Below are 54,561 nucleotides of genomic sequence, written 5' to 3'. Positions count from 1 at the left end.
CAAGAGGCTGGCGTTCGCGTGGAGCGCGATGTTCGCGGGGGCGGCCGGCTGCCTTCACACGTGGACGTTCGGGTTCGTCTCGCCGGACTCGTTCACCGTCAACCTGTCGATCATGCTGCTCGCCGGGATCGTCGTGGGCGGCCTGGGCTCGTCCTGGGGGCCGCTGCTCGGCGGGCTGTTCGTGATGTTCGTGCCCAGCCTGTCCCAGGAGACCAACGAGGCGGCACCCGGAATGATCTTCGGCCTGCTGATCATCGCGGTGATGTACGTGGCCCCGACCGGGCTGGCCGGGCTGGCGGGACGAGCTGCGCAGGCGCTCAACCGGAAGGGATAGGACATGCGGTCATTCGGAGGCGGGACGGTCCGTGGCACGGCGGCGACGGCGGCCGTGCTGCTCGCGGCGACGATGCTGGCCTCGTGCGGGGGGCGCGGGGAGGACGGGGGCACCCAGGCCTCCGGCGAGTGTCAGGGCCAGCAGACGACGGGTATCACCGACAAGACGCTGAAGCTGGGCGGGGTCTACCCGCTGTCCGGCCCGGCGTCGGCGTACGGGGACATTCCCAAGGGCATCCAGGCGTACTTCGAGTACGTGAACAAGGAGAAGGGCGGTCTGGACGGGCGCCAGGTCGAGTTCGTCGTCCGCGACGACGGCTACCAGCCGCCGAAGGCGGTGGAGGAGGTGCGCCGCCTGGTCGAGCAGGAGCAGGTGTTCGCGCTGTTCCAGACCCTGGGCACCCCGTCCACCACGGCGACCTGGGACTACGCCAACCAGCGCAAGGTGCCGCAGGTGTTCGTGGCGACCGGCGCGTCCAAGTGGGGTGCGGACACCAAGCACCCGTGGACGATCGGCTGGCAGCCCAACTACATCTCCGAGGCCCGGGTGTACGCCAAGTACCTCAAGACCGAGAAGCCGAACGCCAAGGTCGCGGTGCTCTACCAGAACGACGACTTCGGCGAGGACCTGCTGGGCGGCTTCAAGAAGGCGATCGCGGGCAGCCAGATCTCGATCGTGGCGGAGCAGAGCTACGAGGTCACCGACCCGAGCGTGGATCCGCAGATGCGGAACCTGTCCGGCTCGGACGCCGATGTGTTCCTGAACATCACCACGCCGAAGTTCGGGTCGCAGGCGCTGGCCGCCGACGCCAAGCTCACCGACTGGAACCCGCTGCACATCGTGAACAACGTGGCCGCGTCCATCACCGTGCTGCGGCCGGTCGGGTTCCAGAACGTGCAGAACGTGGTCTCGTCCACCTACTACAAGGACCCGGTCGACCCGCAGTGGGCGAACGACGCGGAGATGAAGCTGTACAAGGCGAAGATGAAGCAGTATCAGCCGAACGCCGACCCGAACGTCCCGTACCACGCGTTCGGCTGGGCGGTGGCGGACAGCTTCGCCAAGACGTTCACGGCGGCCAAGTGCAAGACGCGCGAGGGCCTGCGCGACTCGATGCGCAGCCTGAACAACGTCCAGGTCGGGATGCTGTTGCCGGGCGTCACGATGACGACCTCCAAGGACGACGGCTTCCCGATCGAGTCGATGCAGATGATGCAGTTCAAGGGCGAGCGGTGGCAGTTGCTCGGCCAGGTCATCGACACCCGCAAGGAGTTCGGCCCGCTGACGGGCTGACCGTCGGATCCCCGGCCGCCCGCGGCTGAGGATGGATCTGCGGCCGCCTCCCGCCTCAGAGGTAGGCGATGAGGCGGCCGCAGACGATCACGGTCGGCCAGGCGATGAGGGACACCACCGCGGCGGCCCGCGCGGACGGCGGGGTGCGCGCCGCGGTGTCCCAGTGTTCGACGGTGCGGAACACGCCGGTGTGGAAGACGAGGACGTTCAGGGCCGCCGCCCCGATGAGCACCATCTTCACCTGGAAGGCGGGGTTGTAGGCGACCTGCGTGGCGTTGGCGGAGAACAGCAGCGACCCGCTCGCCGCGGCCAGCCCGAAGCCGGCGCGCGACCAGGGCAGGGCCTGCCGCGCCAGTCCGCTCACCGGCACCCGGCGCGCGAAGCCCAGGAGGCGCAGGTCGAACACGGCGATCGCGCCGAACATCGTGGCGAGCCCGATGAGGTGGGCCGATTCGGTGAGCGGGTAGATCCACCGGCCTCCTCGCACGGCGCCGGCCAGCGGGGTCTCCTCCACCCAGGTCAGGACGTCGAGGAACGTCACCCGCCGCCCGTCCCGCCCGAGGCCCCGCCCGTGCGGCGCATGCGGAGGCGGATCAGGGCGATGACGAAGCCCGCCGCCACGGCCGCGCCGCCGCCCAGCAGGAACAGCGGCGGGTCGCCGTCGCCGGACCGCGACGCCGCCGGAATCCCGGAACGGGTCGCCGCGGGGACGCTCGCGGACGGGCTCGCGGACGCGCTCCGCCCGGGACGCACCGCCCCGACGCACCGGTCGACGAACCGCGTGAACGTGCCCCGGTAGCGGTAGGCGTCGCCGGCCGCGTACAGCATCTGGACGCGCAGCTCGCCCGAGTACTCGTCGCCTTCGGCGTCGCACCGCCGGTACACCACGGCCGCGATCTCGTCCCCCACGCCGGGAGCGCCGGACATGCCCGCCAGCGTGCCCGTCACGTCCGGTGGGAGCAGCAGGTCACGGACCTGCCCGGCGCCCTCCGGCGCCGGATGCCCCGTCCAGTTCTCGTATCCGCCGAGCCGGCGCACGTCCGGCAGGTCGCGCGGCACGGTCAGGTTCGCCGGGACCTCGATCCGCATCGTCCCGTGCGGGAACGCGTACCGGGCCTGAATGATGCGGCCTCGCAGGTAGAGGGGGTGACCCGAGTCGTACCTGCCGGTACCGCCGTGGTGGGCGAGGATGCCGTGCAGGACGAGCAGCCTGAGCGCGGTTCCTGCGAACATGGCCACCTTTGTAGTAAAAGCCACATAAAGGACCCAGAAAGGCGGGGAATGCCGTGCCCTCCCGACCGCAGGTCGTCGCGTTCGACGTCATCGAGACCTTGATAGCCCTCGAGCCGCTGCGTGCCCGTTTCGTGGAGGCGGGCCTACCGGGTCACCTGCTGGAGACCTGGTTCACGCGGACGCTGCGGGACGGGATGACCCTCAGCGCGACGGGCGACTTCGAGCCGTTCCGTCCGGTGGCGGAGAACGCGCTGCGCGCGGTCACCCGGTTCGAGGTCGGGGACGCGGCGGTCGCGCACGTCCTGGACGGCTTCGCGACGCTGCCCGCGCACCCGGACGTGGAGCCCGCGCTGCGGCGGCTCGCGGACGCGGGCGTCCGGGCGATGCTCCTCACCAACGGTGCCCGCGCCACCACCCTGGACTTCGTCGAGCGCCACTCCCTCACCGACCTGATCGAACGCGTCGTCACGGTCGAGGAGGTGCGACGCTGGAAACCTCCGGCCGTGGTGTACGAGCACGCCGCGTCCGTGGCGGGCGTGCCGGCCGACCGGCTCGCGCTCGTCGCGGCGCACGCCTGGGACTGCCACGGGGCCAAGCGCGCCGGGCTGGTCACCGGCTGGGTGTCCCGCCTCGAACGCGACTACTCCGCGATCTTCGCGCCGCCCGACGCGCGCGGCGACGACCTGGTCGAGGTGGTGGACGCCCTGCTCGCGCTCTAGCGGGCCGCATCCGGCGTTCCCTTGAGCACCGCCACGCTCAGTAACATTCGAGGTGGTTCCGAGGAGGGGACGCCGATGGCCGGCAACGTACGTCCGATCACCTTGGTGGGGACGCCCGTCCTGCACCGGCCCTGCCGCGAGGTCGAGTCGTTCGACGACGACCTGGCACGGCTGGTCGACGACATGTTCGCCAGCATGTACGCGGCGGAGGGCGTGGGCCTCGCCGCCAACCAGATCGGCGTGGACCTGCGCGTCTTCGTCTACGACTGCCCGGACGGGAACGACGTCGCCCAGAAGGGCGTCGTGGTCAACCCCACCCTCGTCCTGCCCGGCCTGGACGAGCGCCGCCTGGACGACGGGGAGGAGGGCTGCCTGTCGGTTCCCGGGGCGCACGCGCGGCTGGCCCGTCCCGACCGCGCGACCTGCCACGGCCTCGACGTGCGGGGCGAGCCGGTGACGGTCGAGGGCACCGGCCTGCTGGCGCGCTGTCTCCAGCACGAGACCGACCACCTGGAAGGCCGCCTCTACATCGACCGGCTGTCCAAACGGGCCCGCAAGCAGGTGCTCAGGGACTACGAGAACTTCCGCGCCGAGGCCGCCGCCGGTGCCGACGTCGAGCCCTCGCCGGGGGCCGAGCCCGGCCTCTAGAGCAGCGCCTCGTAGGCGTCGAGGACGGCGTGGAAGTCCGCGACCGGGAGCTCGCAGGACCGCCCGTCCAGCCACAGATGCTCAAGCCGCACCGACTCGGCACCGCGGATCAGATGGCAGGCGTTCCCCGTGTGCTCCCATCCCGGCTCTGCCGCGCGCAGGACGCCGATGTGGTGCCTGTGGCACTGGACGTCCTGGAGCAGGAACGCGGCCAGCACGTACCGGCGTCCCGTCACGCAGGGAAGCCCGTCGACCAGCGACATGACCTCCTCCGGAGGGGGACAGCCCATCACCGGGAAGAACGTGCGGATGTGCGCGGCCGCGCCACCTGCCGCCCCGGGCTCGACGGGCAGCCGCCCCACCCCGTTCGGATCGAGGTAGCCGTGTCCCGGCACATCGGCGACCACGCCCGCCCACGCTCCCGGGATGCCCGGGATGAACGTCGCGTCGTCCGACATCAGCGCCCCGACCAGGTCCGTCATGACCCGGACCCCGTCCACCCGGCGCGGCAGGAAGGTTTTGGTGCCCGTCCAGACCCGGCCCGTCTCATGGTCCTTCATCGCCAGGTCCGCCCAGTACACGCCCGTGCCCGCGCCCATCACGCCGCGCGGCAGGCAGTCGTCGGGATGCGGGGCGAGCCCGGCCACCTCGGTGAGAACCGCGTGGGACGTCTGGAGCAGTCCCCACCCCCACGCGGGCGCCGCGACCCGGCCGAGCGCCAGCATCATCACCGCCGGTCCTGGGCCCGTTCCCGTTCCGGGCAGTTGGAACGCGGGCGGCGGTTGCGGCGCCTCGGCCGCGAACGAGTCGTAAAGCGCCTGCTTGTACGCGGCCAACGCCTGCCGGAACGTCTCGGTGTCCAGGCTCGTGATCGAGCCGTTCATCGTGCCGATCAGGGTGGTGGCCCCGGTGACCTGCACCGTGTACACCGACCCAGGCCAGATCACGGCGGGATCGTCGTGGTCCAGCTCGTCCAGCAGCCAGTCCAGCACCGGCAGCATGGTGACGACGTCGTCGGCGCCGAGCAGCCCGGCCAGGTGCCCCTCGTGCCCCGGCGCCGCCCGGCACTCGATCCGGCCGGGTTCCAGGATCCGGAACGTCACCGGCAGTTCGCGGTCGGGCACGAAGCGCGGCAGGCCGCCTTCCGCCTTGATGTGCTCCAGCGTCCGCCGGTGCTCGGCAAGGCCGACCAGCTCAAGGTATTCGACCAGGCAGGCGTCCAGCACGGCCGGGTGGACCGCGTACTCGGGACCGTTTCCGTCGACGGCGCGCACGTGGACCACCGCGCCGTCGTAGTCGAGCACGTGATACCGGTACCGGGACCGCCACGGCAGGTAGGGGTCGCCGGACGACAGCAGCGCCCGCGTCCGCGCGATCGTCGTGATGCGCAGTCCGAGATCGCGGACGAAGAAGTCGCGCAGGGGCTCGTGTCCGGGGTCCGCCTCGACGACCACCCGGGTGTCGTCACCACGGAAGCGCAACGGCAGCGGCATCGTCATCGTCATCGTGCGATTATGCCGCCGTCCAGCCCATAAAGCGGCGCATCCCGCCAAATATCCGCCGTCCCCACGATCCCGGGGCGCCCACCGCGCGACCGGGCACGGCGCATTTCCCGCCCCGGCCGCCGAAAAAACGGAAGATCAACGGTTGACAGCGCACCGGACCATACGGCTAATATCTATGCCATGGGTTCCTGATCCGCATGGGTTGAGCCGCCGCAGCAGTCCAGCGGCCCGCTCCCCTCTCTTCGGCGCCACCGGCGCTCTCATCCCGCATCTCGCCTCGTAACACGTTCGCATCGGCATGCCCGCACGTGTTCTCGCACGTCCGCGCGTGCCCGACGGTGGTCGCCGACCGGGGCCGATGCCACGCCGATTCCAGTCCACGGACCATTGTCCGCGACCTGTCGAACGCCCGTTCGCGGCCGTTCCACGGTCGAATTCGCCATGCCCGGAGGTGTCAGTTCATGCGTGCCGTCCAACAGAATTCAGGTGACGACAAGCCTTTCCAGAAGGCCCTGAAGAAGAAGGGGAAGAACCGGGGCTTCGACCCCCGGTCCAACGGCTTCGCCCGTAACCAGGGCCGCAACGCCCGCCAGATGCCCAACCGCCGTCTCCAGCGCGGCCGCTGATCCAGGGGATCCGTCGGCCCCCGGCGCCGAGCGCGCCGGGGGCCGACGCCGCCCGCTCCTTCACGCGAGAGCCGACTGGCCGCCGTCGTACACGAGCAGCCCGTCGTCGCGTACGCGGGCGGCGGCGAAGGGCTCGTGCTCGGTCAGCCTCCCGTCGTGCATGAGGTGCGCCACGGGCACGTCCCGTACGAGCACCAGGAAGTCGGCGACCAGCCGCCGATGGCAGCGCCACCACACGCTCTCGCTGCACATCACCGCCACCGCACCGTCCCCGTCCGCGAGCAGATCGTCGATCGCGTCCGAGAACTCCTCGGTACGCATGTGCGCGGCGTATCCGCGGAACATCTGCTCCCGCCACGCCACATCAGGCGAACCCGGTGGCGGACGGCGGAACCCCCCGAGGCGTTTGTCCCAGCGGTAGCGGATCCCGTGCTCGGGCAGCCACCGCTCCAGCTCGCGCCGGGCCACGTGCGGGTTGCGCCGGCTTCCGGGCGCGGTACGGATGTCCACGAGCGACCGGACGCCCGCGCCGCCGAGCAGTTCGAGGATCCGCTCCTCGCTCGCGGTGCCGTGCCCGAAGGTGATCAGCCGTGTGTCCACCCTCCCCCTCTACCCCGTCCGGTCCTCCTTGACGGGACGGCGGCGGATGAGGTTCATGGCGCGCAGGGTCAGCACCGTCCGCTCGTCGTCCTTGGTGATCAGCTCGCAGCCCGTGGTGACGATGCCGCGGTCGGGCTTGGACCTGGACGGCCGCGCCGCCAGGATCGTCGTGCGCAGCCGTACCGAGTCGCCGGGACGCAGCGGCGCCGGCCAGCGCAGCTCGTCGATCCCCGGGGACGCCAGGCTCGCCCCTCGCGGCAGATAGTGATCGGCGATCAGGCGCATGCAGAGGGCCGAGGTGTGCCACCCGCTGGCGATGATCCCGCCGAACGGCCCGGTGGCGGCGTACTCCCGGTCGACATGGATCAGCTGGGGGTCGAACCGTTCCGCGAACTCGATGATCTCCTCTTCGGTCACGGTGAGGTACCCGTACTCGTGGACCGCGCCGGGGCGGTAGTCCTCGAAGTGGCGCTCTTCGGGAGGGACGGGGAAGTCGGTGTCGCTGAGCGTCCTGGTCGTACCGTTCGTCATGCGATCAAGCATCGCGCACCCCGTCCCGCGCCGCCGCCCCGGTCGGCCCTTGTGGAAGGGCGCCGGGCGTTCCGGCCGGTCGACAGCGGAGACGAGCCGCCCGCGCCCGTCCTGACGCGGACCCGCGTTCTTGACGTGCGGGAAGGGGCGGGCAGACTGGACCGGTGGTCATCAAAACGCTGCGGCCCAAGGACTACAACGAGGTCATCTACGTCGGGCACTTCTTCCGCAAGAACGTCCCGGTGATCATGGACCTCACCGGCCTGTCCGACGAGGTGGCACGGCAACTGGTGGACTTCTCCGCCGGGCTGATCTGCGGCCGGGGCGGCGACATGGAGAGACTGAGCCCGAAGGTGTTCCTGCTGCTCCCCGCCGGAATGCACAAACCCGCGCACGTCAACGTCCCGTAGCCCGTCTCCGGTCAGGTGGTCGCGTCGCCGGGTGGGCGGATCACCAGGCTCGCGAGTGCTCGCAGGATGCCCGTGAAATCGGCCACGTCCGACCGGCAGGAAGGGCACTCCTCCAGATGGACGCTCATGCGCTCGCGGTCGCCCGGGGCCAGGATGCCCAGGGCATAGGCGGCCGTGTCCATCCGGAAGGGGCATCTCATCGTCGATCTGGGCGGCCTTCGCGGGCGCGCTCGAACCAGCCGGGCCAGAGGCGCCGGGCCACCCGGGCGTCGAGCCGCCCGCCCAGGTGCATGGACCGCCAGACACCGCGGTAGCCCGGGAGGACACCGGCGGCGATGAGCACGTGCCCGGCGATGAGCACCGTGCAGAGGTGGGTCGACCACTTGTGGAGGCGGGCGAGCACGGCGAACGTGGGTCCGCCGTGCAGGAGGACGAGCCCCACGCCGCTGCCGACCAGGACGAGCAGGGAAGCCGCCAGCAAAACGTTGACCACCCGCTGCCCGGGGTCGAAGTGCCCTTCGTGCCGGGCGAACCGTCCCGTCAGGACGGCGGACGGCCACGTGCGGAACCAGCGGACGTCGCCCCTGCGGAATCTCAGCGACTCCACCGCGAACGTCCGGGCCGCCCGTACCCCGAGGACCGGCCCAGCCACCAGCAGCACCGCCAGCGCCCAGCCCACGGCCTTGTGGACGTCCGTGTCCGGCACGCCGGTCAGCCGGGCCACCGGGCTCGGGTCGCCCTCGTGCCCGAGCAGCAGCCACCATCCGGTGCCGAGCAGCACCAGGACCGTCAGGTAGACGCCGGCGTGGAACCACCGCGCCGGGCGCGCGTAGCGTTGGACGACGACGCGGCCCGGTTCACGGGTAGTCATAGCCGCCGCCCCGGGACGGCGCCGTGGTCTCGGTCTCACCGCCTCCGGAGACGTTCACGTTGACCTGCGCGGACGCGCCCGCGTCCGAGTGGTCGGCGTGCTGGAGCGTCACCCCGATGCGGTGCCGTCCCGGCGTGAGGCCGTCGATCCGGTGGGTCGTGGACGTGACGACCTTGTAGTCGTCTGTCCTGCCGTCGATGGTGACATGGACGTGGTGCTTGCCGGACTCCTCGGGTCCGATGTCCTCGCTGCTGGTGAACGTCAGCGTCACGGGGGCCGTCACGGTCGCGCCCTCGGCCGGCGAGGTGATCGTCAGCGTCGGCCCACCGCCGCCCGCCGCGTCCCCGTCGCCCGAGGCCCCCGCGCCCGAGCAACCGCCGAGCGCCAGCATCGCGCAGGCGAAACCGGCCGCCGCCAACCCCTTCACGCGCATGGCCATTCGATCTCCTCCTTCGCGGAGCGAGTGTCGAAGGTAATACCGCCGGGCGGCCGGAAAAGATTCTCCTGCGGGTGAACCTTTTCGCCTTCGGCAGCCGTATTACTTCTGTGGGAACTCTCAGATGAGTCGTTGCTCGCGGGTATGGCCGCGGGCGACGCGGAGACGGCCGCCGTGTTCGTCCGGCGATATCAGGCACGGGTCTATGGCCTGGCGTTTGCGCTGGTCGGATCGTCGGCGATCGCCGAGGAGATCGCGCAGGAGGCGTTTCTGCGCGCCTGGCGCCATGCCGGTGCCTACGATCCGCGAAAAGGCCGCGCGGTCAGCTGGCTTTTGACGATCACCAGAAACCTGGCCGTGGACGCGGTGCGGCTGCGCGGCGATATGCCGGTCGATCCGCATATTCTGCTGAACACGCTGACCAGGAATGAGCGGGCCAATCCGGCGGCGGCCACGTTCGAGGACACCGAGGAACTGCGCGCGGCGCTGCGCGCGCTCCCGCCCGAGCAGAGCACCCCGATCGTCCTGTCGGTGTTCTACGGGCTGACCGCCACCGAGATCGCCGACCGCGAGCGCATCCCGGTCGGCACCGCCAAGACCCGGCTGCGCCGCGGGCTGGCCAAACTCCGCGAGGCGCTGGGAGTGACCCATGACTGACCGTCCCGCCTGCACCGGCACCCGCCCGCTCCTGCCGGAGCTGGCGGCGGGCATCGCCTCGGCGGAGGAACGCGCCAGGTCGCTGCGCCATCTCGCCGGATGCGGGCGGTGCCACCGCGAGCTCGAAGCGCACACCGCCCTCGTCGACGAGCTGCTCCTGCTCGCCCCCGAACGGCAGCCGCCCGCCGGTTTCGAGGCCGCCGTCCTCGCTCCCATGACCCAGCGGCGCGGGCCCCGCCGCCGGCGGCTTCGCGACACGGCCCTGCTGGGGGCGGCCGCCGTCCTCATCGCGGCGACCTCCGCGGGATCGGTATGGCGGCAGACGGAGGACGACCGGGCCCTGGCCGACGGCTATCGCGAGACCCTGGCCGTCGCCAAGGGCCGCTACCTGAAGACGGTCGCCATCAACGGGGCCGGCACCACCCCGGCCGGTTATGTCTTCGCCTACCAGGGCACCCCCGCCTGGCTGTTCATCACGATGCCGGGCGACCTCCGCCAAGGCGACTACCGGATCACCCTGACCAGCCGCGACGGCCGCACCGTCCCCCTGGGCACGATGACCGTCCGGCCCGGCGGAGGTTCGTGGGGGCGGACCATTCCGCTGGACGTTCACGACATCCTCGTCCTCCGCATCCACGACCCGGGGGGCGACGAGTTGCTGGCCCGCTTCATGGTCTAATCTAGACATCGATCATCCAGAATGCGGAGGGACGCCGATGGACCAGGTGCTCACCGGTACGGGGTGGCAGGGGGAACTGCTGGACCTCGACGCGTACCTGGAGCGCATCGGCTACCTCGGCGACCGCTCGCCCACGATCGCCGCGCTGCGGGCACTGCACCGGGGGCATGTCACGTCCATCCCGTTCGAGAATCTGGAGATCGTGCTCGGACGTCCCATCGTCCTGGGCGTCGAGGCTTTGCAGGACAAGCTCGTCCGGCGGCGGCGCGGGGGCTACTGCTTCGAGCACACCGAGCTGTTCGCCGCCGCGCTCGAACGGTTCGGGTTCACCTTCACCGCCCTGTCGGGACGGGTGCAGCTAGGGGCGCCGGAGCTTCGTCCGACCACGCACGCGCTGGTCCGGGTCGAGGTGGACGGCGGCGTGTGGCTCTGCGACGTCGGCTTCGGGTCCGGCCCGCTCGCGCCGCTGGAACTCGTCGACGGCGCCGAGTCGGTGCAGGAGGGCTGGGCGTACCGGCTCGAACGGCTCACGGCCTCGCAGGGCGGCCTGCCGGGCGTCGAGCAGTGGGCGCTGCACGAGCGGGGCCCCGAGGGGTGGGTGCGACGGCACGTGTTCACGGTCGCGCCCTCGTACCACGTCGACTACCACCTGGCGAACTACTACGTGTCCACCAACACGCGGTCACCGTTCACCGGCCGGCTCTACGCGCAGCACTTCGCCCCGGACGTCCAGCACCAGCTCGACGACACCCGCCTGACGATCACCCGCCCCGAGGGTCCTGTCGAGACCCGCGTGGTGGACCGGGACGAGGTACCGAAGATCCTCGCCGAGGTCTTCGGTATCGAGCTCGGCGCCGACGACACCGCCCGCCTCGTGGCCGGGCTGCCGAAGGCGTGACGGCATGAGGATGAGCGAGGGCGTCGAGTGGGCGGTGCACATCTGCCTGCTCCTCGACTGGCTGGAGTCGGACCGCCCGGTTCCCACGACCCGGCTCGCCGCGAGCTACGACCTGCCGCCCCCGTACCTCAACAAGCAGCTCCAGGCGCTGGTCAGAGCCGGGATCGCGACCTCCACGCCGGGCGCGGGAGGCGGCTTCGCCCTGGCCCGCCCGCTGGACCAGATCACCTTGATGGACGTGGTCGCCGCGATCGAGGGCCCGGACGAGGCGTTCCAGTGCACCGAGATCCGCCGCCGCGGCATGGGCGCCGGGTCGTCCGGACGCGAAGCCGAGATCCCGTGCGCGGTGAGCATCGCGATGCACCGCGCCGAACTGGCGTGGCGGCGCGCCCTGGCCGCGCAGACCCTCGCCGACGTCCGCAAACAGGCCGAACGGGTGTCGCCCCGCCTGGGCGAACGCATCCGGGCCTGGCACGCCCGTAACTGACCCGCCCCCGGCTCGTACCCGCCGACCCGCGCCCTTCCTGTGGCGTGAATCTGGACAAGAAATGTCCAATTAAGAGAAGGAGACACACATGAAACCGCGCATGGACAACATCTCCGCGCTCGCCCCCGCCGCCTACAAGGCGATGCACCAGGTCGAGAAGTTCCTGCACGAGAGCGGCGTTCCCGACACCACGCTGCATCTGATCAAGCTCCGCGCGAGCCAGATCAACGGCTGCGGCCTCTGCGTCGACATGCACTCCTACGACGCCAAGCAGGCCGGGGAGACCGACGAGCGCCTCTGGTCGGTGGCGGCCTGGCGCGAGGCCCCGTACTACACCGACGAGGAGCGCGCCGCTCTCGCCCTCACCGAGGCCGCGACCCGGATCGCCGACAACCCCGGCGGTGTCCCCGACGACGTCTGGGAGCAGGCCGCCGACCACTACGACGAGGAGACCCTGGCCGCCCTGATCATGGGGATCGCCCAGATCAACGCCTGGAACACCATCAACGTGACCATCCGCCAGACCGCCGGGGCCTACCGCCGCGCCGCGGCCGCGAGCGCCTGACGGTCGCGCCCGGCCTCCGGAACGGCATCCGGCCGACCGGAGGCCAGGCGAGGCGCCCCCAATACCCCCGAACGAGGAAAAACCCTTCGATGTGGGTACGGTCCTCCCGGGGTCCCACTTACCCGGCACAACCAAGGAGCGGCGAGCATGGCGGAGACCTATCTCAGCCGCCACCCCGGGCACATCCCGCTCGGCACGCTGGACGAGATGGCCGACCTGTACGAGCGGGTCTACGCCGAGCCGCCCTACAACTCCGCGCCGAAGTTCTCCCGGGCACGCTTCGTCAGCAGAACGCGCGAACAGGCCCTCACCAGGGACTTCACCCTGATCACCGCCCGCCGGGACGGCGTGCTCGCCGGCTACACCTTCGGCTTTCCCATGCCGCCCGGAGCCTGGTGGGCCGCCGCGTCCAGGCCGTCCACCGCGATCCTCGCCGCGCCCAAATTCGCCGTGATCGAACTCATGGTGGACAAGCCGCGCCGCAGGGAGGGCATCGGCCGGGCGCTTTTATCGGCGCTCCTCGACAACCGTCCCGAGCCCTACGCCACCCTCGCCGCCGTCGTCAATGCCGACGCCTACGGCTGGTACCTGCGGAACGGCTGGCGCAAGACCGGCGAATTCCGCGTCGAACCCCCTTTCGCCGACGCCCTTCTCCTTGACCTGCCCCGCTGACCAGCAAGGATCTCGTTTCACCGGACGACCCGGCACACATGAGATGTGCGGGCCGGACATAGTTCACCGCCGACTGGCGAATTTCGTACTCGCACAATTCTTCCACAGACACGAAGGGGTCCGGAAAAATGTCGGTGAGGACAGGTGCCATGACCCCGTACCCGGGCAACAAAAAGATCCGTACGGTTGCAACTTTCGGGCGTCCGGCGTTCGTTGTCCAGGTGAGGCTCGCTGGACCCGCCCCGCGCGCCCGACATGGAGGAGTTCGGTATGGCTTCGCTCGTTGATCGGATCAAGCGTTTTCTGCATAGTCCCCAGGGGCGGCAGGCCCGCGCCCGCGCCGAACGGCTGGCGCGCGACCCCCGTACGCAGGCCAAGGTGCGCGGCATCCTGGCCAGGCTCCGTGGCGGGCGCCGCCACTAGAGCCGCGGATCCCGCCCGGTCCGGCGGTTCCTATTCTGGACGCCGTGAACGACGACTACGCGCATTGGGTGACGGTTCCGACGCGGTGGAAGGACAACGACCTCTACGGCCACGTCAACAACGTCGTCCATTACTCGCTGATGGACACGGCCATCAACGAGTGGATGATCCGGTCGGCCGGGTTCGACCCGGGCACGGCCGAGGTCATCGGGCTGTGCGTGGAGTCGCACTGCTCGTACAAGGCGGAAGTGGCCTTCCCTGAGCCGATCCAGCTAGGGCTGCGGATCGGGAGACTCGGGCGTTCCAGCGTCCGATGGGAGGTCGGGCTGTACCGCCCGGACGGGACGCTGGTCGCCGAGGGCCATTTCGTGCACGTGTTCGTCGGCCGTGAGGATCGGCGGCCGGTCGCCGTCCCCGAGCCGATCCGCGCCGAGATGGAGAAGCTGGTGGCCCCGGGACGCCCGGACGGGGACGGCTAGTCGCCCCCGAAGATGTGCTCGGCCAGCACGCGCTCGAACCCGGCCTCGTACCGCTCGTAGTGTTCTCGCAGGTCAGAGCCGGGCCAGGCGTCGGGCAGCAGCGGTACGGGCAGGAGCGGGTCGCGGAGCAGGTGGCGCCGTACCGCCGCCGACACCGTGAACCGCTCGGCCAGCGTACCGGCCTTCCCGAGAAGGGCACGCAGGTCATGGGCCGTGGACGCCCAGGCGTCCAGGTCCCACAGCGTGGCGGCCAGCGCCGCGGGATCGCCTTCGGGGCGCCCGGAGAGGAAGGTGCACTGGCGTTCGACGATCGGTGGGCGGGAGTCCCTGGTCAGGTTGGCGGGCCGCAGCCAGGTGCCTTCGCGCAGCTCGGCCAGCCGCAGCTCGGACATGGCCTGGCGCAGCGCGGCGCGCTCGGCGGCGGGTCGGCGCTCGGCGGTGATCACGGCGATCTCCCAGGTGCCGTCCCAGGGCCGGGTGCGCGGGAAGCGGCCCTCGTCCTGCCGGGCCTGCCGGAGCCGCAGCCGTTCGGACAGCTCGTAGACGCCGCCGGTCTGGACGAGGTCGCCGGAGGCCACCATCCGCGACAGCGCCACCCGGATCGTGCCCTCGGCGATGCCGAACAGCTCGCCGACCCGGACGAAGCCGCGGGCGCCGAGGCGGGGCGGGTGCAGCCCGAGCAGCGTGCTGAGCACGACCGACCGCGCCGTCAGCGGCCGCAGCCCGAGACCGTTCGCCATCCGAGCACCCCTCGATTACAGACTTCCGCCAGGTGTAGCAAGAGTGTAATGTCCGGATATGGCCTCCTACCTCATCGAGCCCGTGGACAGGCTCCCCTTCGGCGGCCCCGGCAAGGCCCGCCGGTACGCGACCGAGCGCTACCAAGGGGCCGTCGGCCTCAACTGGTACACCAGCGACCCGACGTTGCGCTTCCTCATGCGGCGGCACCTGGGAGCGGACGGCCTGGCGTGGGCCGAGCCGCGCCTGACCGAGCTGGGCGCGCTGATGGGCGGCCCGGTCGCGCGGTGGGCGGAGGAGACCGACCGCAACCCGCCGCGCCTGGAGAAGTACGACCGGTGGGGACGCGACATCAGCCAGGTCGTGATGCCGGCGTCGTTCGAGGCGTCCCGGCGCGAGCTGGTGGCCTCCGCCGCCAACCGTCCCGAGTTCCACGCGGAGGCCAGGGCGGCGGGCGTGGACCCGGCGCCGATCGAGGTGGCCTGGAGCTACCTGCTCGACCAGGCCGACATCGGGATGGCCTGCGCGCTGGGCACGGGCGGCGACATGGTGGTGCGGCTGACCGAGCTGTTCGCGCCCGAGGACGTCAAGGCCCGCGTGCGGGAGCTGTTCGCGGCCGGTGAGTTCTCCGGAGAGGCCGCGCAGATGCTCACCGAGCGCTCCGGCGGCTCCGACCTCGGCGCCCTGGAGTCCACCGCCTCCCCCGACGCCGACGGCGCCTGGCGGCTGAACGGCTTCAAGTGGTTCGCCTCCAATGCCAACGGCTCGGCGTTCGTGGTGCTGGCCAAGCCCGAAGGGGCCGTGGACGGGGTGCGCGGCATCGCGCCGTTCCTCGTCCTGCGGGATCGGCGGGACGGGACGCGCAACGGCGTCCGGATCCGGCGCCTCAAGGACAAGCTCGGCACCCGCTCCGTCGCCTCGGCCGAGATCGAGTTCACCGACGCCGAGGCGTTCCTGCTCGCCCCGGCGTCCACCGAGGGCGGCGCGGGCGACGGCAAGGGCCTGGCGCGGATGATGGAGCTGACCAACGGCGCCCGGCTCGCGATCGCGGCGATGGGCCTGGGCTGCGCGCGCCGGTCGCTGGTCGAGTCGCTGTGCTACACGCGGGCCCGCGAGGCGTTCGGGGCGCCGCTGTACGAGCAGCCGCTGATGCGCCGCAAGCTGGCGGAGCTGATCGTGGAGACGGAGGCCGCGCAGGCGCTGGTGTTCGACGGCTACCTGGGCCGTCCCCGGCTGCGGCTCGCCCCCGCGCTGATCAAGCTGCGCGCGGCCCGGCTCGGCGTGACGGCGGCCGGCGACGCCATCGAGATCCACGGCGGCAACGGCTACATCGAGCAGTGGCCGGTCGCGAGGATCCTCCGGGACGCGCAGGTCAACCCGATCTGGGAGGGCGGCGACAACATCCTGTGCCTGGACGTGCGCCGCGCCATGGACAGGGAGCAGGCGCACCTGCCGTTCCTCGACCGCGTCGAGGAGGCCGCCGGCCGCGCCCCGGAGGGCGACGCGGCCACGGCCGACCTCGTCCACCAGCGCGTCGGCGACCTGCGCAAGGCGATCAACCGGTGGTCGGGGCTGGACCGGGCCACGGCCGAGGCGCGCCTGTACCCGCTGGCCCAGTACATGGCGGACGTGTACGCGGCGGCGCTGCTGCTGGAGCAGGCCGGCTGGGAGCGTGCCGAGCTGGGCACCGACCGCAAGGCCCTGGTCGCCCGCCTCTACGCGTCCGCGCACCTGGCCGACCACGGCGCCCTGCGGGGCATCGACGCCCCGTCCGAGGATCTCGAACGGTTCAAGGATCTGGCGGACGGCGCCCTGATCGACCCTCGGCCGCCCGTGGATGGTTGACCGAACGGGGTTCGGCTCTTAGGTTCCTTGCGGGCGGCGCTGCCGATCGAAGGAGCCGGACACATGAGCCTCACCGTGGAGGAGGCGGGCCGCGCGCTCGCCGATCCGACCGCGTACGCCGACGACGCCCGGCTGCACGCGGCGCTGGCCCTGCTGCGCAGGGACGCCCCGGTGCACTGGGTCGAGCGGGACGGCTACAACCCCTTCTGGGCGATCACCAAGCACGCCGACGTCCTGGAGATCGAGCGCAACCACGAGCTGTTCCTGAACGCGCCGCGCCCCCTGCTGGCCACGGCCCTCCAGGACCAGATCAACCGCGAGCGGGCCGAGCAGGGCATCGCGCTGCGGACGCTCATCCACATGGACGACCCCGACCACCGGGTGATCCGCGCGATCGGCGCGGACTGGTTCCGTCCCAAGGCGATGCGCGAGCTGGAGCCGCGGATCAGGGAGCTGGCCCGCCGGTACGTCGACCGGATGGCGATCCTCGGCCACACCTGCGACTTCGTCCAGCAGGTCGCGGTGCACTACCCGCTGTACGTGATCCTGTCGCTGCTCGGGCTGCCGGAGTCCGACTTCGACCGCATGCTCAGGCTCACCCAGGAGCTGTTCGGCGGCGACGACTCCGACCTGCGCCGCGGGGACAGCCCGGAAGAGGTTTTGCAGGTCCTGATGGACTTCTTCGCCTACTTCCAGGAGTTGACCGAGGCCCGGCGCGCCCGTCCCACCGACGACCTGGCCTCCGCCATCGCCAACGCCAAGGTGGGTTCGGGTGGCGTAATGGGCAGGGACGGGGAGCCGCTGAACGACTTCGACACCGCCTCCTACTACGTGATCATCGCAACCGCCGGGCACGACACCACCAGCTCCACCGTCGCCGGCGGCCTGCACGCGCTCATCGAGCACCCCGACCAGCTCCGGCGCCTGCGGGACGACCCGTCCCTGATGCCGCTGGCGGTGGAAGAGATGATCCGCTGGGTGACCCCGGTCAAGGAGTTCATGCGCACCGCCACCGCGGACTACAAGCTGCGGGACGTCACGATCCGCGAGGGCGAGTCGGTGCTGCTGTCCTACCCCTCGGCCAACCGGGACGAGGAGGTCTTCGACGACCCGTTCGCCTTCGACGTGGGCCGCGACCCCAACAAGCACCTGGCGTTCGGGTTCGGCGTCCACTACTGCCTGGGCGCGGCGCTGGCGCGCATCGAGACCCGCGCGTTCTTCGAGGAGCTGCTGCCCCGGCTGGAGTCGATCGAGCTGGACGGCACGCCCGAGCTCACCGCCACCACCTTCGTCGGCGGCCTCAAACGTCTCCCGATCCGCTACTCGCTGCGGGGATAGTACGCCAACGCACCCTGTTTGCGGACCCTGCTAGCGGACTCTGTGCAGCAGGTCCTCGCCCGCGGCGAGGCGGCGGCAGTTCTCGACGGCGGTGTCGAAGTAGCGGTCCCAGGTCTCCCTGGTCAGGTACGCCACGTGCGGCATGACCACCACGTTGTCCAAGGCGAGCAGCGGGTTGTCCGGCGGCACCGGCTCCTGCTCGAACACGTCCAGGCCCGCGCCGCCCAGCCAGCCCGACGACAGTGCCGCGACCAGCGCCGCCTCGTCGATGATCGCGCCACGGGCGGTGTTGACGACGATCGCGCCGGGCGGCAGCAGCGCGAGGCGGCGCGCGTCCAGGAGGTGGTGCGTGTCGCCGGTCAGCGGGATGTGGACGGAGATGATGTCGCTCGCCCGCAGCAGGTCGTCCAGCTCCCGCCAGGCCGGGTCGTCCGGGCGCCGCGTCCGCGAGGTGTACAGGACGCGGGCACCGATCGCCTCCAGCATCCCGCGTACGAGACCGGCGATCTGGCCGCCGCCCAGCAGCCCGACCGTGCGGCCGCTCAGCTCACCGCCGACCAGGGCGCCTCCCGCGGGCCAGCCGCGTCCCTCCCGGGTGCGGGCGTCGAAGGTGACCACGCGGCGCAGCGCGGCGAGCATCAGCAGCAGGGTCGCCTCCGCGACGGCCTGCGCGTTGCGGCCCGGCATGTTCGCAACCGCGATCCCGCGCGCCTCCGCCGCGTCCAGGTCGATCGTGTTCACCCCGGTACCGAGCTTCTGGACGAGGCGCAGCCTCGGCGCCCGGTCGAAATCGGCCGCCGTCAGAGGCCGCAGATTGTGCCAGATGACCTCCGCCTCGGGCAGCAGCTCGGCGAACCGCTCGTCGTCCTCCTGCGGGCAGCTCACCACGTCGAGCCCGTCGGCTCCGGGAAACTCCACGTCGTAGTGCAGCAAAACCCGCATTCCCGCCCCTCTTCGTTGGTAGGTCACCCCGTAGTATTTCGCGGGCCGCGAGGAGGGGTCATGCTGGATCGGGCGCAATCGCTGGAACGGCTGGGCATCGAGCATCCGATCGTCCAGGCGCCCATGGCGGGCGGCGCCTCCACGCCGGCGCTGGCGGCGGCGGTGTCGGAGGCGGGCGGGCTCGGGTTCCTGGCCGCGGGCTACAAGAGCGCCGCCGCGGTACGGGAGGAGATCACCCAGACCCGGGCGCTGACCTCGCGTCCCTTCGGGGTGAACGTGTTCCTGCCCGCGGCGGACACGGTGGACGGCTCGGCCGTGCGGGCGTACTGGAAACATCTGCTGCCCGAGGCCGAACGGCTGGAGGTGGGGCCGGGAAGCCCGCCCGGTGATCGCACCGACGGCTGGGACGCCAAGATCGAGGATCTGCTGGCCGACCCGCCGCCCGTGGTGAGCTTCACCTTCGGCTGCCCGGACCTCGGCACGGTCTCGGAGTTCCAGGTCCAGGGCACATTCGTGATCGTCACCGTGACCACGCAGGACGAGGCCCTGTCCGCCGCCACCGCCGGTGCCGACGCGCTGTGCGTCCAGGGAGCGGAGGCCGGTGGCCACCAGGGGTCGTTCGTGAACGACACGGCCGGGACCCCGCTGCGGGAGCTGCTGCCCGCCGTCCGGACGATCACCACGGTGCCGCTGATCGCCGCCGGGGGCCTTGGAACGGGCGAGCACATCGCCGAGGTGATCGAACTGGGCGCCGACGCGGCACAGCTGGGGACCGCGTTCCTGCGCTGCCCCGAGAGCGGCGCGCATCCCGTCCACAAGGCGGCGCTGGCCGACCCCCGCTCCACCCAGACGGCGCTGACCAGGGCGTTCACCGGACGTCCCGCGCGGAGCCTGGTGAACAGGTTCGTCGAGCAATACGGGGAGCACGCGCCCGCAGCGTACCCGGACGTCCACTACCTCACCTCGCCGCTGCGCAGGTCCGCGGCCGAGCGGGAGGATCCGGACGCCATGAGCCTGTGGGCGGGAACCTCGTTCAGGCTCGCCGTGGACGCGCCCGCCGCCGAGATCGTCGCCACCCTGGCGGAGGGCGTCCAGCGCGCCTGACCGGGGGCTTTGCGACATCTTGGGAATACCGGGCCTTTCCCCGGGTACGCGCGGCTAACGAAGCCAGTCAGCCGAGACACCGGGGGAGCGAAACACGACGGCGTCCGTCCCGTACGGCGCGATACCCGCCCGACGCCCCGGAAGGAGAGACGAATGGCCGAACCGACACCCGCGGACGTCGAGCGGCTCTGGGAGCAGTTCCACCAGGTCGTCAACATGACCTCGGACGAGATCCGGGTGTGGCTGCTCACCGACGCCTCCAACGAGGACGGCGCGTTCTCCCCGGATCCGGACATGCACCTTCCGGAGCTCGGCACCCAGGTGGTGGAGGTGCTGCGGAAACGCAAGATGGACCTCACACCGCACGACACCGACGTGATGCGCCAGGTCGTGGACTACGTCGAGGACCGCACGGAGAATCCGCCTCCGAGCGCCGAGCGGAACGAGGAGTGGCGGCGGTCGCTGATGTCCGTCGGCCACGACCCGCTCAAACCCTGACCGCTCATCGAGCGGAATCGGAGGGAGTGGACATGCCGAATCCCCAGCAACGCGAGATCAGCCGGTCCGAGCGCACGGCCGTGAACGAGCAGCCCGCGCCCGAGGCCACCGACCCGAAGGCGACCCGCCAGAAGGGCCACGCCCACGGGACCGACAAGGGGAACAAGGGCGGCGGCAAGGGCGGCGGCGTACCGCCCGACCAGCAGTCGCCCTACCCTGGCTGAGCCTGTGGAAAGCGGGCCGCGCGAGATCGTCTCGCGCGGCCCGCGTGTCACGATCAAGGGACCTCGGTCTGCGAGCTGTACCCGTCGTCTTCGCCACCGGGGGTGTCGGCGGGGGCGTTCGGGGGGTCGGACGGACCGGGCTGGTGCTCCTCCGCGAAATCGGGCTCCTCTTCCTGCGGCGCGCCGCTCTCCGCCCGCCGATCCGCGAACGACTTCCTGTCGCTCTTCTCGGTCATAGGCAGCCGATACCCGTCGAACGCCGACCCAGTCGCCTACGATCCAGGCGTGCGGACCCTGGTGCTCTGGGACATCGACCACACGCTGATCAACGCGGGCGGCGTCGGCCGGGAACTGTACGCGGCGGTGTTCCAGCAGGTCATCGGGCGTCCCCTGGAGAGGCACGCGGAGATGGCGGGCCGCACCGACCGGGCGATCACCGCGGAGACGCTGCTCCTGCACGACATCGAGCCCACCGGCGACCTCATCACGACGTTCACCGCCCTGCTCGCCGAGTCGTTCGCGACGCGCCGCCACGAACTCGCCGTCCGGGGCCGCGTCCTCGCCGGAGCCCACGCCGCCCTGCGCGCCCTCGCCGACCGCCCGGACGTGGTCCAGTCCGTCCTCACCGGCAACATGGAGCCGATCGCGCGCTACAAGCTGCTGGCCTTCGGGCTGGACGGCTTCGTGGACTTCCAGGTCGGCGCCTACGGAATGGACGGCGTGGAACGTCACCCGCTGGTGAGGCTGGCCCGCGAGCGCGCCGAACGCAAGTACGGCCAGGTCTTCGACGAGTCCACGACCGTCCTGATCGGCGACACCCCGCACGACGTCCGAGCGGGCCACGAGGGCGGCGCGAGGGTCGTGGCCGTCGCCACCGGCTCCACCACGGCCTCCGCCCTCCGTGCCTGCGGCGCCGAACGGGTCATCCCCGACCTGACCGACACCGAGACCGTCCTGGAAGCCATCCTGACCCCCTAGCCCGGCCGGACCGCCGCTCGATCACCGCCCAGCATGGGGGGTCGGCGACACTGCGCACGGGTCTACTTGGAACCGGCGGGCATGGCGCGTGTTCGTGTGGCAGAGCGAGGTCGGTGGGCACGCGTGAGGTTGACGGTCGGGCCGGCCTACGGGGAGGTCACGGGGAGGACGGGTTGTGGAGGCGGGTGGCGGGGAGTTGGGTCAGGCGGGTCGTCGTGGTCGCCGGGTCGGAGATCAGGGCGGCGGGTTCGGTCTTGAGGAGGTCGGCCAGGGGGAGGACGGCGCAGAGCAGGGAGCTCGGGGTCCGGGTGATGATGAGGGGGCCCAGTTGGGCTCCGCCCTGGTCGATCTGCTTGAGGGCGCCGATGAGGTCTTGGACGGGGTCCAGGTCGGCGTCGTCGGCGGGTGGTGTGGAGAGGTCGCGGAGCAGGTCGAGGAAGTCGCGTTCCAGTTCGCGGGGGCTTCGACCGGTGAAGTAGTAGCGGGTCTGCCAGGCCGAGTCGCTGTCGGGCATGCGGTAGGCGGCGGGGGCGGTCAGTTCGACGCGCAGGCCGTACTGGGCGGCGAGGCGTTCGTAGGCGTGGGTGAGGTCCGGGCTCGGGCTGGCGGCGGAGCCGAGGGCGCCCGCGATCGTGTCGGCCGGGTCGGCGCCGAGGGACGTGGCCACGGACGCCTCAAGGCGGGCGACGAGATGGTCGCGGAGGCGGGTCACCTCGGTGTCGAGACGGTCGATGGCCTCGTTCTGCTGGTTGAGGCGGGCGTTGACCTCGGGCAGCATCCGATCGTTGATCTGGTCGATCAGGGAGCGGATCCGGGCGTCGGCCTCGATCACCGATTCGGCCTGTTTGGCCTGGGTGGACGCCAGGCGGGCGATCTGCTCGTCATGGGTGGCGTGGTGGTGTTCCAGCTCGCCGCGGACGCCCTCCAGGAGGCTCAGCCGCCTGCGCAGATCGGGGAGGTCCGGGACGGCGGGGCGCCTGCGGTCGAACGCCAGGTAGAGTTCGCGGCCGGCGATCGCCAGGCAGAGCAGGACCAGAATCCATGTCATGGGCACGACCCTCCGGATGAGTCCTGGCAGGCAGGATATTCACCCTGGTGGGGACGGGGCAGCCCAAAGCCCGGTTTGCGTGGCCGTGACGGGGTCAGCGGTTGAGGTAGGCCAGGACGGCGAGGACGCGGCGGTTGTCGTCGTCGGAGACGGCCAGGCCGAGCTTGTCGAAGATGTTGGCGGTGTGCTTGCTGATGGCCCGTTCGGTGACGACGAGCTGCTGGGCGATCGCGGCGTTGGAACGTCCCTGCGCCATCAGTTCGAGCACTTCGAGCTCGCGGGGGGTGAGGCGGGCCAGCGGTTGCTCGCGGGTGGTGCGGGCCACCAGCCGGGAGATGACCTCGGGATCCATCGCGGTGCCTCCGGCGGCGACCCTGCGGACGGAGTCGATGAACTGGGCGGCGTCGAACACCCGGTCCTTGAGCAGGTAGCCGATGCCGCCGGTGCCGTCGGCGAGGAGCTCGCGGGCGTAGAGCTGCTCGACGTACTGCGACAGCACCAGCACCGGCAGGCCCGGCACCTGGCGGCGCGCCTCCAGCGCGGCCTGTAGTCCCTCATCGGTGAAGGACGGCGGCAGCCGCACGTCGACCACCGCCACGTCGGGACGGTGGTCGAGCAGCGCCTTGATCAGCGACGGGCCGTTGTCGACGGCGGCGGCGATCTCGAAGCCGTGCGCCTCCAGCATGCTGACCAGGCCCTCCCGCAGGAGGGCCAGGTCCTCGGCCAGGACGACGCGCATCAGCGGCAGCTCACGGGTGGGACGTGGTACGCAGGTCGCACGGAACCTCCAGGGTGACGATGGTGGGGCCGCCGGGCGGGGAGCTCAGGGCCAGGACACCGTCGAAGGTACCGATCCGGCGTTCGACGCCGCGCAGCCCCGTACCGGCCTCCAGAGAGGCGCCGCCCTGCCCGTCGTCGGTGACGGTGGCGCGGAGGGTGCCGTCGTTGTGCGTGAGCTCCACCCACACGCGCCGGGCGCCGGAGTGCTTGGCGGCGTTGGTCAGCATCTCGCAGACCGCGAAGTAGACGGCGGACTCCACCGGCGCTTCGGGACGTCCCGGAAGCTCGACGGTCACCTCCACCGGCAGCGGGTGGTCGAGCGCGAGCGCCTTGACGGCGTCCCCGACGCCGCGGTCGGCCAGTACGGGCGGGTGGATGCCGCGGACGAGGTCGCGCAGCTCGGCGAGGGCCTTGGCGGACGACGCGCGGGTCTCGGCGAGCAGCAGCCGGGCCTTCTCCGGGTCCTTGTCGAGCAGGTGCTCGATCGCGCCGAGGCTCATGCCCATCGCGACGAGCCGGGCCTGGGCGCCGTCGTGCAGGTCCCGCTCGATGCGGCGCAGCTCGGCGGCGGAGGCGTCCACGGCGTCGTGCCGGGTCTCGGTCAGGTGCTGGACGCGCAGCGCCAGCCTCGCCTTCTCGGTCGGGCCGAGCAGCCAGCGGGCCCACCGGGCGTGGTAGTCGAGCATCGCGGGCCCGATCAGGAAGCCGATCGCGATGAAGAGGGTGCCGAGGACGGCGGTGCCGACGACCCGCTCGGGCTGCTGCGTGTAGTCCTGGCTGATCGGGATCATCGCGTACCAGTCCTGGGCGCCGATGTCGCCGAGCACGGCCCCGGCCCACATCGACAGCATCCATCCCCACACCCCGTACACGATGAGGAGGAACGGCAGCGCGCAGGTGAAGATGGCCACGATCGGCTCGCACATCAGGAACGAGTAGTCCCGCCAGGTGGCCGGGTCGGAGACGGCCCGCATGAAGCACCGCTGCGCGCGGCTCATGGTGGCGAAGCGCGGGTCCTTCTCGTGCGACAGGTAGGGACGTTCGATGCGGCGGCCGGTCCATTCGCCGATCCGGTCGCGGTAGACGTTGGTCATCCGGCGCTGGAGCCTCACGGCGGAGGGCATCATCGGGATGCCCAGCCCGATGCTGATCATCGACACGGCGGTGTTCATCCAGGCGACCACGGCCATCGTGGGGAACGAGAGCAGCCACAGCCGGAAGCCGCGCCACGGGGCCCGTGCCCGCGTGTCCAGCCAGGTCCGCCGGTCTTCCCGCGTCATGTCGCCTACCACCGGTTCCTCCGCACGTCGCCTGGGATCACGGAGTCCAGTCTTCGGCCGATCCCCGGCGTGCGCAGTGTGCCTTCATCCCCAATGGGGGTGTAGCCAGCTACACCTCCCGGCCACGCCCCCTGGCTCCACCATCGCACGCGAGAACGGTCAAAGGGAGACGAAGGTCATACCGCGTTTCTTGAGCTCCGGGATGACGTACCGCAAAGCCTTCAGCGTCTGGGACCGGTCACCGCCGCCGTCGTGGACGAGCAGGATGTTCCCGGCCTCGCATTTGAGCAGCGCCTTCCGGATGCGGCCGACCCCCGGGCGGGACCAGTCGCGGGGGTCCACCGCCCAGTCCAGCGGCAGCATGCCGTGTTCGGCGACGACGTCGAGCACCCGGGGCGTCCAGTTGCCGCCGGGGGCGCGGAAGAACGTGGGGACCACCCCGGAGACCTGCGCGATCCGGTCGTGCGCCTCGCCGATCTCCGTCTCCAGCCGCTTCCTGGACATCCCCCTGAAGGAGATCGGGTGGTTCATGGTGTGGTTGCAGATCTGGTGCCCGGCGTCCACGATCCGCCGCGTGATCTTGGGATACCGCTTGACCTGCGCGCCGATGGTGAAGAACGTGGCGCGTACGCCGTGTTCGTCCAGCAGGTCCAGGATCCGCGGGGTCCACCGGGGGTCGGGGCCGTCGTCGAGGGTGAGCGCGATCGATTCGCCGGGCGGCGGCGGGACGAGCTGCCGGAGGTCGCTGATGGGCTTCTTCGGCGTCGTCGCGGCGAGCCGTGCGGGCGTCCAGGACGCGGGGCGGGGCTTGGGCCGCCGGGGCGGCGTCGCGTGGGTGGCCGGGCGCACGACGAAGCGCGTCTGGTCGGCCATCCCGGCGCGGGACGGCGCCGCCGCGTCGGCCGCCAGAAGCGCCGCGCCGCCCACGCCCATCAACCAGAGGGCCCTGCGGCGGGTGATCAGTTCCGAACGGTCCAGCCGCAGGTCAGAGGGGTCCAAGCGGAGATCGAAGGGGTTCAGCCGCACATCAGAACGGTATCGGTGCGAGCGGGGTGATTGTGACGGAAGTGATCATAATCGGCCCCGACGCCGGTGGACCGAGGGGTGGTGGCGACGGGACGGCTTGGCGATCGTCGGAAGTGGTAGGGAGATCATATGGGCATCGACAGGGACGCGGTGGACGCGCTGGGCGACGAGGTTCTCGACTGGCGTTTCAAGGCGATACCCGCGTCCGCTTACGGAAGCACCGTCCGGGACTACGTGCGCGCACACCGGCCCTTGGACGAGTTCGGCACTCCCCTGCTGACGTTCGACGAGAGCGCGCTCAACCACAACGTGCGCCTGATGGCCGACTGGACGCGCGAGGCCGGGGTGGAACTCGCCCCGCACGGCAAGACGACGATGGCCCCGCAGCTATGGCTGCGGCAACTTGACGCGGGCGCCTGGGGCATCACCGTTGCGAACCTGCCTCAGGTGCGGGTGGCGCGGGCGTTCAAGGTGCGCCGCGTCCTGCTGGCCAACTCGCTGCTGGACGAGGCGGGCCTGGCATGGCTGGCGGGCGAACTCGAAAAGGAGCCGGAGTTCGACTTCCTGTGCTGGGTGGATTCGGTCCGTTCCGTGGAGTTGATGGACGAGGCGCTGCGCACTGCGCGCGCGCAGCGGGTGGTCGATGTGTGCGTGGAACTCGGCGGCCCTCATGGACGAACCGGCGTCCGGGATGAGAACGACGCCGTCACCGTGGCAGAGGCCGTCCGCAAGGCCGCGACGCTACGGCTGGTGGGCACCGCCGGTTACGAGGGTGCGCTCGCGCATGACTCGTCCAGCGAAGGGCTGGCCGCGGTCGACACCTACCTGCGGCGGCTGGCCGACCTGTACGGGCGGCTCTCGTACGAGACGGACGAGCCGGTGGTGACGGCGGGCGGCAGCTCGTACTTCGACCAGGTCGTGGACGCGCTGGGCGGGCTGGACGCAACGGTGGTGCTGCGGTCGGGCGCGTACATCATCCACGACGACGGCTTCTACCGGCAGATATCCCCGTTCGCCCGCACCCTCCCAGGCCCGGACCGGTTCAGGCCGGCGATGCACGGGTGGGCGCGCGTGGTGTCCCGTCCCGAACCGGGACTGGCGTTGCTGGACGCGGGCAAGCGCGACCTCCCGTTCGACGAGGACATGCCCATGCCGCAATTCGTCCGCGGCAGGGGCGCGCAACCGACGGCGGAGGCACGCATCACCGCCCTCAACGACCAGCATGCCTACCTGCGCGGCTCCCAGGCCGAGGTGGGTGAGGTCGTGCGGCTCGGCTTGTCGCATCCGTGCACCGCCTGCGACAAGTGGAACCTGATCCCGGTGGTGGACGACGCGGACGCGACCCATCCCGTAATCGTCGACCTGATCAGAACCTGGTTCTAAGCCGCCGGGGCGCGCCGTCTCAGATAGTGGCGCCGCCCCGCATCTTCGCTGTTCGTCGATGCCGCCGACCGGCCGCTCCATGGCCCGGTCCGGGCTCGGGACGGTCGCTCGAAGTGTCCTGTCCTTGACACTCCCGGCCCCGGAACGACCGTAGGCGCGGCCTCGGTGTCCGAAGGCATCTACTGGGGCGTCGTCCGGCACGAGTACGACGGGATCGTGGCCGACGCTTACACGCCCGACTTCAAGGTCACGGTCGCCGGCAGGCGTCACCAGGCGTTCGTGCACGTGCCGCCCGCGCTGGTGGCCGTGGACGTCCAGCAGGGGGTCCGGGAGACCTCCATCGCCTGACGCAAGGCAAGGCGGGGCGGCCCCAGGCCGCCCCGCCTTGCTTCGGGGTCAGGACTTGGTGAGGGTCAGGCCGCTCGCCGGGGCGACCGTGAGGGCGTCGGCGGCTTCGTCCAGGTCGACGACGACCTCGTCGCCGTCCTGGATGTGGCCCGACAGCAGCTCCTTGGCGAGCTGGTCGCCGATCGCGGTCTGCACGAGGCGGCGCAGCGGGCGCGCGCCGTACAGCGGGTCGTAGCCGGTCAGGGCCAGCCACTCGCGGGCCGCGTCGGTGACCGTGAGGGTCAGCCGGCGGTCGGCCAGGCGCTTGGCGAGGCGGTCGACCTGGAGGTCCACGATGCGGGTGAGCTCCCGGGTGGACAGGGCGTCGAAGAGGATGACGTCGTCGAGCCGGTTCAGGAACTCCGGCTTGAACGCGGCGCGCACCGCGTTCAGGACGGCGTCCCGCTTGGCGCCGTTCTCCAGCGTCGGGTCGACGAGGAACTGCGATCCCAGGTTGGAGGTGAGGATCAGGATCGTGTTCCGGAAGTCGACCGTGCGGCCCTGCCCATCGGTGAGCCGTCCGTCGTCGAGGACCTGCAGCAGGACGTCGAAGACCTCCGGGTGGGCCTTCTCCACCTCGTCCAGCAGGACCGCCGAGTACGGGCGGCGCCGGACGGCCTCGGTGAGCTGGCCGCCCTCCTCGTAGCCGACATAGCCGGGCGGGGCGCCGACCAGGCGGGCCACCGAGTGCTTCTCGGAGTACTCGCTCATGTCGATGCGCGTGATCGCCCGCTCGTCGTCGAACAGGAACTCGGCCAGGGCCTTGGCCAGCTCGGTCTTGCCCACGCCCGTGGGGCCGAGGAACAGGAACGAGCCGGTGGGGCGGTCGGGGTCGGCCACCCCGGCGCGCGCCCGGCGGACCGCGTCGGACACGGTGCGGACCGCGGCCTCCTGGCCGATCAGCCGCTTGCCGATCTCGTCCTCCATGCGCAGCAGCTTGGCCGTCTCGCCCTCCAGGAGCCGCCCGGCGGGGATGCCCGTCCAGGACGCGACCACGTCGGCCACGTCGTCCGGCCCGACCTCCTCCTTGACCATGGCGTCGCGCTGCCCGTCGGCCTGCTCGGCGGCCTCGTTGAGCTGCTTCTCCAGCGCGGGGATCTCGCCGTAGGTGAGCCGGGCGGAGGTCTCCAGGTCGCCGTCGCGCTGGGCGCGCTCGGCCTCGCCGCGGAGCTGGTCGATGCGCTCCTTGAGCTCGCCGACCCGGTTCAGCCCGGCCTTCTCCTGCTCCCACCGGCCGACCAGCGCGTTGAGCTGCTCCTGGCGGTCGGCGAGGTCGCGGCGCAGCCGCTCCAGGCGCTGCCTGGACGCCTCGTCGGTCTCCTTCGCCAGCGCCAGCTCCTCCATCCTGAGCCGGTCCACCGAACGCTCCAGCTCGTCGATCTCGACGGGACGCGAGTCGATCTCCATCCGCAGCCGGGACGCCGACTCGTCCACCAGGTCGATCGCCTTGTCCGGCAGGAACCTGGCGGTGATGTACCGGTCGGACAGGGTCGCGGCGGCGACCAGCGCCGAGTCGTTGATCTGCACCTTGTGGTGCGCCTCGTACCGGCCCTTGAGCCCGCGCAGGATCGCGATGGTGTCCTCGACCGTCGGCTCGCCCACGAACACCTGCTGGAACCGGCGCTCCAGGGCCGCGTCCTTCTCGATCCGCTCGCGGTACTCGTCCAGCGTCGTCGCGCCGATCATGCGGAGCTCGCCGCGGGCCAGCATCGGCTTGAGCATGTTGCCCGCGTCCATCGCGCCCTCGGCCGCGCCCGCGCCGACCACGGTGTGCAGCTCGTCGATGAACGTGACGATCCGCCCGTCGCTCTGCTTGATCTCGTTCAGGACGGCCTTGAGCCGCTCCTCGAACTCGCCGCGGTACTTGGCGCCCGCGACCATCGCGCCCAGGTCCAGCGCGACCAGCCGCTTGCCGCGCAGCGACTCGGGGACGTCGCCCGCCACGATCCGCTGCGCCAGGCCCTCCACCACGGCGGTCTTGCCGACGCCGGGCTCGCCGATCAGCACCGGGTTGTTCTTGGTACGCCGCGACAGCACCTGCACCACGCGCCGGATCTCGGTGTCCCGGCCGATCACCGGGTCGAGCCGGCCGTCGCGCGCCGCGGAGGTCAGGTCGATGCCGTACTTCTCCAGCGCCTGGTAGGTGTCCTCGGGGTTCTCGCTGGTCACGCGGGCGTGCCCGCGGACCCGCTCGAACGCCTCCAGCAGCGCCTGCGGGGTCGCGCCGAACTCCTTGAGCAGTCCCGCGACGGGACCGCCGTCCGCGGCCAGGCCGACCAGCAGGTGCTCGGTCGAGACGTACTCGTCCTCCAGTTGCTTGGCGCGGTTGGCCGCGGTGTTGAGCGCCACGATGAGCTGCCGCGACATCTGCGGGGACGACAGCGTCGAACCGGCCGCCTTCGGCATCGCCGACAGTTGCTCCTCGGCCCGGCGGCGCAGCGCCTGCCAGTCCGCGCCGACCGCCTCCAGCAGCGGGACGGCCGTGCCCTCGGGCAGGCCGATCAGCGCGACCAGGAGGTGCTGCGGCTCGACCTGCGGGTGACCCTCGGCGGCCGTCCTGCGGACGGCCACCGACACCGCCTCCTGGCTCTTCTGCGTCAGCTTGTAGTCCATATTCTCTTTTCCCCCGTCAATCCTTGCCGCGCCTCTCCTGCCACACCACGACGCTGGTGTGGCGGATCGGCACCAGATCGCCGCCCGGAGCGCCGGACGCGGCCTCCGGGGCCTCGCCCCGCCGACGCTGCTGCGCCAGCCGCGCCGCCACGGCCCGGGTGGACTCCAGCTCGTTGGCCAGGTCCTCCAGCGCGGCGTGCGCCTTGGCCAGTTGCTCGCGCAGCATGACGTTCTCGCGCTGGAGCTCCAGGATGTGCTTGATGCCGGACAGGTTGATGCCCTCTTCCTGGGAGAGCCGCTGGATCTCGCGGAGCATCACGATGTCCCGCATCGAGTAACGACGGCCACGGCCCGCGGCGCGGCCGGGCGACACCAGTCCCATCCGGTCGTAGGTGCGCAGCGTCTGCGGGTGCAGCCCCGAAAGCTGCGCCGCCACCGAGATCACGTAGACCGGGGTGTCGTCGCCGAACGGATCAGCGTTCATGACTGCCTACCTTTCTGGGGAGACGACCCCCCAGACCCCCCGGCAAGAGCCTTCGGCATCACGCCCTCACTCCTCCCGTGCCTTGGCCAGCAGCTCGCTGCGCAGGTCGTCCCCCGCCCCGCTCGCGCGCAGCCGCTCCAGGGCCTCGCGGGTCTGGTCGTCGACCTTCTGCGGCACCTGCACGTCCACCGTCACCAGCAGGTCGCCCTTGGTGCCGTCGCGGCGGGTCGCGCCACGGCCGCGGACGCGGAACGTGCGGCCGTTCGGCGTGCCCTCCGGCAGCCGCAGGGTCACCGGCTGCCCCTGGAACGTCGGCACCTTGATCTCGGCGCCGAGCGCCGCCTCCGGGAACGTCACCGGGACGGTCAAAGTCAGGTTGTCGCGGTCACGGCCGAACACCGGGTGCGGCTTCACCTTGATGTCCACGTACAGGTCGCCGGCCGGGCCGCCGTTCTCGCCCGGAGCGCCCTTGCCCTTGAGCCGGATCTTCTGGCCGTCGGCGACGCCCGCGGGGATCCGGGCCTGGATGGTACGGGTGCCGGTCGCGCGGCCACTGCCGTGGCAGGTCGGGCAGGGGTCGTCCACGACGAGCCCGCGGCCGCGGCACTCCCGGCACGGCTCCTGGAAGCCGAAACTGCCCAGGTTGCGGGTCTCGTGCCCGGTGCCCTCGCAGTTCGGGCAGACCCGCGGCACCGTGCCCGTCCTGGCCCCGGTGCCGCGGCAGCTCGGGCACGCGGCCTCGCTGGTCAGCTTGAGCGGCACCGTCACGCCGTTCATGGCCCGGCCGAACGACAGCGTCACCTCGGTCTCCACGTCCGCGCCCCGGCGGCCCCTGCGGGCACCGGCCGTGCGGGTACCGGCTCCGCCGCGACCGAACAGGCCGCCGAACAGGTCGCCGATCCGGTCGCCCGCGCCGCCCACGCCTCCGGTCCCGGACTGTCCGAAGAGGTCCCCCAGGTCGAACCCGAAGCCGCCCTGCTGGCCGCCGCGGAACCCCCGCGGCATCGCGCGGACCGCGTCGTACTCCTTGCGGCGCTTCTCGTCCGACAGGACGTCGTAGGCTTCGGACACCTCCTTGAAACGGTCCTCGGCGTCGCTGTCGCCCTTGTTGGCGTCCGGGTGGTACTTGCGGGCCAGTTTGCGGTACGACTTCTTGATCTCGTCCTGTGAGGCGTTCTTCGCGACACCGAGGACCTTGTAGTAGTCCTTTTCCAGGTAGTCCTTGGTGCTCACGGCGCCCCGCTCTCTGCTCGTGCCACTGCTTTATGGTGAAACGTCCAGGTCGTGCCTGGCGTCAGCTCATCTGTACCTCGGGCGGCCCCGCTCCGGAAGGCAGCGGGGCCACCGCGAGGGTCCGCCCTCACCGGCGGTCGCCGGGACGGGCGCCGGGTCGTGCGGGGCTCCGCCGGTCAGGCGTCGCCCTTCGGCCCATCGGTGTCCTGCTCACCGTCGGACGCGGCCTCCGCATCGGGCGCGGCCTCGGCCGCGGGCCCTGCGGCCTCCGCATCGGCGGCGGACTCGGCGTTCGGGTCCGGCTCGGCCACCGCGACCCTGGCGGGCCGCAGGATGCGCTCGCCGATCCGGTAGCCGGGCTGCAGCACGTCGGTGACGCTGGTCTCGGTCACCTCGGCCGAGTAGCCGTGCATCAGCGCCTCGTGCACGACCGGGTCGAAGGGCTCGCCCTTCTCGCCGAAGCGGGTGAGCCCGAGCTTGCCGGTCGTCGCCTCCAGCGACTCGGCCACCGACTTGAAGCCGCCGACCAGTTCGCCGTGGTCGCGTGCCCGGCCGATGTCGTCCAGTACGGGAAGCAGTTCGTTCAGTACGTTGGCCAGGGCCTGCTCGCGCACCGCGACCCGGTCCCGCTCGACCCGCTTGCGGTAGTTGTCGTACTCCGCCTTGAGCCGCTGCAGGTCCAGGGTGCGCTCGGCGAGCTGCGACTGGAGCGCGGCCACCTCCTCGCCGACCTCCTTCGCCGGTTCGCCGCCGGAGGCGGTCCCGCCGGACGGGCCGGGCGACGGCGGCGTGGCCGCCGTCTCCCTGACCTTGCCCGTCTCGGGATCGATGCGCCGCTTGTCGCGGATCACCGGTCCCTCACGCTCCTCGCCCTCGCCCTTGGTGGGAGGGGTCGTCACGCGGCACCGTCCTTCTTGTCCTTGTCGTCGTCCACGATCTCGGCGTCGACGACCTCGTCGTCCTGCCGGTCGTCGGCGCCCTGGGCGTCGGCCGTCGGGCCGGCGTCACCGGCCTGCGCACCGGCGTCGGCGTTCTGCGCGTACATCGCGGCGCCCATCTTCTGGCTGACCTGGGCCAGCCGTTCGGCGCTGGTACGGATCGCGTCGACGTCGGTGCCCTCCAGGTTCTTCTTGACCTCGGCCACCGCCTCCTCGACCTCGCTCTTGAGCTCCGCGGGAACCTTGTCCTCGTTCTCCCGCAGGAACTTCTCGGTCGAGTACGCCAGCGTGTCGGCCTGGTTGCGGACCTCGGCCTCCTCCTTGCGCCGCCGGTCCTCCTCGGCGTACTGCTCGGCGTCCCGCACCATCCGCTCGATGTCCTCCTTCGGCAGCGCCGAGCCGCCGGTGATGACCATCGACTGTTCGCGTCCGGTGCCCTGGTCCTTGGCCGAGACGTTGACGATGCCGTTGGCGTCGATGTCGAAGGTGACCTCGATCTGCGGCACGCCGCGCGGCGCCGGGGGAAGCCCGGTGAGCTGGAAGGTCCCCAGCTTCTTGTTGTAGGCGGCGATCTCCCGCTCGCCCTGGAAGACCTGGATCTCCACCGACGGCTGGTTGTCGTCGGCCGTGGTGAAGGTCTCCGAGCGCTTGGTGGGGATGGTGGTGTTCCGCTCGATGATCTTGGTGAAGATGCCGCCCTTGGTCTCGATCCCCAGCGACAGCGGCGTCACGTCCAACAGCAGGACGTCCTTGACCTCGCCCTTGAGCACACCGGCCTGCAAGCTGGCGCCGATCGCCACCACCTCGTCGGGGTTGACGCCCTTGTTCGGCTCCTTGCCCCCGGTCAGCTCCTTGACCAGATCCGACACCGCGGGCATCCGCGTGGACCCACCCACCAGCACCACCTGGGAGATGTCGCCCACACCGATCCCCGCATCCCGCAGCACCTGCTGGAACGGGCCACGCGTGCGCTCGAGCAGATCAGCGGTCATCCGCTGGAACTCCGCCCGCGTCAGCTTCTCGTCCAGATGCAGCGGACCCTCCGCCGACGCGGTGATGTACGGCAGGTTGATCTGCGTCTCCGACGACGACGACAGCTCGATCTTGGCCTTCTCCGCCGCCTCACGCAGCCGCTGCAAGGCCATCTTGTCCTTGCTCAGATCCACCCCGTTGGCGTTGCGGAACCGCTCCACCAGCCAGTCGACGACCTTGGAATCCCAGTCGTCACCACCCAGATGGTTGTCGCCCGAGGTGGCCTTGACCTCCACCACCCCGTCGCCGACCTCCAGCAGGCTGACGTCGAAGGTCCCCCCGCCCAGGTCGAACACCAGGATCGTGGCCTCGTTCTCCTTCTCCAGGTGATAGGCCAGCGCCGCGCTGGTGGGCTCGTTGATGATCCGCAGCACGTTCAGCCCGGCGATCTGCCCGGCCTCCTTGGTCGCCTGGCGCTGATGATCGGAGAAGTACGCCGGCACCGTGATCACCGCATCGGTCACCGGCTCACCCAGATACGCCTCGGCATCCCGCTTGAGCTTCTGCAGCACGAACGCGCTGATCTGCTGCGGCGTGAACGGCTTGCCGTCGATCGTGGTCTTCCAGTCGGTCCCCATCTCCCGCTTCACCGACCGGATGGTGCGGTCCACATTGGTCACCGCCTGCCGCTTGGCGACCTCACCGACCAGCACCTCACCGTTCTTGGCGAACGCCACCACCGACGGCGTGGTCCGCGACCCCTCCGCATTGGCGATCACCGTGGGCTCCCCGCCCTCCAGGATCGCGACGACCGAGTTGGTCGTCCCCAGGTCGATACCGACCGCACGTGCCATGTTCCTCGTCCTCCGTCGGGTCCGTTCTGCGGTATGTGGCTCCGGCCGGCGCCTCTGCCCGGACGCACGTCCAGGCCGGGAGGGCGGCCGGTCGAGTCTGCTGTGGGTCAGGGTGCCGCCCCCTGATCCCTGATGTCAAATCACTTGAGTCAGTTCGGCTCAAGTTTGCTGACGGCTTCAGTAACAGGACGATTGAGTCGGCTATTCCGGTTCCCGGTCCCGCGAACCCGTTCGCCTACAGCGATCAGACCGCGGCGTCCCTCGCGTACCGGACCGGGGTCAGGCCGACGAGCCGCTTGAAGTGCCGGGTCAGGTGGGCCTGGTCGTAGAAGCCCGCCTCCACGGCGACCTCGCCCGCGGGCAGTCCCATCTTGAGCAGCGCCTTGGCACGCCTCACCCGGGCTTGGGTCAGGTACGCATGGGGCGTCATCCCTACGGCCTTGCCGAAGACACGGCACAGGTGGAACGGGCTCAGGCCCGTGAGCCCGGACAAGGTCTGGAGGGTGACGTTCTCCCTCGCGTGTGCTCGCAGATACTCCATACACAAGCGAACGGCGTCATGTTCCCGGCCGGCCGGTCTCGGTCCCCTGGGCGGCTCCCCGTGCCGACCGACCAGCAGGACGAGGGTCTCGGCCAGATACGTCTCCCGTTGGAGCGCCTCCGTCACGGGCGTCTCCGCCAGCCGGTGGAAATGGCGGAGGCGTGCCGTGACGTCCCGGTCCCGGACGAGGTCGCGGCCGAACCTGGGCGGCTTCCCGCCGCCGTCCGCGCCGAGGTCCGCGGCGATCCCGCTCATGAGAGCGGGGTCGGCGTAAAGGGCGCGATAGGTCCAGCCGGCGCCCGCCGGCGGGCCGCCCGCGTGCGGCTCCTCCGGGTTGAGCGTGATCACGTCACCTGGGCCGACCATGTGCGTGCCGCCCCGGTAGACGGCCGCGGCCCGGCCCCGTTCGGTGAGGGCGATGAAGAACTCCTCGTGCGCGTGCGGGCTGAAGGAGAACTCGGTGAGGCTGGCCCTGAACAGCTCCACACCACCGAGGTCCGGCGCGCGCCAGATCCGGGCGCCGTGCCGGTCAGGGGACGAGGTCCACCCGGTCACCACACCAGCACTCAATCACAGCAATTCCGTACAAGACCGGATATCTACGCTCGATCTAGCGTCCCCACCGTGAAGATGCTGGAGACGCAGGAGACGCGTACGAAGGAGTTGCTGGCCAGGACGGCGGAGATCGCGACCGAATGGCTCGGCACGCTCGGCGAACGGCCGGTGTCCGTCCGCGCCACGGCCGACGGGCTGCGGTCGAGGATGGGCCGCCCGCTGCCCGAGGAGCCCGTCGACCCGTTCACCGTGCTGGAGGATCTGGCGCGCGAGGCCGAGCTTGGCCTGGTCGGCAGCCAGTCGGGACGATACTTCGGATTCGTGATCGGCGGGGCGCTGCCCGCCGCCGTCGCGGCCGACTGGCTCACCTCCGTCTGGGACCAGTGCCCCGGGCCGTACGTGTGCGGTCCGGCCGCCGCCGTCGCGGAGGAGGTGGTCGGCGCCTGGCTCGCCGACCTTCTCGGCCTGCCGGGGGACGCCTCGTTCGCCGTCGTCCCCGGGTGCCAGACCGCCCACCTGACCTGCCTGGCCGCGGCGCGTCACCACGTCCTGCGGGCCGCGGGCTGGGACGCCGAGGAGCTGGGGCTGGCCGGGGCGCCGCCGATCCGCGTGCTGGTGGGCGCCGGACGGCACGCCAGCGTGGACCGCGCGCTCCGGTTCCTGGGCATCGGGCGTACCGCGATCAGCGTCGTCCCGGCCGATGGTTCCGCACGGATGCGCGTCGACCTGCTGCGCCGGGAACTGGACGGGCTCGCCGGCGCGCCCGTGATCGTCTGCGCGCAGGCCGGGGAGATCAACACCGGGGCCTGCGACGACCTGGACGCCATCGCCGACGCGGCGGCCGAGGCGGGCGCCTGGCTCCACATCGACGGGGCGTTCGGGCTGTGGGCCGCCGCGAGCCCGCGGCTGCGCCCTCTCGTCCGAGGGGCCGAGCGCGCCGACTCGTGGTCCTTCGACACGCACAAGTGGCTGAACGTCCCGTACGACTCCGGCCTGGCGTACTGCGCCCATCCGGAGGCTCACCGGGCCGCGATGAGCGTGAGCGCCGACTACCTGGTGCTGGGCGGCCCGGAACGGCCACGCGACCCCATCGACTGGACTCCCGCGTTCTCGCGGCGCGCCCGGGGCTTCGCCATCTACGCGGCGCTGAGGTCGCTCGGCCGGCGCGGGGTCGCCGACCTGGTGGAGCGGAGCTGCGACCTCGCCCAGGCGTTCGCCGCCGGGCTGAGCGGCGTCCCCGGCTGCCGGTTGCTGAACGAGGTCGTCCTCAACCAGGTGCTCTTCCGCTTCGGCGACGACCGCACGACCGACCTGGTGCTGCGCCGCGTGGTGGACGGCGGCGAGGCGTGGATGAGCGGGACCACGTTCGGCGGCCACCGGGCCATCCGTCTGTCGGTGTCCAATTGGCGGACGACCGAGGCCGACATCGACCGCACCCTCCGGGCGCTCCGGGACGCCGTGCGCTAGGACCGCGCCACGAGGTCGGCGGGGGCGGTGCCGGACGCGGTGAGGGGAAGGCCGAGCGTGGCGCGTTCGGCCAGCCACCGGCTCGGGCGGTAGCGGGGGTCGCCGGTGGCGTCCTGAAGGCCCGCGAGGATGTCGAAGACCTGGCCGGCCCCCACCTGGTCGCCCCATTCCAGCGGCCCGCGCGGGTAGCCGAGGCCGAGCCGGACGGCGAGGTCGATGTCCTCCGGACGGGCCAGCCGCTGCTCGGCGATGCCGCAGCCGACGTTCACGATGGACGCCAGGAGCCGCTGCGCGACCGTGGCGGGCGCGTCCCGCACGACGCTGACGGGACGTCCGGTCGAGAGCAGCGCGGCGAGCGCGGCGCGCCCGGCCTCCGGGGACAGGCCGGGATGGACGGTCAGGGTCAGCCGGGACGCGAAGCCGCCGAGAGGATCGACGCCCAGGGTCCGCTCGGCGGGCAGGCCCCTGAAGCCGACCATGTCCACCACGCTCTCGCCGACCGGCGTGACCAGCACGACCGCCCGGCCGGACGGCTCGTCGCCGTCCTCGACCTCGACCCCGGCGCCGGAGAGCAGCGCGGTCAGGGCGTCCCTCGCCTCGGGATCCCGGTCGTGGATCCAGACGGGTCGCGGCTGGGCGTCCGGAGCGGTGACCTCGGGCGGCTCCTGCTTGACGCCGTCCACATAGACGTAGAAGCCCTCGCCGGACTTGCGTCCGAACAGGCCCGCGTCCACCCGCGCCCGCCCGATCCTGGACGGGCGGAACCGCGGCTCGCCGTAGAAGCCGGTCCACACCGACTCCATCACCGCGTGCGACACGTCCAGCCCGGTCAGGTCGAGCAGTTCGCACGGACCCATCTTGAGGCCCAGCACGTCCCGGGCGATGCGGTCGACGTCCACCGGTTCGGCGGCGCCCTCGGAGAGGATCTGCAGGGCCTCGGTCACCAGACCGCGCCCGGCGTGGTTGACCAGGAACCCCGGCGTGTCCGGGGCCAGGACGGGTTCGTGCCCGAGACGCCGGACCAGGGCCATGAGCTGCTCGGTCAGCCATCCGGCCGTACGGGCGCCAGGGATCACCTCGACCAGCCGCATCAGCGGGACGGGGTTGAAGAAGTGCAGCCCGGCCAGGCGGCTCGGGTCCTCCAGGGCGGAGCCGATCGCCGTGATCGGCAGCGAGCTGGTGTTGCTGGCCAGGACCGTCCCCTGGCCGCACACCTTCTCCACGGCGGCGAACAGCTCGCGTTTGGTCTCCAGGTCCTCCCGCACGGCCTCGATCACCAGATCGCAGCCGTCCGCGGGGCCCAGCGGGTCGGCGATCGGGCGCAGCCGCGACCGGGCCGCGTCGGCCTCCACCACGCTCATGCGGCCCTTGTCCACGAGCCTGCCGTACATGGCGCCGATGTGGGCCACGGCGTCGGTCACCGCCTCGGGGTTCAGGTCGGCCAGTTCCACCGTGAGCCCGCCCGCCGCCGCGAGCTGGGCGATCCCGCGTCCCATCACCCCGGTGCCGATCACCCGGATCGTTCCGGCCCGCTCGGCCGTCCACTGCTCCATGTCGCCGCGTCCTTCCCGCAGGAAAACCTCGAACCGTCCGGCCTCTCCTCCCCCAGGGCAGGCTCTCACGTCCTCGCGCGCTCTCACCGGGGGCGGGCGATTTTGGGCGAAGCCACCATCTACCCCGGCACCGCCGTATTCGGGTGCAATGCGCCCACCTATTCTCGGTAGGACGTTGATCTGCGTGAGGAGCCAAGGATGCGCGACGCGGTGATCTGTGAGCCGGTACGGACCCCGATCGGCCGGTTCGGCGGCGCCCTGAAGCCGGTGCCGGCGGCCGAGCTGGCGGCGACCGTGATCCGTGCGCTGATGGAGCGCACCGGACTGCCCGGCGAGGCGGTGGACGAGGTGATCCTCGGCCAGTGCTACCCGACCTCCGACGCCCCGGCCATCGGCCGTGTCGCCGCGCTGGACGCGGGGCTGCCGATCGAGGTCGGCGGATCCCAGGTCGACCGGCGCTGCGGCTCGGGCCTGCAATCCGTGCTGAACGCCGCGATGCAGGTGCAGACCGGCGTCGCCGACCTGGTGATCGCGGGCGGTGTGGAGAGCATGAGCAACGCGCCCTTCTACACGACGGAGGCGCGCTGGGGCGTCCGCGGCGGCGGGCTGGAGCTGCATGACGGGCTCGCGCGGGGCCGGGTCACCGCGGGCGGCAGGAACCATCCCGTCCCGGGCGGGATGCTGGAGACGGCCGAGAACCTGCGCCGCGAATACGGCATTCCGCGTGAGGAGCAGGACCGGTTCTCGGTCATGTCGCACCAGCGCGCCGTGGCCGCCCAGCGGGACGGGCGCTTCGCCGAGGAGATCGTGCCGGTGACGGTGCGGTCCCGTAAGGGCGACACGGTCGTGGACACCGACGAGCACCCCCGTCCCGACACCACCGTGGAGACGCTGGCCAAGCTGCGTCCCGTCCTGGGCAAGAGCGACGACCAGGCGACCGTGACCGCGGGCAACTCCAGCGGCCAGAACGACGCCGCCGCCGCGTGCGTGGTCACGACGGCCGAGCGCGCCGCCGAGCTGGGGCTGCGGCCCCTGGTGCGCCTGGTGTCGTGGGCGCAGGCGGGCGTGCCGCCCCGCACCATGGGGATCGGGCCGGTGCCCGCCACCGCCAAGGCATTGGAACGGGCCGGGCTGAGCCTGGACGACATGGACCTGATCGAGCTGAACGAGGCGTTCGCCGCGCAGGTCCTCGCCGTGCTGCGCGAGTGGGGCCTCAAGGAGGACGACTACGACCGCCTCAACGTGAACGGGTCCGGCATCTCGCTCGGCCACCCGGTCGGCGCCACCGGGACGCGCATCCTGGCCACCCTCGCCCGCGAGATGGACCGCCGCCAGGTCCGCTACGGGCTGGAGACGATGTGCATCGGCGGCGGCCAAGGGCTGGCGGCGATCTTCGAACGGGTCTCCTGAGATCCCGAGGTCTCCTGAAAATTTCCGGGGTCTCCCTGTAACGACGGGCCGCCCGGTCCCACTTCCTGGTGTCAGTGCACATCCACACCGGAGGACAACGGAGGTGCGGTCGATGACCGCTGGGTCCGGAGAGCCGGGCGAGCCCGGGGACGCCGCGCGCTTCACCGCGATCTACGACGCGTGCAGGCAGCGCGTGTGGGCGTACGCGGCGGCGCGTGCGGGACGGCAGGCAGCCGACGACGTGGTGAGCGAGACGTTCGCGGTGGCGTGGCGGCGGCTGGACGACGTGCCCGAGCCGCCGCTGCCCTGGCTGCTCGGCGTCGCCCGGAACGTGCTGCGCGACCGCTACCGCGAGCAGGTGCGGCACGCCGCGTTCACCACGGACTTCGCCGGTGAGCCACCACCGGGGCGCCAGGGCGCCGCCGACGGCGACATCGCCGAGCGGGTCGCGGAACGCCTCGCGATACTGCGCGCCATGGCGGCGCTCCCCGACGGCGACCGGGAGGTCCTCATCCTGGTCGCCTGGCAGGGCCTCTCCACGAGGGACGCGGCGAAGGTCGTCGGTTGCAGCGCCGCCGCGCTGCGCGTCCGCCTGCACCGCGCCCGCAGGCGGCTGCTGCGCGCCGCCGGGGACGCCCCGCCGGAGCCCCGCGGAACGGCCGTTCCCTCCCACGTCCGGATGGTCACCAAGGAGATCTCATGAGCCGAGACGTGATGCGGGTCCTCGCGGAGGCGCGCCCCGCCGAACTGGACCCGGACGCCCCCGTCGACGCCTCGACCAGGGCCGCCGAGCTGGCGGCGGCCATGGCGGCACCCGCCGCCGATTCCCGGGCGGTCCCGCCGCGCCGCCGCGTCCGGCCGCTGTGGGGCGGCGGGCTGGGACTGGCCGGGGCGGCGGCCGCGGCCGCGCTGGTACTCACGTCCCTTAGCGGCGGGCCGGGTGAGGTCGTACCGGACCAGCGGGAACGGACGGACACCATGTCGGCCCGCGCGGTGCTCCTCGCGGCGGCGTCCAAGGCGGAGCAGGCTCCGGCCAAGGGCAAGTACTGGCGCGTCACCCGGATGTACCTGATCCCGATCAAGGTCGGCCCCAAGGAACGGCGCTACACCGTCGTGGAGGCGCGTATCAACGAGGAGTGGGCCGACGCGAACGGGGGCGGCTGGTTCGGGTACAGGACGGCCGGCGCCGCTCCGAGGAGCCCGCAGGACGAGAAGGCGTGGCGGCTCGACGGCTCGCCCGCGCGCTGGGACCTCGGGCGCGGCGACACGGTGGGGGGAGAGCGCCTGTACGTCCAGGTCAAGCCGGGCAAGGGGACGCTGGTGAAGTCGGCCGGGTCCCATGAACTGCACGTTCCCATCGCGGGGCCCGATCCGTCCTTCGACGACCTGCGAAGGCTTCCGTCGGATCCGGTGGCGCTGCGCGCGCTGGCCGAGAAGCGCGCCCTCTCCGACGGAGATGACGTTCCTCTGCAAGCGGACGGACCGCAGGCGCGGCGGGCGTTCGCGGCGGGCAAGCTGATCGACCTGCTCACCACCGCGCCGGTGCCGCCGAAGGTGCGGGCGGCGGCGTTCCGCGCCCTGGCCGGGATGCCCGGCGTCACGTCGGAGGGCAAGGCCGTGGACGCCCGCGGCCGGAAGGGAGTGGCGCTCTCGATCGTCACCCGCTCGCGCGGCGGTTCCACCAGCGTCCGGCTGATCATCGATCCGGCCACGTCGCAGGTGCTGTCCGAGCGGCTCGCGGCGCGGCCGGCGGCCAAGGGCGGCCCCGCCAAGGAACGCACGACCCTCTACCTCGGCGCGGGCTGGACCGACGAGGCCCCCCGGCCCCCGGCGCTGCCCTGACCCTCGTTGCCGTATCCGGCCGCCGTCCGCTCCGGACGGCGGCCGGTTGTTCGTCGTCCCAAGAACGGCGGGGCCGGGGTGGGAGGGAACATGGGGGTTTGCGTTTGACGAGGCCACACGTATATACCCGGTTCACGGCAGTGCGGTGCTCGTGTGGGCTGGACGTGGGCGACCCGTAAGCTACCACCGAGTAGTATTCGAGCCCCGGATGAAACGCGATCTGGAGCGAGTCCTACGCTGACAGCCGACGCCCGTACCTTCAGGAGGACGGAACCTTGCAGTACCCGATCACGTTGATCGTCGGGCTTGCCGGTACGGCGGTGGCGCTAGCGCTGGCCGGCCGGCGGGTGAAGTTCCTGTGGAGCCTGTTCCGCGCCGGACAGCCCGACCCGGAAAGGGTCCTCCAGGTGCGGCGGGACCCCAAGGCCGATGTCGAGGGCCAGGTCGTCGAGGTGCTGGGCCAGCGCAAGCTGCTGAAGTGGACCGTCGCGGGCGCGGCGCACTTCGCGGTGATGTGGGCGTTCCTGCTGCTGCTGACCGTGTACGGCGAGGCCGGCGTGCAGTTGCTGTTCGGATTGCACGCGCACATCCCGGGGTTGCAGACCTGGGGGCCGATCGGATTCGTCCAGGACACCATCGCGCTGGCCTGCCTGCTGGGGCTGGCCACCTTCACCGCGATCCGGATCAAGAACTCGCCCAAGCGGCTGGACCGGGCGTCCCGGTTCAAGGGCTCGCACACCGGCGGCGCCTGGCTGATCCTGTTCATGATCTTCAACGTGATCTGGACGATGCTGGCGTTCCGCGGCTTCGAGGTCGCCAACGGCAACTTCTCCTACGGCAAGGCCGGTTATGCCTCGTACGGGGTCGGGCAGGTCCTGTCGGGCCTCGGCGAGCCGGAGTCGGGCCTGCTGGTCGGGCTGGAGGCGTTCTTCCTGCTCGCGCACATCGGTGTCGCGCTGGCGTTCCTTGTCATCGTGGTGAACTCCAAGCACCTGCACATCTTCATCGCGCCGCTGAACGTGATGTTCAAGCGCCGCCCGGACGGGCTCGGCGCGGCGCAGCCGATGACGTCGGGCGGCAAGCCGCTGGACTTCGAGGAGGCCGACCCGGACGAGGACACCTTCGGCCGCGGCAAGATCGAGGACTTCACCTGGAAGGGCTTCCTCGACATGGCCACCTGCACCGAGTGCGGGCGATGCCAGTCGCAGTGCCCCGCCTGGAACACCGGGAAGCCGCTGTCGCCGAAGATGGTCGTCCTCGACCTGCGCGACCACGCGTTCGCTAAGGCGCCCTACATCCTCGCCTCCGAAGAGGAACGCGCCGCGTTCACCGACGAGCAGAAGGCCGCCATGCAGGTGGACAAGGAGCTCGTCGGCGAGGACGGCGTCATTCACCCCGACGTGCTGTGGTCGTGCACCAACTGCGGCGCCTGCGTCGAGCAGTGCCCGGTGGACATCGAGCACATCGACCACATCCTGGACATGCGCCGCTTCCAGGTCATGATCGAGTCGAGCTTCCCGTCCGAGGCGGGCGTGATGCTCAAGAACCTGGAGAACAAGGGCAACCCCTGGGGCATGTCGGAGATGAAGCGCCTCGACTGGGTCGAGGAGCTGGACTTCGAGGTGCCGGTCGTGGAGGACAAGCTGCCCGCCGACACCGAGTACCTGTTCTGGGTCGGCTGCGCCGGGGCGCTGGAGGACCGGGCCAAGAAGACCACCAAGGCGGTCGCCGAGCTGCTGCACATCGCGGGCGTGAAGTTCGCCGTGCTCGGGCCGATGGAGGCGTGCAGCGGCGACCCGGCCCGCCGGCTGGGCATGGAGTTCGTCTACCAGATGCTCGCCCAGCAGAACGTGGAGACCCTCAACGAGGCGGGCGTCAAGAAGATCGTCGCGACCTGCCCGCACTGCTTCAACACCCTGGGCAACGAGTACCCGCAGATCGGCGGGAACTACGAGGTCGTCCACCACACCCAGTTGCTGGCGCACCTGGTGGAGACGGGCAAACTCGTCCCGGTCACGCCGATCGAGGAGGACATCACCTACCACGACCCGTGCTTCCTGGGCCGCCACAACAAGGTCTACAAGCAGCCGCGCGACATCATGGCCACCGTCCCGGGCGTGAGGACCAAGGAGATGCACCGGCACAAGGACCGCGGCTTCTGCTGCGGCGCCGGCGGCGCGCGGATGTGGATGGAGGAGCGGATCGGCAAGCGCATCAACACCGAGCGCGTCGACGAGGCCCTCACCACCGACCCCGACACCGTCTCCACGGCCTGCCCGTTCTGCCTGGTCATGCTGGGCGACGCCATCAACGAGAAGAAGAACGCCGGCGACGCCAAGGAGTCGCTGGAGGTCGTGGACGTCTCCCAGCTCCTCATCCGTTCCATCAAGGGCGAGGGCAGCCCTCAGCAGAAGGAACCCGTCACGGCCGAATGACCTCCGGCGCGGCCGGGGCGCCACCGGCCGCCGGCATTCCGCCGGCCCCCGAAGTGCCGGCCCCCGAAGTGCCGACGGCTCGGGTGCCAGCGGCTCGGGGGTCGGTCGGCTGGGTGTCGGCCAGTGGGGTCTCGGCCGCTGGAGGAATCGCGACCAGGACCTCGAACAGGGGGCGGATCACCTCGGACGGGACGACGCCGCGCGCGATGAGCTCGTCGATGGAGGCGAACGGGCCCTGCACCTCCCGGACCGTCACGATGAGCCTGGCGTTCTGGAATCCGAGGCCGGGCAGCAGGGCGAGCACGTGCTCGGGCGCCGAGTTCACGTCCACCAGGCCGCCGTCGTCGAACGTCCTGGGCAGGTCGGGTCGTCCGATGTGCAGGTCCCTGGCGATGGACGGATGGTGCAGGAGCAGGGCGCGCGCCTGTTCACGGCGGGTCCTGCGCTCGATCAGCTCGACCACGTGCGGGTCGGGCTCCACCTGCTCGTCCGCCCCGCCCTTGTGCGACGGCCAGCCCGATCCGGTGAGCACCGCGACGTGCACGGCACCGCCGATGGCCGCGATCATGCCCGCGACCATCGCCACGTCGTCGATGGGCCGCAACTCCTCCGTACCCGTCCCGATCGTGAGCCACGAGAACAGGCTCAGCGCGAGCCAGGCGACGCCGGCCAGGGCCAGCCAGGGACTGCGCCTGCGTCCCGCGAGATAGGCGACGACGGCCCAGCTCAACGTGCCGCAGGTGAAGATCGGCACCGCGATGGCGATGACGCGCAGCCCCACGCGTAGCTGCCGCTCGGTGCGCTCGACCGCCTGTCGCTGCGCGAAACCGGCGCCCGCCATCGGCGCCCACGCCGGAGGAGCCGGCGGCTGGACCGCATGGGGCGCGTTGAGCCTCGGCGTGCTCTGCGCCGGGGCCGGGGCCGGTGGTTTCTGCCAGTTCAGCAGCGTCGGATCGGAACGCAGGATCCGCAGGTGCAGGTTCTGGAGCCGCTCGCCCGGCTCGACGCCGAACTCCTCGGCCAGGAACTCGCGGGCGTCCCGGTACGCGGCGAGGGCCTCGGCCTGCCGTCCCGACCGGTAGAGGGCGAGCATCAGCAGGTACCGGGCGCCTTCGCGGAGCGGGAAGTCGTTCACCAGCCGAATCAGCTCGGGAACCAGACGCGCGTGCCGTCCCAGCTCCAGCTCGACCTCCGCGCACGTCTCCAGGGCCGCCGCCCGGTCCTCCACCAGGCGCTCGCGGGCCGCGTCGAAGACGGGGCCGGTCAGCCCGGCCAGCGGCGTCTCACGCCACATCGCCAGCGCCTCGCCCAGCCGCTCGATCGTCTCCGCCGCGTCCGCCGCCCCGGCCCGCGCCGCCAGGGCGCCGCGGACCCGCTTCTGGAAGACCTCGGCGTCCAGGCCGTCCGGCGGGACGTGCAGCACGTACCCGGCGCTGGTCAGTTGCAGGACGCGGGCGGGCGCACGCGGCGACCGGTCCGGTTCGAGCACGCGGCGCAGCCCCGCGACGTACTTCTGGACGACGTTGGCGCCGTTGTCGGGTGGGTCCTCGCCCCAGACCGCGTCCACGATCGCCGTCGTCGGCACCGGGCGGTTGGGAGTCAGCAACAGCACCGCCAGGACCGCCTGCTGCTTGCCCGGCCCAAGGTCGAGCTCCTGCTCACCGCGCCAGGCGCGCAGCCGCCCCAGGATCTCGAAACGCAGTGTGGGAGCGTCCCGCGCGTCCATCACCACCTCCACTCACATGCCGCGGCAGGGGCGCCGCAGCCGAACGGCAGCCGGAGCACAGCGACGGCAGCGTGACGTCAGCCCGGCCGAATCACCCCACTGGACGCTCTCACTGAAACACGCAAGACCGACATAGGGGGTCGGAATGTCTGGCAAGAATAGGACGGCGCGCCTCGCGGTAGGGTTGCCGCTCGCCGCCGCCCTCGCGTTCTCCACGGCGGGCTGCCTGGGTGAGGACACCGTCACCCGGGCGGGCACCTCGGCCAAGCCGTCCCAGGCCACGAACGGCATCGACAAGCTGGAGGGCTCCGAGGCGTTCTCGCGCGCCACCAAGGCCACGCTGTCGGCCAGCTCGGTGCGCCTGCGCGGGCAGGTGCAGGACGGCGAGGACACCATCACCATGGACTTCCGCTACGCGGGGGCCAACCGGTCGGGCGGCACGCTGCAGATCGGCGTCCAGGAGATCGAGCTCATCAGGCTCGGCTCGGTGGTCTACTTCAAGGGCAACAAGCCCTTCCTCGAGGAGGTCGGGGGGAAGGAGGCGGTGACCGCCATGTCCGGGAAGTACTTCAAGACCTCATCCAAGGGCGATCCTGACTTCGCCGACATCCAGGGCTTCACCAACCTGGCCGACCTGGTGAAGGAGGCCACGTCCGAGTCCCAGGGCTGGCGGATCGACAAGCCGGGGAACGTCGGGGGCAAGCCCTCGATCGCCCTGGTCAGCCTGGCCGGCGACAAGATCCACGTCGCGACTCAGGGCCCGCCGTACATCCTGCAGTTCGACGACGGTCCGCAGAACCGCATCGACTTCCTCTCCTACAACGAGCCGGTGAACCTCAAGCGGCCTCCGTCGAACCTCGTCATCGACATGAGCGGCTGACCCCCTCCAACCTGTCGGTGGGGAGGTCCGTCCGGTACGCGCAAGGTCGCTCGCGCATGGAGAGGATGTGCCGCCGGGTCGCCGACGAACCGGCGGCACTTCGGGGGTGGGCCGCCGGGACATCGGTCCCGGCGGCCCGTCGCGTTCGGGGGTCGGGCGCGGTCAGCCGGTGATGGCCTTGGCGAAGTCCGGGTTGGCCTGCATCCACTCGTTCACGGCCTGCTGCGGCTTGCCCTTGTACTTGTTCTCCATCAGGTCTTCGAGCGTGCCGAGCTGCTGGTCGTTCATCCTGAACATCTTCAGCCAGGCCGCGACCTCGGGCTGGTCGCCGGAGAAGCCCTTGCGGCCCACGATGTTCACCCCGTCCGGCCGGCCCATCGCGCCCTTCGGGTCCTGGAGGTCGCGGATCGGGAACTTCGCGTACGCCCAGTGCGGCCGCCACAGCGTGACCACGATGTCCTTCCTGGCGTCGGTGGCCTTCTTCAGCTCGGCGAGCATGGCCGCCGTGGAGGACGTCGTGACCTCGTACTCCCCCTCCAGGCCGTAGACGGGCAGCATCTTCTCCTTGGAGATCCGGTACAGCCCGGAGCTCTTCTCAATGCCGATGATCTTGCCGCCGTAGGTGCCGCCCTTGCCCTTCAGATCGGCCAGCGACTTCAGGGGCGAGTAATCGGGCACGGCGATGGTCAGCGGCGCCTTGTCGTACCAGATGCCGATCTTTTCGAGCTTGTCGCCGTACTGCTTCCAGTAGTCCTCGTGCGTGCCCGGCAGCCAGGAGTCCAGGAACACGTCCACGTCCCCCTTGGACATGCCCGCGTAGAGCGGGCCGGTGTCGAGCGTCTTGACCTCGACCTTGTAGCCCTTGTCCTCCAGCATCCGTTCCCAGAGGTACGTGGCGGCCTCGCCCTCGGCCCAGCCCGCGACCATGCCGATCGTGATCTCCTTGTCGCCGGCGCCGTCCGAGCCGGCGTCCTCACCTCCACAGGCGGCGGCGGACAGGCTCAGCGACAGCGCGGCGGCCGCGACGGCCACGCGCTTGAACGTGAAGCGCATACTCGGAACGTTCCTTTCGGTAGCTCTGTTGCGAAACAGAGGGGAGCGGCCCCCGGGCTTGCCTCGGGGGAGGGACGTCCAGCGCGCCCCGTCAGGACGCGGACGCCTTCGCAAGGGCGCGGGCGACGGCGGTGCGGTCGCCCAGCGCGCTGGTCAGCCGGTCAAGGAAGATCGCCAGCACCACCACGGCCAGGCCGCCCTCGAAGCCCTGGGCGATGTCCACCCGCTGGATGCCCTCCAGCACCTCGTTGCCCAGGCCGCCCGCGCCCACCATCCCGGCGATCACGACCATGGACAGCGACAACATGATGAGCTGGTTTATCCCCGCCATGATGGACGGCATCGCCAGCGGGATCTGGATCCGGCTCAGGATCCGCCCCGGCGGCGTGCCGAACGCCTCGCCCGCCTCCACCATCTCCGCGTCCACGCCGCGGATCCCCAGCTCGGTCAGCCGCACCCCCGGCGGCAGCGCGAAGATGACGGTGGCCACCACACCGGGCACCACCCCGATGCTGAAGAAGAAGATCGCCGGGATCAGGTAGACGAACGCGGGCATCGTCTGCATCAGGTCCAGCACCGGCCGCACCGCCCGGCTCACCATGGCGTTGCGGGCCGCCGCGATGCCCAGCGGAATCGAGATCACCACCGCGACCAGCGCGGACACCAGCACCAGCGCCAGCGAGTCCATCGCCGGCTCCCACAGCTCCATGCTGTCGATCAGCCCGAAGCCCAGGAGCGTGAACAGCCCCAGCCGCCAGCCGCTCAGGAACAGCGCCAGCAGCGCGAACACCCCCGTCAGCACCAACGCGGGCGGCCCGGTGAGCACCGCGGTCAGCCCGTCCACCGTCCCCTCGACGGCCGCGCCGATCGCGTCGAACAACCACCCCAGGTTGTCCGTCAGCCAGGTGACCAGCCCGTCGAACCAGTCGCCCACCGGGATCCTCGGCAGCTCGACGTCAGCGGGCCTCAACGACACTGCCCTCCATCAGCTCGGCCGGCGGGACGTCGGTCCTGATCGCGCCCAGCGCCGCCAGCAACGTCACCCTGGGGATGACCCCGACCAGGACGCCGCCCTCGTCGGTCACCGGGACGGGCAGATCGCTCTCCGCGCACCGGGCGAACAGGTCGGCCACCGGCGTGTCCGGCGCCACCGGCTCCAAGTCCTCCGGATCCAGCAGCGCCTCCAACTCCTGGACGCCGTTCTGCACGGCGTCGGCCACCGCGGACCCCGTCACCTTGCCCAGCAGCCTCCGGTCCCGGCCCACCACGAACGCCGCCGAGGTCTGGTGCTCGCGCATCGTCCGCAACGCCGTCCGCGGCCCCGTGCTCGCGGGCACCGTGACCAGCGGCTTCTCCATCACCGAGCGGGCGGTCAGCACCCGCGTGCGGTCCACGTCCGCCACGAACTGCGCCACGTAGTCGTTCGCCGGGTCGGTCAGGATCTCCTCGGCCGTGCCGATCTGCACGATCCGGCCCTCCCGCATCACCGCGATCCGGTCCCCGATCCGCATCGCCTCGTTCAGGTCGTGCGTGATGAACACGATCGTCTTGCTGAGCCTCGACTGCAGGTCGATGAGCAGGTCCTGCATCTCGCGCCGGATCAGCGGGTCCAGGGCGCTGAACGCCTCGTCCATCAGGATGAGATCCGTACCGGCCGCCAGCGCGCGGGCCAGCCCGACCCGCTGCCGCATCCCGCCCGACAACTGGCCGGGCAGCCGGTCCTCCCACCCTTCGAGACCGACCAGCTTCAGGTACTCGCGTGCGGTCTCCGCGCGCTCCCGCTTCGGCACCCCGCGCACCTCAAGCCCGTACGCCGCGTTCTCCAGAACGGACCGGTGCGGGAACAGCGCGAAGTGCTGGAACACCATGCTGACCTTCTTCTGCCGCAGGTCCCGCAGCGGCCTGGCCGCCATCCGCGTGATGTCCTCGCCCTCGATCTCGATCGTCCCCGAGGTCGGCTCCAGCAGCCCGTTCAGCATCCTGATCAGCGTGGACTTGCCGGAGCCCGACAGGCCCATCACCACGAAGATCTCGCCCTGCTCCACCGTGAACGTGGCGTCCACCACGGCGGCGGTCACACCCAGATCGCGGATCTCCTCGGGTCCAGCACCCGCGTCGAGCCTTCGCCGCGCCTCGGCGGCCTTCCTGCCGAACAGCTTCGTCACGCTCTCCGCGCGGAGTATGGACACGATCTCCTTCCGCGTTCCCGCGGTCGCGGAAACGTCTGGCTCAACGCCGCCCGGAAGTGAGACGAGACGCATACCGGAGGCACGTCAACCGGACGGCAACGTCATGCGTCACACGAAACTACCCGCAAGCCAAAAAACTTTCACCTTTTGGTGATCTTGGTCACATCACCCGCCCGACCTGCGATCACACCCGCGTGCGGTGGAAGTTGAGATACGACCTGGACGGCGTCGGCCCCCGCTGATCCTGGTACCGCGACCCGTACTGCTTCGACCCGTACGGGTACTCCGCCGGCGAGCTCGTCCGGAACAGGCACATCTGCCCGATCTTCATCCCCGGCCACAGCTTGATCGGCAACGTGGCCACGTTCGACAGCTCCAGCGTCACATGCCCGCTGAACCCGGGGTCGATCCACCCGGCCGTCGAGTGCGTCAGCAACCCCAACCGCCCGAGCGAGCTCTTCCCCTCCAGCCGCGCCGCCAGGTCGTCGGGCAACGCGAACACCTCGTAGGTCGAGGCCAGCACGAACTCCCCGGGGTGCAGCACGAACGCCTCGTCCCCGTCCACCTCGACCAGCCGCGTCAGCTCCGCCTGCTCGATCGCCGGGTCGATGTGCGGATACTTGTGGTTCTCGAACACCCGGAAGAACCGGTCCAGCCGCACGTCCACACTGGACGGCTGAACCATCCCCGGGTCGAACGGGTCGATCTTCACCCGCCCGGCCTCGACTTCGGCCCTGATGTCACGATCGGAGAGCAGCACCCTGAAAAGCTACCGGCTCCCCCACCCACCCGCAGACCACCGCCCCACGACATCCGGTACCATGTCCAAGGCACACACCAAGCGGGTGTAGTTCAATGGTAGAACTTCAGCTTCCCAAGCTGACAGCGCGGGTTCGATTCCCGTCACCCGCTCCACCAAGAAGGCCCAGGTCAGAGGTAGCGAACCTCGAACCTGGGCCTTAGTCGTTTGGGGCCGGGGACCCCGATGAACGATTAGCGAGCGATTACACCACCGGGACCAGCACCCCGGCCGCGTCGTCGTCGCCGTCTTCGCTACACCCGTCACTACACGATGCCCAACCGCCACCGAGGTGCCGGGCAGCTCCTACGGTACTGGGACGTCGAACAACACGAAGAACTCCGCCGATGACGACCTCGTATCGGACTACGACGGTGACGATGTCGTGATGACCTTGACCCGCAACCACCTGCGCCCGAACCAGGCCCTCACCCTGCGATGGGATGTACCGCATGAGTCTGCGTGACGAGATCGAGGCCGTACTCCGTTCCTGGAACGCCTACGAGGTCAACAAGGGCGGATCCCCGATCATCGACTTCGACTGTCACCCAGGCGGCCCCGACCCCGAACCGGCGCCCGACCGCCTCACCGTCTACCGCCGGCTCACCGACCTACGCACACGCGCGGAAGGCCCTCTGGCCGTCCGCCTTGACGCCGATCTGGCCTACCTCGGCGCCCTGCTCGGCGAACACCCACCCCTCAACGACTACGTACGCGCCACCCAAGGCTGTGAACCCGCCGGATGGCCCGAGGAGTACCTGGCCAAGCGTTTCGAGCAGGCCCGCGCCGCCTTGGCCGACCTCGGCATCACCTGGGGAGCCGACACCAACACCGAACTACGCCAAGCCGAAGGCGTCCTGGACGTCCACGAGGCCCCCGACGCCATCCGCCAGGCCGCCGACGAACTTGAGCCCGCCGTCCGCGAGGCCACCGGCAGCACCGCGCCCTACCACCTGTCCATCGAGACCACCGAACAAGACGCCTACTGGGCGTACTGGCTCGATGGCGCCGGCCACGACGTCCGGCTACGCCTCAACCTCCCCAACGTCGAATTCACCCAGGCAGGCGCCCGCCAATTCGCCCTCCATGAGGTACTCGGCCACGGCCTGCAAAGCGCCAGCCTCACCGCCCAGGCAGCCGCCGAAGACGTCCCCTGGGTCCGGCTCCTGTCCATTCACGCGCCGCAACAGGTCATGCTCGAAGGACTGGCCCAGGCATGGCCCCTGTTCCTCCTCCGCGACGACAAGGTGCTGATCACTCGAGTCCGCCTCACCCACTACACACAGCTCGTCCTCGCCCAGGCCCACCGCGCCATCAACGCGGGCACGCCCACCCTGGAATGCGCCGACTACCTGAAAGCCTGCGTCCCGTGGTGGAAGGACAAGACCATCGCCCGCTACCTGGCCGACCGAGGCACCAGCCCCGAACACCGCTCCTACATGTGGGCCTACCCGGCCGGACTGGACTGGTTCGCAGCCCTGGCCGAGGCCGACGCTAAGGTTTGCGGGGAGGTGCTCCATGCCGCATACCGCCGACCCCTCACCCCGGCCGACCTCACCGAACTCTGGCCGTCCGGACCGCCTATCGGTGGACCCGGAGGCCCTGTTCGTCTACGGAAGCCTCCAGTTCCCTGAGGTCCTGTTCACCCTCATCGACCGCGTCCCCGACCACGAACCCGCCACCGCCGAAGGATGGCGCGTGGTCACCCTCCCCGAACGCGTCTACCCCGGCCTGATACCCGGACAGGACACCGCCCGCGGCTACCTCCTCACCGGCCTCACCCGACGAGTGGCGCACCCTGGACGCATTCGGACCCCGTCTATGAGTTGAAGTAAGCCAAGACGACTGGTCAGCCGACGACTTCGAAGCCAAGCACCTCCCCGCCTACATCGAACGCTGCGCCGCCTGGCGCCGCCGCTACGAAGACCAACAACAGGTCAGCTAACCAACAGACCACCAGGCACAAGCCGGGACACCAGCACCCAACACTCCCTGCACTCAGCCACAGGTCACACCAACTCAGCCGCAACAGCAGCCCCCCCTGTCTAGTCCCAGGTGATGCTTGACGTTCTAGTCCCAGGACATGCTTGACGGATGTTCTAGGTTTCACGGGGCGGCCTTGCGGGGCCGGTGGGCTTTGATGCTGCGGACGGGCTGGGTGGTGGTTCGCCGGACCGTCCGCACGTCGTCGCCGCCCAGCTCGATCGACAGCGTGGCCTCGGCGACGTGGATGGTGACCACCTGGCCGGCGTGCAGACGGCCGAGGGAGACCTTCTGCCCGGCGACCATGACCACGCCGGTGTTGCTGGCCCGGCGTTGCACGGTGACCGGTTCGGTGCGGGGCCGTGGCGGTGGCCCGGCCCGCCGCAGCCCGCGCAAGGCGCGGACCTGTTCGGGTGTGAACGGGTTGGGTCGGGTGCGCAGCAGCTCACGGGTGGTCAGATCGAAGAACATCAACGTGGCAGGCTCGATGCGGATGCCGACCCGGCGGCCCCGCAGGATCTCCGCGGCCAGCACCATCCGGCCGCCCAGGCCGACGTTGCCGTCCTTGTTCACGGTCCGATCCACCTCGACGGCGTCGCCGTCCTCGGCGGGCGGCAGCGGCGGCGGCCCGGCCTTGCGGGCGCCGCGGGCGGCCAGCGCGGTCAGGTCCGCGGTCGACAAGTGTGATCGCACCGACTTAATCCGCGCCCCGGCCTTCAGCAGGTGGATGACGTCGGTGTCGGCCCACAACGTCACCCTCACGCCCGCTTGGGCGGGGCCGAGCCAGAACTGGCGACCGGCCACGAACATGTTCCCGCTGGCCGGCACGGTCCGCTCGAACTCCACCGCCCCGCCATCCCACACCCTGCCCTCCGTGACGCCCTCCGTGATCGCTGCGGCTTGGTCCGGCGGGCCCGAATCGGCCGGCGGCTCGGTCGGTTCGGGCCCGCGGGCGGGTGGGACGGCGGCCAGGCGGACCGCGGCAGGCAGCCGCAACGGCAACAACTCCTGCTCATTCTGGGCGGCGCGGGTGTCGAACCGGTCGGCCGGACACACCATCCCCAACGCCTGATGCGGACGGCGGGTGTTGTACTCGACCACCCAGCCCGCCACCGCAGCCTTCTACTCAAAGCCGAGACTCCTAATCGTCATTTGCTCTCAATAGATGGCCTAGATAAGGCGATCGGTAACAACGAAGCTTATTGGCGCACGCTGGCCGCACTCATACGTGTAGGTGACTCAATATGTCGAAGAATGCTGGAGCGCAACAGTTCACGTCCACTGGAGTGGTGTATGGGGTCTGTGTGATCTATGACCGGTTCGTGTCGTGATGGGCGAGTCCCCGTGACGTGAGACGGCCACCTCGTGATCCTTCGAGTCGACCAAGACCAGTGAAG

Annotated in this window: 57 protein-coding genes, 1 tRNA gene and 1 pseudogene (1 of these 59 only partly in view); 31 read left to right on the top strand and 28 right to left on the bottom strand. The window is 70.9% G+C overall.

Translation table 11 applies throughout. From position 1 onward, the window contains the following. Nucleotides 1-334 carry the final stretch of a branched-chain amino acid ABC transporter permease gene (locus QSK21_RS29485; protein WP_285700690.1) on the top strand. The gene continues 743 nt to the left of window position 1, outside the view, so only the last 334 of its 1,077 coding nucleotides appear in the window; its start codon lies beyond the left edge, outside the window; it ends in the stop codon at nucleotides 332-334. Nucleotides 335-337: 3 nt separating this feature from the next. Further along, complete coding sequence (locus QSK21_RS29480) at nucleotides 338-1,627, top strand: ABC transporter substrate-binding protein (protein ID WP_285700689.1); 1,290 nt, start codon at nucleotides 338-340, stop codon at nucleotides 1,625-1,627. Nucleotides 1,628-1,682: 55 nt separating this feature from the next. On the opposite strand, the gene QSK21_RS29475 is transcribed toward QSK21_RS29480, so the two are convergent. Beyond that, a complete protein-coding gene (locus QSK21_RS29475; RefSeq protein WP_285700688.1) occupies nucleotides 1,683-2,168 on the bottom strand; it encodes a DUF6644 family protein in 486 nt (161 codons plus the stop codon). Beyond that, nucleotides 2,165-2,860, bottom strand: coding sequence for a hypothetical protein (locus QSK21_RS29470; protein WP_285700687.1), 696 nt, complete (start codon nucleotides 2,858-2,860; stop codon nucleotides 2,165-2,167). The genes QSK21_RS29475 and QSK21_RS29470 overlap by 4 nt, the downstream gene beginning before the upstream one ends. A gap of 53 nt (nucleotides 2,861-2,913) precedes the next feature. Between QSK21_RS29470 and QSK21_RS29465 the strand changes: the two genes are divergently transcribed. Then, nucleotides 2,914-3,579 (top strand): haloacid dehalogenase type II, encoded by a 666-nt coding sequence (locus tag QSK21_RS29465; RefSeq protein ID WP_285700686.1) that lies wholly within the window; start codon nucleotides 2,914-2,916, stop codon nucleotides 3,577-3,579. A 75-nt stretch (nucleotides 3,580-3,654) separates the two neighbouring features. Next, nucleotides 3,655-4,227, top strand: a complete 573-nt coding sequence (def, locus tag QSK21_RS29460; protein ID WP_285700685.1) for a peptide deformylase — start codon at nucleotides 3,655-3,657, stop codon at nucleotides 4,225-4,227. Here the strand turns inward: def and QSK21_RS29455 are convergent. Further along, on the bottom strand, nucleotides 4,224-5,732 hold the full coding sequence (locus QSK21_RS29455; protein WP_285700684.1) for a hypothetical protein: 1,509 nt from the start codon (nucleotides 5,730-5,732) through the stop codon (nucleotides 4,224-4,226). The genes def and QSK21_RS29455 overlap by 4 nt on opposite strands. Nucleotides 5,733-6,193: 461 nt before the next feature. Here QSK21_RS29455 and QSK21_RS29450 point away from each other — a divergent pair, with 461 nt between their 5' ends. Continuing rightward, nucleotides 6,194-6,358 carry a hypothetical protein gene (locus QSK21_RS29450; RefSeq protein WP_285700683.1) on the top strand — a complete coding sequence of 55 codons (165 nt, stop codon included), beginning with the start codon at nucleotides 6,194-6,196 and terminating at the stop codon, nucleotides 6,356-6,358. A 60-nt stretch (nucleotides 6,359-6,418) separates the two neighbouring features. Here the strand turns inward: QSK21_RS29450 and QSK21_RS29445 are convergent, their stop codons facing one another. Both QSK21_RS29445 and QSK21_RS29440 read right to left on the bottom strand, forming a co-directional pair. Beyond that, a complete protein-coding gene (locus QSK21_RS29445; protein ID WP_285700682.1) occupies nucleotides 6,419-6,958 on the bottom strand; it encodes a DUF488 domain-containing protein in 540 nt (179 codons plus the stop codon). Nucleotides 6,959-6,967: 9 nt separating this feature from the next. After that, nucleotides 6,968-7,489 (bottom strand): MaoC family dehydratase, encoded by a 522-nt coding sequence (locus QSK21_RS29440; RefSeq protein ID WP_285700681.1) that lies wholly within the window; start codon nucleotides 7,487-7,489, stop codon nucleotides 6,968-6,970. Between the two features lie 164 nt (nucleotides 7,490-7,653). On the opposite strand from QSK21_RS29440, the gene QSK21_RS29435 reads away from it, so the two are divergent. After that, nucleotides 7,654-7,899, top strand: a complete 246-nt coding sequence (locus QSK21_RS29435; RefSeq protein ID WP_285700680.1) for a cell division protein SepF — start codon at nucleotides 7,654-7,656, stop codon at nucleotides 7,897-7,899. 11 nt (nucleotides 7,900-7,910) lie between these two features. On the opposite strand, the gene QSK21_RS29430 is transcribed toward QSK21_RS29435, so the two are convergent. The 3 genes from QSK21_RS29430 to QSK21_RS29420 are packed head-to-tail and all read right to left on the bottom strand — an operon-like array spanning nucleotide 7,911 to nucleotide 9,209. After that, nucleotides 7,911-8,099: a zf-HC2 domain-containing protein gene (locus QSK21_RS29430; RefSeq protein ID WP_285700679.1), complete on the bottom strand. Its 189-nt coding sequence runs from the start codon at nucleotides 8,097-8,099 to the stop codon at nucleotides 7,911-7,913. Continuing rightward, nucleotides 8,096-8,770 (bottom strand): cytochrome b/b6 domain-containing protein, encoded by a 675-nt coding sequence (locus QSK21_RS29425; protein WP_285700678.1) that lies wholly within the window; start codon nucleotides 8,768-8,770, stop codon nucleotides 8,096-8,098. The genes QSK21_RS29430 and QSK21_RS29425 overlap by 4 nt, the downstream gene beginning before the upstream one ends. Beyond that, on the bottom strand, nucleotides 8,757-9,209 hold the full coding sequence (locus QSK21_RS29420; RefSeq protein WP_285700677.1) for an Ig-like domain-containing protein: 453 nt from the start codon (nucleotides 9,207-9,209) through the stop codon (nucleotides 8,757-8,759). Before QSK21_RS29420 ends, QSK21_RS29425 begins: the two co-directional genes overlap by 14 nt. A 141-nt stretch (nucleotides 9,210-9,350) precedes the next feature. Between QSK21_RS29420 and QSK21_RS29415 the strand changes: the two genes are divergently transcribed. The 8 genes from QSK21_RS29415 to QSK21_RS29380 all read left to right on the top strand — a co-directional run bounded on the left by QSK21_RS29415 (nucleotide 9,351) and on the right by QSK21_RS29380 (nucleotide 14,066). Next, nucleotides 9,351-9,863 (top strand): RNA polymerase sigma factor, encoded by a 513-nt coding sequence (locus tag QSK21_RS29415; protein WP_285700676.1) that lies wholly within the window; start codon nucleotides 9,351-9,353, stop codon nucleotides 9,861-9,863. Continuing rightward, on the top strand, nucleotides 9,856-10,542 hold the full coding sequence (locus QSK21_RS29410; protein WP_285700675.1) for an anti-sigma factor family protein: 687 nt from the start codon (nucleotides 9,856-9,858) through the stop codon (nucleotides 10,540-10,542). Before QSK21_RS29415 ends, QSK21_RS29410 begins: the two co-directional genes overlap by 8 nt. A gap of 37 nt (nucleotides 10,543-10,579) precedes the next feature. After that, nucleotides 10,580-11,440 (top strand): arylamine N-acetyltransferase family protein, encoded by an 861-nt coding sequence (locus QSK21_RS29405; RefSeq protein ID WP_285700674.1) that lies wholly within the window; start codon nucleotides 10,580-10,582, stop codon nucleotides 11,438-11,440. A 4-nt stretch (nucleotides 11,441-11,444) separates the two neighbouring features. Further along, entirely contained in the window at nucleotides 11,445-11,927 is a 483-nt protein-coding gene (locus tag QSK21_RS29400) for an RrF2 family transcriptional regulator (protein ID WP_285700673.1), read from the top strand. A gap of 88 nt (nucleotides 11,928-12,015) precedes the next feature. Continuing rightward, a complete protein-coding gene (locus QSK21_RS29395; protein WP_285700672.1) occupies nucleotides 12,016-12,492 on the top strand; it encodes a carboxymuconolactone decarboxylase family protein in 477 nt (158 codons plus the stop codon). A gap of 147 nt (nucleotides 12,493-12,639) precedes the next feature. Continuing rightward, nucleotides 12,640-13,164 (top strand): GNAT family N-acetyltransferase, encoded by a 525-nt coding sequence (locus QSK21_RS29390; RefSeq protein ID WP_285700671.1) that lies wholly within the window; start codon nucleotides 12,640-12,642, stop codon nucleotides 13,162-13,164. 270 nt (nucleotides 13,165-13,434) lie between these two features. Then, nucleotides 13,435-13,587: a hypothetical protein gene (locus QSK21_RS29385; RefSeq protein ID WP_285700670.1), complete on the top strand. Its 153-nt coding sequence runs from the start codon at nucleotides 13,435-13,437 to the stop codon at nucleotides 13,585-13,587. A 44-nt stretch (nucleotides 13,588-13,631) separates the two neighbouring features. Further along, nucleotides 13,632-14,066 (top strand): acyl-CoA thioesterase, encoded by a 435-nt coding sequence (locus QSK21_RS29380; RefSeq protein WP_285700668.1) that lies wholly within the window; start codon nucleotides 13,632-13,634, stop codon nucleotides 14,064-14,066. Here QSK21_RS29380 and QSK21_RS29375 read toward each other — a convergent pair. Next, nucleotides 14,063-14,806: a PaaX family transcriptional regulator C-terminal domain-containing protein gene (locus tag QSK21_RS29375; protein ID WP_285700667.1), complete on the bottom strand. Its 744-nt coding sequence runs from the start codon at nucleotides 14,804-14,806 to the stop codon at nucleotides 14,063-14,065. The two genes, QSK21_RS29380 and QSK21_RS29375, sit on opposite strands and share 4 nt — an antisense overlap. 58 nt (nucleotides 14,807-14,864) lie before the next feature. On the opposite strand from QSK21_RS29375, the gene QSK21_RS29370 reads away from it, so the two are divergent. Together QSK21_RS29370 and QSK21_RS29365 are read left to right on the top strand one after the other, a co-directional pair. Further along, entirely contained in the window at nucleotides 14,865-16,649 is a 1,785-nt protein-coding gene (locus QSK21_RS29370; RefSeq protein WP_285700665.1) for an acyl-CoA dehydrogenase family protein, read from the top strand. 63 nt (nucleotides 16,650-16,712) lie between these two features. Then, nucleotides 16,713-17,987 carry a cytochrome P450 gene (locus QSK21_RS29365; protein ID WP_285700663.1) on the top strand — a complete coding sequence of 425 codons (1,275 nt, stop codon included), beginning with the start codon at nucleotides 16,713-16,715 and terminating at the stop codon, nucleotides 17,985-17,987. A gap of 30 nt (nucleotides 17,988-18,017) precedes the next feature. On the opposite strand, the gene QSK21_RS29360 is transcribed toward QSK21_RS29365, so the two are convergent. After that, nucleotides 18,018-18,929 (bottom strand): NAD(P)-dependent oxidoreductase, encoded by a 912-nt coding sequence (locus tag QSK21_RS29360; RefSeq protein WP_285700661.1) that lies wholly within the window; start codon nucleotides 18,927-18,929, stop codon nucleotides 18,018-18,020. 60 nt (nucleotides 18,930-18,989) lie between these two features. Between QSK21_RS29360 and QSK21_RS29355 the strand changes: the two genes are divergently transcribed. From QSK21_RS29355 to QSK21_RS29345, 3 genes are all read left to right on the top strand, one after another. After that, the gene (locus QSK21_RS29355) at nucleotides 18,990-20,033 is read left to right on the top strand and encodes an NAD(P)H-dependent flavin oxidoreductase (RefSeq protein ID WP_285700659.1); all 1,044 of its coding nucleotides are present in this window, start codon (nucleotides 18,990-18,992) and stop codon (nucleotides 20,031-20,033) included. Nucleotides 20,034-20,186: 153 nt separating this feature from the next. Further along, the gene (locus QSK21_RS29350) at nucleotides 20,187-20,531 is read left to right on the top strand and encodes a DUF3140 domain-containing protein (protein ID WP_285700658.1); all 345 of its coding nucleotides are present in this window, start codon (nucleotides 20,187-20,189) and stop codon (nucleotides 20,529-20,531) included. A gap of 32 nt (nucleotides 20,532-20,563) precedes the next feature. Then, entirely contained in the window at nucleotides 20,564-20,755 is a 192-nt protein-coding gene (locus QSK21_RS29345; RefSeq protein ID WP_285700657.1) for a hypothetical protein, read from the top strand. 53 nt (nucleotides 20,756-20,808) lie between these two features. Here QSK21_RS29345 and QSK21_RS29340 read toward each other — a convergent pair whose 3' ends face one another. Beyond that, nucleotides 20,809-20,991 carry a hypothetical protein gene (locus tag QSK21_RS29340; RefSeq protein ID WP_285700655.1) on the bottom strand — a complete coding sequence of 61 codons (183 nt, stop codon included), beginning with the start codon at nucleotides 20,989-20,991 and terminating at the stop codon, nucleotides 20,809-20,811. A 49-nt stretch (nucleotides 20,992-21,040) separates the two neighbouring features. Here QSK21_RS29340 and QSK21_RS29335 point away from each other — a divergent pair, with 49 nt between their 5' ends. Further along, nucleotides 21,041-21,733, top strand: a complete 693-nt coding sequence (locus QSK21_RS29335) for a haloacid dehalogenase-like hydrolase (protein ID WP_285700653.1) — start codon at nucleotides 21,041-21,043, stop codon at nucleotides 21,731-21,733. A gap of 157 nt (nucleotides 21,734-21,890) precedes the next feature. On the opposite strand, the gene QSK21_RS29330 is transcribed toward QSK21_RS29335, so the two are convergent. The 4 genes from QSK21_RS29330 to QSK21_RS29315 all read right to left on the bottom strand — a co-directional run bounded on the left by QSK21_RS29330 (nucleotide 21,891) and on the right by QSK21_RS29315 (nucleotide 25,867). Beyond that, entirely contained in the window at nucleotides 21,891-22,781 is an 891-nt protein-coding gene (locus QSK21_RS29330; protein ID WP_285700651.1) for a hypothetical protein, read from the bottom strand. A gap of 94 nt (nucleotides 22,782-22,875) precedes the next feature. Next, nucleotides 22,876-23,520 (bottom strand): LuxR C-terminal-related transcriptional regulator, encoded by a 645-nt coding sequence (locus tag QSK21_RS29325; RefSeq protein WP_285700649.1) that lies wholly within the window; start codon nucleotides 23,518-23,520, stop codon nucleotides 22,876-22,878. Nucleotides 23,521-23,530: 10 nt separating this feature from the next. Further along, nucleotides 23,531-24,841: a sensor histidine kinase gene (locus QSK21_RS29320; RefSeq protein WP_285700647.1), complete on the bottom strand. Its 1,311-nt coding sequence runs from the start codon at nucleotides 24,839-24,841 to the stop codon at nucleotides 23,531-23,533. 159 nt (nucleotides 24,842-25,000) lie between these two features. Next, nucleotides 25,001-25,867 (bottom strand): polysaccharide deacetylase family protein, encoded by an 867-nt coding sequence (locus QSK21_RS29315; protein WP_285700645.1) that lies wholly within the window; start codon nucleotides 25,865-25,867, stop codon nucleotides 25,001-25,003. 129 nt (nucleotides 25,868-25,996) lie between these two features. On the opposite strand from QSK21_RS29315, the gene QSK21_RS29310 reads away from it, so the two are divergent. Both QSK21_RS29310 and QSK21_RS29305 read left to right on the top strand, forming a co-directional pair. Then, nucleotides 25,997-27,250, top strand: coding sequence for an amino acid deaminase (locus QSK21_RS29310; RefSeq protein WP_285700644.1), 1,254 nt, complete (start codon nucleotides 25,997-25,999; stop codon nucleotides 27,248-27,250). Nucleotides 27,251-27,415: 165 nt separating this feature from the next. After that, nucleotides 27,416-27,598, top strand: a complete 183-nt coding sequence (locus QSK21_RS29305) for a hypothetical protein (protein WP_285700643.1) — start codon at nucleotides 27,416-27,418, stop codon at nucleotides 27,596-27,598. A gap of 48 nt (nucleotides 27,599-27,646) precedes the next feature. Here the strand turns inward: QSK21_RS29305 and clpB are convergent, their stop codons facing one another. The 6 genes from clpB to QSK21_RS29275 form a co-directional block, all read right to left on the bottom strand. Continuing rightward, nucleotides 27,647-30,250: an ATP-dependent chaperone ClpB gene (gene clpB / locus QSK21_RS29300; RefSeq protein ID WP_285700641.1), complete on the bottom strand. Its 2,604-nt coding sequence runs from the start codon at nucleotides 30,248-30,250 to the stop codon at nucleotides 27,647-27,649. A 16-nt stretch (nucleotides 30,251-30,266) separates the two neighbouring features. After that, a complete protein-coding gene (locus QSK21_RS29295; protein WP_285700638.1) occupies nucleotides 30,267-30,734 on the bottom strand; it encodes a heat shock protein transcriptional repressor HspR in 468 nt (155 codons plus the stop codon). 66 nt (nucleotides 30,735-30,800) lie between these two features. Beyond that, nucleotides 30,801-31,967 carry a molecular chaperone DnaJ gene (gene dnaJ / locus QSK21_RS29290; RefSeq protein ID WP_285700636.1) on the bottom strand — a complete coding sequence of 389 codons (1,167 nt, stop codon included), beginning with the start codon at nucleotides 31,965-31,967 and terminating at the stop codon, nucleotides 30,801-30,803. Between the two features lie 176 nt (nucleotides 31,968-32,143). Continuing rightward, nucleotides 32,144-32,866 (bottom strand): nucleotide exchange factor GrpE, encoded by a 723-nt coding sequence (gene grpE, locus QSK21_RS29285; protein WP_285700634.1) that lies wholly within the window; start codon nucleotides 32,864-32,866, stop codon nucleotides 32,144-32,146. Further along, nucleotides 32,863-34,731 (bottom strand): molecular chaperone DnaK, encoded by a 1,869-nt coding sequence (gene dnaK, locus QSK21_RS29280; RefSeq protein ID WP_285700632.1) that lies wholly within the window; start codon nucleotides 34,729-34,731, stop codon nucleotides 32,863-32,865. Before dnaK ends, grpE begins: the two co-directional genes overlap by 4 nt. Nucleotides 34,732-34,975: 244 nt before the next feature. Beyond that, complete coding sequence (locus QSK21_RS29275; RefSeq protein WP_285700631.1) at nucleotides 34,976-35,830, bottom strand: AraC family transcriptional regulator; 855 nt, start codon at nucleotides 35,828-35,830, stop codon at nucleotides 34,976-34,978. Between the two features lie 72 nt (nucleotides 35,831-35,902). On the opposite strand from QSK21_RS29275, the gene QSK21_RS29270 reads away from it, so the two are divergent. Continuing rightward, on the top strand, nucleotides 35,903-37,294 hold the full coding sequence (locus tag QSK21_RS29270) for a pyridoxal phosphate-dependent decarboxylase family protein (protein ID WP_285700714.1): 1,392 nt from the start codon (nucleotides 35,903-35,905) through the stop codon (nucleotides 37,292-37,294). Here QSK21_RS29270 and QSK21_RS29265 read toward each other — a convergent pair. Continuing rightward, complete coding sequence (locus QSK21_RS29265) at nucleotides 37,291-38,847, bottom strand: 3-hydroxyacyl-CoA dehydrogenase (protein ID WP_285700629.1); 1,557 nt, start codon at nucleotides 38,845-38,847, stop codon at nucleotides 37,291-37,293. The two genes, QSK21_RS29270 and QSK21_RS29265, sit on opposite strands and share 4 nt — an antisense overlap. Nucleotides 38,848-39,045: 198 nt before the next feature. Here QSK21_RS29265 and QSK21_RS29260 point away from each other — a divergent pair, with 198 nt between their 5' ends. The 4 genes from QSK21_RS29260 (at nucleotide 39,046) to QSK21_RS29245 (ending at nucleotide 44,534) form a co-directional block, all read left to right on the top strand. Then, on the top strand, nucleotides 39,046-40,257 hold the full coding sequence (locus QSK21_RS29260) for an acetyl-CoA C-acetyltransferase (RefSeq protein WP_285700627.1): 1,212 nt from the start codon (nucleotides 39,046-39,048) through the stop codon (nucleotides 40,255-40,257). 112 nt (nucleotides 40,258-40,369) lie between these two features. Then, nucleotides 40,370-40,960, top strand: coding sequence for an RNA polymerase sigma factor (locus QSK21_RS29255; RefSeq protein WP_285700623.1), 591 nt, complete (start codon nucleotides 40,370-40,372; stop codon nucleotides 40,958-40,960). After that, nucleotides 40,957-42,099 carry a CU044_5270 family protein gene (locus QSK21_RS29250; RefSeq protein WP_285700621.1) on the top strand — a complete coding sequence of 381 codons (1,143 nt, stop codon included), beginning with the start codon at nucleotides 40,957-40,959 and terminating at the stop codon, nucleotides 42,097-42,099. Before QSK21_RS29255 ends, QSK21_RS29250 begins: the two co-directional genes overlap by 4 nt. 275 nt (nucleotides 42,100-42,374) lie before the next feature. Continuing rightward, nucleotides 42,375-44,534 (top strand): (Fe-S)-binding protein, encoded by a 2,160-nt coding sequence (locus QSK21_RS29245; RefSeq protein ID WP_502871608.1) that lies wholly within the window; start codon nucleotides 42,375-42,377, stop codon nucleotides 44,532-44,534. Here the strand turns inward: QSK21_RS29245 and QSK21_RS29240 are convergent. After that, a complete protein-coding gene (locus QSK21_RS29240; RefSeq protein ID WP_285700619.1) occupies nucleotides 44,521-46,260 on the bottom strand; it encodes an AfsR/SARP family transcriptional regulator in 1,740 nt (579 codons plus the stop codon). The two genes, QSK21_RS29245 and QSK21_RS29240, sit on opposite strands and share 14 nt — an antisense overlap. A gap of 145 nt (nucleotides 46,261-46,405) precedes the next feature. Here QSK21_RS29240 and QSK21_RS29235 point away from each other — a divergent pair, with 145 nt between their 5' ends. Then, nucleotides 46,406-47,140 carry a hypothetical protein gene (locus tag QSK21_RS29235; protein WP_285700617.1) on the top strand — a complete coding sequence of 245 codons (735 nt, stop codon included), beginning with the start codon at nucleotides 46,406-46,408 and terminating at the stop codon, nucleotides 47,138-47,140. A 162-nt stretch (nucleotides 47,141-47,302) separates the two neighbouring features. Here the strand turns inward: QSK21_RS29235 and QSK21_RS29230 are convergent, their stop codons facing one another. The 4 genes and pseudogenes from QSK21_RS29230 to dcd all read right to left on the bottom strand — a co-directional run bounded on the left by QSK21_RS29230 (nucleotide 47,303) and on the right by dcd (nucleotide 51,142). Further along, nucleotides 47,303-48,193, bottom strand: coding sequence for a glycine betaine ABC transporter substrate-binding protein (locus tag QSK21_RS29230; RefSeq protein WP_285700616.1), 891 nt, complete (start codon nucleotides 48,191-48,193; stop codon nucleotides 47,303-47,305). A 91-nt stretch (nucleotides 48,194-48,284) separates the two neighbouring features. Continuing rightward, a pseudogene (locus QSK21_RS29225) lies at nucleotides 48,285-49,028 on the bottom strand (ABC transporter permease); the annotation flags it as partial. A gap of 121 nt (nucleotides 49,029-49,149) precedes the next feature. Continuing rightward, a complete protein-coding gene (locus QSK21_RS29220; RefSeq protein WP_285700613.1) occupies nucleotides 49,150-50,382 on the bottom strand; it encodes a quaternary amine ABC transporter ATP-binding protein in 1,233 nt (410 codons plus the stop codon). A gap of 184 nt (nucleotides 50,383-50,566) precedes the next feature. Further along, a complete protein-coding gene (dcd, locus tag QSK21_RS29215) occupies nucleotides 50,567-51,142 on the bottom strand; it encodes a dCTP deaminase (RefSeq protein WP_285700611.1) in 576 nt (191 codons plus the stop codon). A gap of 81 nt (nucleotides 51,143-51,223) precedes the next feature. Between dcd and QSK21_RS29210 the strand changes: the two genes are divergently transcribed. The 3 genes from QSK21_RS29210 (at nucleotide 51,224) to QSK21_RS36205 (ending at nucleotide 53,011) form a co-directional block, all read left to right on the top strand. Further along, a tRNA-Gly gene (locus QSK21_RS29210) sits at nucleotides 51,224-51,297 on the top strand. Between the two features lie 336 nt (nucleotides 51,298-51,633). Then, entirely contained in the window at nucleotides 51,634-52,815 is a 1,182-nt protein-coding gene (locus tag QSK21_RS29205; protein ID WP_285700609.1) for a hypothetical protein, read from the top strand. After that, complete coding sequence (locus QSK21_RS36205) at nucleotides 52,700-53,011, top strand: gamma-glutamylcyclotransferase family protein (RefSeq protein WP_352231338.1); 312 nt, start codon at nucleotides 52,700-52,702, stop codon at nucleotides 53,009-53,011. The genes QSK21_RS29205 and QSK21_RS36205 overlap by 116 nt, the downstream gene beginning before the upstream one ends. A gap of 276 nt (nucleotides 53,012-53,287) precedes the next feature. On the opposite strand, the gene QSK21_RS29200 is transcribed toward QSK21_RS36205, so the two are convergent. Then, nucleotides 53,288-54,277, bottom strand: coding sequence for an integrase core domain-containing protein (locus QSK21_RS29200; protein WP_285700606.1), 990 nt, complete (start codon nucleotides 54,275-54,277; stop codon nucleotides 53,288-53,290). Nucleotides 54,278-54,561: the final 284 nt, after the last annotated feature.

This window comes from Actinomadura sp. NBRC 104412 (genome assembly GCF_030269515.1).
GTDB lineage: Bacteria > Actinomycetota > Actinomycetes > Streptosporangiales > Streptosporangiaceae > Spirillospora.
The sequence above is the reverse complement of the archived record's forward strand: the minus strand, read 5'-3'. Positions and strand labels throughout refer to the sequence as shown.

Bases quoted from the DNA above. Each gene is read 5' to 3' on its own strand.
- QSK21_RS29480 (WP_285700689.1), top strand. From the start codon at position 338: ATGCGGTCATTCGGAGGCGGGACGGTCCGTGGCACGGCGGCGACGGCG.
- QSK21_RS29470 (WP_285700687.1), bottom strand. From the start codon at position 2,860: ATGTTCGCAGGAACCGCGCTCAGGCTGCTCGTCCTGCACGGCATCCTC.
- def (WP_285700685.1), top strand. From the start codon at position 3,655: ATGGCCGGCAACGTACGTCCGATCACCTTGGTGGGGACGCCCGTCCTG.
- QSK21_RS29455 (WP_285700684.1), bottom strand. From the start codon at position 5,732: ATGACGATGACGATGCCGCTGCCGTTGCGCTTCCGTGGTGACGACACC.
- QSK21_RS29450 (WP_285700683.1), top strand. From the start codon at position 6,194: ATGCGTGCCGTCCAACAGAATTCAGGTGACGACAAGCCTTTCCAGAAG.
- QSK21_RS29440 (WP_285700681.1), bottom strand. From the start codon at position 7,489: ATGACGAACGGTACGACCAGGACGCTCAGCGACACCGACTTCCCCGTC.
- QSK21_RS29430 (WP_285700679.1), bottom strand. From the start codon at position 8,099: ATGAGATGCCCCTTCCGGATGGACACGGCCGCCTATGCCCTGGGCATC.
- QSK21_RS29425 (WP_285700678.1), bottom strand. From the start codon at position 8,770: ATGACTACCCGTGAACCGGGCCGCGTCGTCGTCCAACGCTACGCGCGC.
- QSK21_RS29420 (WP_285700677.1), bottom strand. From the start codon at position 9,209: ATGGCCATGCGCGTGAAGGGGTTGGCGGCGGCCGGTTTCGCCTGCGCG.
- QSK21_RS29415 (WP_285700676.1), top strand. From the start codon at position 9,351: ATGGCCGCGGGCGACGCGGAGACGGCCGCCGTGTTCGTCCGGCGATAT.
- QSK21_RS29410 (WP_285700675.1), top strand. From the start codon at position 9,856: ATGACTGACCGTCCCGCCTGCACCGGCACCCGCCCGCTCCTGCCGGAG.
- QSK21_RS29405 (WP_285700674.1), top strand. From the start codon at position 10,580: ATGGACCAGGTGCTCACCGGTACGGGGTGGCAGGGGGAACTGCTGGAC.
- QSK21_RS29400 (WP_285700673.1), top strand. From the start codon at position 11,445: ATGAGGATGAGCGAGGGCGTCGAGTGGGCGGTGCACATCTGCCTGCTC.
- QSK21_RS29395 (WP_285700672.1), top strand. From the start codon at position 12,016: ATGAAACCGCGCATGGACAACATCTCCGCGCTCGCCCCCGCCGCCTAC.
- QSK21_RS29390 (WP_285700671.1), top strand. From the start codon at position 12,640: ATGGCGGAGACCTATCTCAGCCGCCACCCCGGGCACATCCCGCTCGGC.
- QSK21_RS29385 (WP_285700670.1), top strand. From the start codon at position 13,435: ATGGCTTCGCTCGTTGATCGGATCAAGCGTTTTCTGCATAGTCCCCAG.
- QSK21_RS29375 (WP_285700667.1), bottom strand. From the start codon at position 14,806: ATGGCGAACGGTCTCGGGCTGCGGCCGCTGACGGCGCGGTCGGTCGTG.
- QSK21_RS29370 (WP_285700665.1), top strand. From the start codon at position 14,865: ATGGCCTCCTACCTCATCGAGCCCGTGGACAGGCTCCCCTTCGGCGGC.
- QSK21_RS29365 (WP_285700663.1), top strand. From the start codon at position 16,713: ATGAGCCTCACCGTGGAGGAGGCGGGCCGCGCGCTCGCCGATCCGACC.
- QSK21_RS29360 (WP_285700661.1), bottom strand. From the start codon at position 18,929: ATGCGGGTTTTGCTGCACTACGACGTGGAGTTTCCCGGAGCCGACGGG.
- QSK21_RS29355 (WP_285700659.1), top strand. From the start codon at position 18,990: ATGCTGGATCGGGCGCAATCGCTGGAACGGCTGGGCATCGAGCATCCG.
- QSK21_RS29350 (WP_285700658.1), top strand. From the start codon at position 20,187: ATGGCCGAACCGACACCCGCGGACGTCGAGCGGCTCTGGGAGCAGTTC.
- QSK21_RS29345 (WP_285700657.1), top strand. From the start codon at position 20,564: ATGCCGAATCCCCAGCAACGCGAGATCAGCCGGTCCGAGCGCACGGCC.
- QSK21_RS29340 (WP_285700655.1), bottom strand. From the start codon at position 20,991: ATGACCGAGAAGAGCGACAGGAAGTCGTTCGCGGATCGGCGGGCGGAG.
- QSK21_RS29330 (WP_285700651.1), bottom strand. From the start codon at position 22,781: ATGACATGGATTCTGGTCCTGCTCTGCCTGGCGATCGCCGGCCGCGAA.
- QSK21_RS29325 (WP_285700649.1), bottom strand. From the start codon at position 23,520: ATGCGCGTCGTCCTGGCCGAGGACCTGGCCCTCCTGCGGGAGGGCCTG.
- QSK21_RS29320 (WP_285700647.1), bottom strand. From the start codon at position 24,841: ATGACGCGGGAAGACCGGCGGACCTGGCTGGACACGCGGGCACGGGCC.
- QSK21_RS29310 (WP_285700644.1), top strand. From the start codon at position 25,997: ATGGGCATCGACAGGGACGCGGTGGACGCGCTGGGCGACGAGGTTCTC.
- clpB (WP_285700641.1), bottom strand. From the start codon at position 30,250: ATGGACTACAAGCTGACGCAGAAGAGCCAGGAGGCGGTGTCGGTGGCC.
- QSK21_RS29295 (WP_285700638.1), bottom strand. From the start codon at position 30,734: ATGAACGCTGATCCGTTCGGCGACGACACCCCGGTCTACGTGATCTCG.
- dnaK (WP_285700632.1), bottom strand. From the start codon at position 34,731: ATGGCACGTGCGGTCGGTATCGACCTGGGGACGACCAACTCGGTCGTC.
- QSK21_RS29270 (WP_285700714.1), top strand. From the start codon at position 35,903: ATGCTGGAGACGCAGGAGACGCGTACGAAGGAGTTGCTGGCCAGGACG.
- QSK21_RS29265 (WP_285700629.1), bottom strand. From the start codon at position 38,847: ATGGAGCAGTGGACGGCCGAGCGGGCCGGAACGATCCGGGTGATCGGC.
- QSK21_RS29260 (WP_285700627.1), top strand. From the start codon at position 39,046: ATGCGCGACGCGGTGATCTGTGAGCCGGTACGGACCCCGATCGGCCGG.
- QSK21_RS29255 (WP_285700623.1), top strand. From the start codon at position 40,370: ATGACCGCTGGGTCCGGAGAGCCGGGCGAGCCCGGGGACGCCGCGCGC.
- QSK21_RS29250 (WP_285700621.1), top strand. From the start codon at position 40,957: ATGAGCCGAGACGTGATGCGGGTCCTCGCGGAGGCGCGCCCCGCCGAA.
- QSK21_RS29240 (WP_285700619.1), bottom strand. From the start codon at position 46,260: ATGGACGCGCGGGACGCTCCCACACTGCGTTTCGAGATCCTGGGGCGG.
- QSK21_RS29235 (WP_285700617.1), top strand. From the start codon at position 46,406: ATGTCTGGCAAGAATAGGACGGCGCGCCTCGCGGTAGGGTTGCCGCTC.
- QSK21_RS29230 (WP_285700616.1), bottom strand. From the start codon at position 48,193: ATGCGCTTCACGTTCAAGCGCGTGGCCGTCGCGGCCGCCGCGCTGTCG.
- QSK21_RS29205 (WP_285700609.1), top strand. From the start codon at position 51,634: ATGAGTCTGCGTGACGAGATCGAGGCCGTACTCCGTTCCTGGAACGCC.
- QSK21_RS36205 (WP_352231338.1), top strand. From the start codon at position 52,700: ATGCCGCATACCGCCGACCCCTCACCCCGGCCGACCTCACCGAACTCT.